General features: G+C 66.7%; 52 protein-coding genes (1 of these 52 running past the window's edge). 27 read left to right on the forward strand and 25 right to left on the reverse strand.

Annotated features, from left to right (window positions below; genetic code table 11):
• A partial coding sequence (locus KVS69_RS02605) for a hypothetical protein (protein WP_217536555.1) occupies nt 1-449 on the forward strand: 449 nt, incomplete at its 5' end.
• Nucleotides 450-638: 189 nt separating this feature from the next.
• Here the strand turns inward: KVS69_RS02605 and KVS69_RS02610 are convergent.
• From KVS69_RS02610 to KVS69_RS02630, 5 genes are all read right to left on the reverse strand, one after another.
• Entirely contained in the window at nt 639-1895 is a 1257-nt protein-coding gene (locus KVS69_RS02610) for a cysteine desulfurase (RefSeq protein ID WP_217536558.1), read from the reverse strand.
• Nucleotides 1892-3154, reverse strand: coding sequence for a Fe-S cluster assembly protein SufD (gene sufD, locus KVS69_RS02615; protein ID WP_217536568.1), 1263 nt, complete (start codon nt 3152-3154; stop codon nt 1892-1894). The genes KVS69_RS02610 and sufD overlap by 4 nt, the downstream gene beginning before the upstream one ends.
• Entirely contained in the window at nt 3154-3918 is a 765-nt protein-coding gene (sufC, locus tag KVS69_RS02620; RefSeq protein ID WP_068854574.1) for a Fe-S cluster assembly ATPase SufC, read from the reverse strand. The genes sufD and sufC overlap by 1 nt, the downstream gene beginning before the upstream one ends.
• 61 nt (nt 3919-3979) lie before the next feature.
• The gene (sufB, locus tag KVS69_RS02625; protein ID WP_217536571.1) at nt 3980-5455 is read right to left on the reverse strand and encodes a Fe-S cluster assembly protein SufB; all 1476 of its coding nucleotides are present in this window, start codon (nt 5453-5455) and stop codon (nt 3980-3982) included.
• Between the two features lie 16 nt (nt 5456-5471).
• Nucleotides 5472-5924: an SUF system Fe-S cluster assembly regulator gene (locus KVS69_RS02630; protein WP_068849911.1), complete on the reverse strand. Its 453-nt coding sequence runs from the start codon at nt 5922-5924 to the stop codon at nt 5472-5474.
• Between the two features lie 173 nt (nt 5925-6097).
• Here KVS69_RS02630 and KVS69_RS02635 point away from each other — a divergent pair, with 173 nt between their 5' ends.
• Both KVS69_RS02635 and KVS69_RS02640 read left to right on the forward strand, forming a co-directional pair.
• On the forward strand, nt 6098-6565 hold the full coding sequence (locus KVS69_RS02635) for an SET domain-containing protein-lysine N-methyltransferase (RefSeq protein ID WP_068854575.1): 468 nt from the start codon (nt 6098-6100) through the stop codon (nt 6563-6565).
• Between the two features lie 166 nt (nt 6566-6731).
• A complete protein-coding gene (locus KVS69_RS02640; RefSeq protein WP_217536574.1) occupies nt 6732-7274 on the forward strand; it encodes a type 1 glutamine amidotransferase domain-containing protein in 543 nt (180 codons plus the stop codon).
• A 57-nt stretch (nt 7275-7331) separates the two neighbouring features.
• On the opposite strand, the gene KVS69_RS02645 is transcribed toward KVS69_RS02640, so the two are convergent.
• The 4 genes from KVS69_RS02645 to KVS69_RS02660 all read right to left on the reverse strand — a co-directional run bounded on the left by KVS69_RS02645 (nt 7332) and on the right by KVS69_RS02660 (nt 9569).
• A complete protein-coding gene (locus KVS69_RS02645) occupies nt 7332-7928 on the reverse strand; it encodes a DUF1439 domain-containing protein (protein ID WP_217536577.1) in 597 nt (198 codons plus the stop codon).
• 103 nt (nt 7929-8031) lie between these two features.
• Nucleotides 8032-8562, reverse strand: coding sequence for a hypothetical protein (locus KVS69_RS02650; protein WP_217536590.1), 531 nt, complete (start codon nt 8560-8562; stop codon nt 8032-8034).
• 39 nt (nt 8563-8601) lie between these two features.
• Nucleotides 8602-8910, reverse strand: coding sequence for a DUF3861 family protein (locus KVS69_RS02655; RefSeq protein ID WP_068849924.1), 309 nt, complete (start codon nt 8908-8910; stop codon nt 8602-8604).
• Nucleotides 8911-9170: 260 nt separating this feature from the next.
• The gene (locus KVS69_RS02660) at nt 9171-9569 is read right to left on the reverse strand and encodes an HU family DNA-binding protein (RefSeq protein ID WP_068854576.1); all 399 of its coding nucleotides are present in this window, start codon (nt 9567-9569) and stop codon (nt 9171-9173) included.
• 384 nt (nt 9570-9953) lie between these two features.
• Here KVS69_RS02660 and KVS69_RS02665 point away from each other — a divergent pair, with 384 nt between their 5' ends.
• Complete coding sequence (locus KVS69_RS02665; protein ID WP_184125146.1) at nt 9954-10388, forward strand: OsmC family protein; 435 nt, start codon at nt 9954-9956, stop codon at nt 10386-10388.
• A 109-nt stretch (nt 10389-10497) separates the two neighbouring features.
• Here KVS69_RS02665 and KVS69_RS02670 read toward each other — a convergent pair whose 3' ends face one another.
• Nucleotides 10498-11373, reverse strand: coding sequence for a PhzF family phenazine biosynthesis protein (locus tag KVS69_RS02670; RefSeq protein ID WP_217536593.1), 876 nt, complete (start codon nt 11371-11373; stop codon nt 10498-10500).
• A gap of 128 nt (nt 11374-11501) precedes the next feature.
• Between KVS69_RS02670 and KVS69_RS02675 the strand changes: the two genes are divergently transcribed.
• The 4 genes from KVS69_RS02675 to KVS69_RS02690 all read left to right on the forward strand — a co-directional run bounded on the left by KVS69_RS02675 (nt 11502) and on the right by KVS69_RS02690 (nt 18063).
• A complete protein-coding gene (locus tag KVS69_RS02675; protein WP_217536595.1) occupies nt 11502-14105 on the forward strand; it encodes a bifunctional aspartate kinase/diaminopimelate decarboxylase in 2604 nt (867 codons plus the stop codon).
• Nucleotides 14106-14147: 42 nt separating this feature from the next.
• A complete protein-coding gene (gene murL, locus KVS69_RS02680) occupies nt 14148-15500 on the forward strand; it encodes a UDP-N-acetyl-alpha-D-muramoyl-L-alanyl-L-glutamate epimerase (RefSeq protein WP_217536596.1) in 1353 nt (450 codons plus the stop codon).
• The gene (gene murD, locus KVS69_RS02685; protein ID WP_217536614.1) at nt 15481-16890 is read left to right on the forward strand and encodes a UDP-N-acetylmuramoyl-L-alanine--D-glutamate ligase; all 1410 of its coding nucleotides are present in this window, start codon (nt 15481-15483) and stop codon (nt 16888-16890) included. The genes murL and murD overlap by 20 nt, the downstream gene beginning before the upstream one ends.
• Nucleotides 16891-17268: 378 nt before the next feature.
• Complete coding sequence (locus tag KVS69_RS02690) at nt 17269-18063, forward strand: dienelactone hydrolase family protein (protein WP_184125156.1); 795 nt, start codon at nt 17269-17271, stop codon at nt 18061-18063.
• A 134-nt stretch (nt 18064-18197) separates the two neighbouring features.
• On the opposite strand, the gene KVS69_RS02695 is transcribed toward KVS69_RS02690, so the two are convergent.
• Nucleotides 18198-19196: a polyprenyl synthetase family protein gene (locus tag KVS69_RS02695; RefSeq protein WP_210131750.1), complete on the reverse strand. Its 999-nt coding sequence runs from the start codon at nt 19194-19196 to the stop codon at nt 18198-18200.
• A gap of 194 nt (nt 19197-19390) precedes the next feature.
• Between KVS69_RS02695 and KVS69_RS02700 the strand changes: the two genes are divergently transcribed.
• Nucleotides 19391-21004 (forward strand): alpha-amylase family glycosyl hydrolase, encoded by a 1614-nt coding sequence (locus tag KVS69_RS02700; RefSeq protein ID WP_217536615.1) that lies wholly within the window; start codon nt 19391-19393, stop codon nt 21002-21004.
• Nucleotides 21005-21170: 166 nt separating this feature from the next.
• On the opposite strand, the gene KVS69_RS02705 is transcribed toward KVS69_RS02700, so the two are convergent.
• Nucleotides 21171-23921 carry a TonB-dependent receptor gene (locus KVS69_RS02705; RefSeq protein WP_217536616.1) on the reverse strand — a complete coding sequence of 917 codons (2751 nt, stop codon included), beginning with the start codon at nt 23919-23921 and terminating at the stop codon, nt 21171-21173.
• A gap of 254 nt (nt 23922-24175) precedes the next feature.
• Entirely contained in the window at nt 24176-26242 is a 2067-nt protein-coding gene (locus KVS69_RS02710; RefSeq protein ID WP_217536618.1) for a glycoside hydrolase family 97 protein, read from the reverse strand.
• 256 nt (nt 26243-26498) lie between these two features.
• Between KVS69_RS02710 and KVS69_RS02715 the strand changes: the two genes are divergently transcribed.
• From KVS69_RS02715 to KVS69_RS02745, 7 genes are all read left to right on the forward strand, one after another.
• Nucleotides 26499-28700: a Six-hairpin glycosidase-like protein gene (locus KVS69_RS02715; protein ID WP_217536621.1), complete on the forward strand. Its 2202-nt coding sequence runs from the start codon at nt 26499-26501 to the stop codon at nt 28698-28700.
• A complete protein-coding gene (locus KVS69_RS02720; protein ID WP_093535604.1) occupies nt 28697-30184 on the forward strand; it encodes an MFS transporter in 1488 nt (495 codons plus the stop codon). The genes KVS69_RS02715 and KVS69_RS02720 overlap by 4 nt, the downstream gene beginning before the upstream one ends.
• On the forward strand, nt 30184-31905 hold the full coding sequence (locus KVS69_RS02725; RefSeq protein WP_217536624.1) for an alpha-amylase family glycosyl hydrolase: 1722 nt from the start codon (nt 30184-30186) through the stop codon (nt 31903-31905). Before KVS69_RS02720 ends, KVS69_RS02725 begins: the two co-directional genes overlap by 1 nt.
• A 73-nt stretch (nt 31906-31978) precedes the next feature.
• Nucleotides 31979-32359 carry an SseB family protein gene (locus KVS69_RS02730; RefSeq protein ID WP_217536638.1) on the forward strand — a complete coding sequence of 127 codons (381 nt, stop codon included), beginning with the start codon at nt 31979-31981 and terminating at the stop codon, nt 32357-32359.
• Between the two features lie 128 nt (nt 32360-32487).
• The gene (locus KVS69_RS02735; protein WP_217536641.1) at nt 32488-33987 is read left to right on the forward strand and encodes an ATPase domain-containing protein; all 1500 of its coding nucleotides are present in this window, start codon (nt 32488-32490) and stop codon (nt 33985-33987) included.
• Nucleotides 33977-35707, forward strand: a complete 1731-nt coding sequence (locus KVS69_RS02740) for an ATP-binding protein (RefSeq protein WP_210131737.1) — start codon at nt 33977-33979, stop codon at nt 35705-35707. Before KVS69_RS02735 ends, KVS69_RS02740 begins: the two co-directional genes overlap by 11 nt.
• Nucleotides 35708-35799: 92 nt before the next feature.
• The gene (locus KVS69_RS02745; RefSeq protein WP_254621995.1) at nt 35800-36852 is read left to right on the forward strand and encodes a DUF5694 domain-containing protein; all 1053 of its coding nucleotides are present in this window, start codon (nt 35800-35802) and stop codon (nt 36850-36852) included.
• A gap of 404 nt (nt 36853-37256) precedes the next feature.
• Here KVS69_RS02745 and KVS69_RS02750 read toward each other — a convergent pair whose 3' ends face one another.
• Nucleotides 37257-38291, reverse strand: coding sequence for a LacI family DNA-binding transcriptional regulator (locus KVS69_RS02750; RefSeq protein WP_068849979.1), 1035 nt, complete (start codon nt 38289-38291; stop codon nt 37257-37259).
• A 57-nt stretch (nt 38292-38348) separates the two neighbouring features.
• Complete coding sequence (locus KVS69_RS02755; protein WP_217536644.1) at nt 38349-38936, reverse strand: hypothetical protein; 588 nt, start codon at nt 38934-38936, stop codon at nt 38349-38351.
• Between the two features lie 30 nt (nt 38937-38966).
• Here KVS69_RS02755 and KVS69_RS02760 point away from each other — a divergent pair, with 30 nt between their 5' ends.
• Both KVS69_RS02760 and KVS69_RS02765 read left to right on the forward strand, forming a co-directional pair.
• Nucleotides 38967-39587 (forward strand): hypothetical protein, encoded by a 621-nt coding sequence (locus KVS69_RS02760; RefSeq protein ID WP_217536647.1) that lies wholly within the window; start codon nt 38967-38969, stop codon nt 39585-39587.
• A 140-nt stretch (nt 39588-39727) separates the two neighbouring features.
• Nucleotides 39728-40297, forward strand: a complete 570-nt coding sequence (locus KVS69_RS02765; protein WP_217536673.1) for a single-stranded DNA-binding protein — start codon at nt 39728-39730, stop codon at nt 40295-40297.
• Nucleotides 40298-40378: 81 nt separating this feature from the next.
• Here the strand turns inward: KVS69_RS02765 and KVS69_RS02770 are convergent, their stop codons facing one another.
• Both KVS69_RS02770 and KVS69_RS02775 read right to left on the reverse strand, forming a co-directional pair.
• The gene (locus KVS69_RS02770; RefSeq protein ID WP_217536676.1) at nt 40379-40768 is read right to left on the reverse strand and encodes a hypothetical protein; all 390 of its coding nucleotides are present in this window, start codon (nt 40766-40768) and stop codon (nt 40379-40381) included.
• Nucleotides 40769-40890: 122 nt separating this feature from the next.
• Nucleotides 40891-41061, reverse strand: coding sequence for a hypothetical protein (locus KVS69_RS02775; protein ID WP_217536690.1), 171 nt, complete (start codon nt 41059-41061; stop codon nt 40891-40893).
• 209 nt (nt 41062-41270) lie between these two features.
• Between KVS69_RS02775 and KVS69_RS02780 the strand changes: the two genes are divergently transcribed.
• Genes KVS69_RS02780 through KVS69_RS02795 form a run of 4 tightly spaced genes read left to right on the forward strand, consistent with a single transcriptional unit; the run spans nt 41271 to nt 45211 of the window.
• Complete coding sequence (locus tag KVS69_RS02780) at nt 41271-42167, forward strand: TIM barrel protein (protein WP_254621996.1); 897 nt, start codon at nt 41271-41273, stop codon at nt 42165-42167.
• 31 nt (nt 42168-42198) lie between these two features.
• The gene (locus KVS69_RS02785) at nt 42199-43884 is read left to right on the forward strand and encodes a GMC family oxidoreductase (RefSeq protein ID WP_184125209.1); all 1686 of its coding nucleotides are present in this window, start codon (nt 42199-42201) and stop codon (nt 43882-43884) included.
• A complete protein-coding gene (locus KVS69_RS02790) occupies nt 43884-44459 on the forward strand; it encodes a gluconate 2-dehydrogenase subunit 3 family protein (protein WP_217536693.1) in 576 nt (191 codons plus the stop codon). Before KVS69_RS02785 ends, KVS69_RS02790 begins: the two co-directional genes overlap by 1 nt.
• Before the next feature lie 11 nt (nt 44460-44470).
• Entirely contained in the window at nt 44471-45211 is a 741-nt protein-coding gene (locus KVS69_RS02795) for a DUF1080 domain-containing protein (protein ID WP_217536707.1), read from the forward strand.
• Between the two features lie 7 nt (nt 45212-45218).
• Here KVS69_RS02795 and KVS69_RS02800 read toward each other — a convergent pair whose 3' ends face one another.
• The 5 genes from KVS69_RS02800 to KVS69_RS02820 are packed head-to-tail and all read right to left on the reverse strand — an operon-like array spanning nt 45219 to nt 49853.
• Nucleotides 45219-45515, reverse strand: coding sequence for a cytochrome c (locus KVS69_RS02800; protein ID WP_254621997.1), 297 nt, complete (start codon nt 45513-45515; stop codon nt 45219-45221).
• Nucleotides 45516-45533: 18 nt separating this feature from the next.
• Nucleotides 45534-46400, reverse strand: a complete 867-nt coding sequence (locus KVS69_RS02805; RefSeq protein ID WP_217536729.1) for a sugar phosphate isomerase/epimerase — start codon at nt 46398-46400, stop codon at nt 45534-45536.
• Between the two features lie 19 nt (nt 46401-46419).
• Nucleotides 46420-47544: a Gfo/Idh/MocA family oxidoreductase gene (locus KVS69_RS02810; protein WP_217536732.1), complete on the reverse strand. Its 1125-nt coding sequence runs from the start codon at nt 47542-47544 to the stop codon at nt 46420-46422.
• Between the two features lie 12 nt (nt 47545-47556).
• Nucleotides 47557-48774, reverse strand: coding sequence for a nucleoside permease (locus KVS69_RS02815; RefSeq protein WP_068850006.1), 1218 nt, complete (start codon nt 48772-48774; stop codon nt 47557-47559).
• 26 nt (nt 48775-48800) lie between these two features.
• Nucleotides 48801-49853 (reverse strand): sugar phosphate isomerase/epimerase family protein, encoded by a 1053-nt coding sequence (locus tag KVS69_RS02820; RefSeq protein WP_217536735.1) that lies wholly within the window; start codon nt 49851-49853, stop codon nt 48801-48803.
• A 96-nt stretch (nt 49854-49949) separates the two neighbouring features.
• Here KVS69_RS02820 and KVS69_RS02825 point away from each other — a divergent pair, with 96 nt between their 5' ends.
• A complete protein-coding gene (locus KVS69_RS02825) occupies nt 49950-50951 on the forward strand; it encodes a LacI family DNA-binding transcriptional regulator (protein ID WP_217536738.1) in 1002 nt (333 codons plus the stop codon).
• 272 nt (nt 50952-51223) lie between these two features.
• Here KVS69_RS02825 and KVS69_RS02830 read toward each other — a convergent pair whose 3' ends face one another.
• Nucleotides 51224-51661, reverse strand: a complete 438-nt coding sequence (locus tag KVS69_RS02830) for a hypothetical protein (RefSeq protein ID WP_217536740.1) — start codon at nt 51659-51661, stop codon at nt 51224-51226.
• A gap of 93 nt (nt 51662-51754) precedes the next feature.
• Here KVS69_RS02830 and KVS69_RS02835 point away from each other — a divergent pair, with 93 nt between their 5' ends.
• Nucleotides 51755-52360 (forward strand): hypothetical protein, encoded by a 606-nt coding sequence (locus KVS69_RS02835; RefSeq protein WP_068850019.1) that lies wholly within the window; start codon nt 51755-51757, stop codon nt 52358-52360.
• Between the two features lie 45 nt (nt 52361-52405).
• Here KVS69_RS02835 and KVS69_RS02840 read toward each other — a convergent pair whose 3' ends face one another.
• Both KVS69_RS02840 and KVS69_RS02845 read right to left on the reverse strand, forming a co-directional pair.
• Nucleotides 52406-53521, reverse strand: coding sequence for an MBL fold metallo-hydrolase (locus tag KVS69_RS02840; protein ID WP_217536743.1), 1116 nt, complete (start codon nt 53519-53521; stop codon nt 52406-52408).
• Nucleotides 53522-53579: 58 nt separating this feature from the next.
• A complete protein-coding gene (locus KVS69_RS02845; RefSeq protein WP_217536745.1) occupies nt 53580-54149 on the reverse strand; it encodes a TetR/AcrR family transcriptional regulator in 570 nt (189 codons plus the stop codon).
• Nucleotides 54150-54331: 182 nt separating this feature from the next.
• Between KVS69_RS02845 and KVS69_RS02850 the strand changes: the two genes are divergently transcribed.
• The 3 genes from KVS69_RS02850 to KVS69_RS02860 all read left to right on the forward strand — a co-directional run.
• Nucleotides 54332-54790, forward strand: a complete 459-nt coding sequence (locus KVS69_RS02850) for a DUF1801 domain-containing protein (protein ID WP_217536748.1) — start codon at nt 54332-54334, stop codon at nt 54788-54790.
• 37 nt (nt 54791-54827) lie between these two features.
• Nucleotides 54828-55271, forward strand: coding sequence for a DUF1801 domain-containing protein (locus KVS69_RS02855; protein WP_217536751.1), 444 nt, complete (start codon nt 54828-54830; stop codon nt 55269-55271).
• 119 nt (nt 55272-55390) lie between these two features.
• On the forward strand, nt 55391-55991 hold the 5' portion of the coding sequence (locus KVS69_RS02860; RefSeq protein ID WP_345776788.1) for a metallophosphoesterase. 524 nt of this gene lie beyond the right edge of the window; the window shows 601 of its 1125 coding nt (coding positions 1-601); it begins with the start codon at nt 55391-55393; the stop codon falls past the right edge of the window.

A 55991-nucleotide genomic window follows, 5' to 3' on the forward strand; every position in this document is an offset into this window, starting at 1 on the left:
CAAGCTTGGGCAGCGATTCCCAATCTTCGTACGCTATTGCTCCTGAACTAAGGAGGTGCATTCGACACTGGGAAGAAATCCGCGCGCAGCGGGTGGAATTGCCCGACCGTTCCACGCGTAATTCCGGTGCCGTGCTCCTTGAGATCGGGAGTGCTGGGTTTCCGAGCTATGGTTACGTTCGTGTGGATGGCACTCTGATGAAGAGTGGTTTCGGACCTGAGCGTGACCTGGGGGGCACACCGCTCGGTCGACATCTCATCAGCTTGTATGACGGCGCTGCTGAGTTGCCGAAGCAGCACACGGGAAGTGAGATGGACGATGGTGAGTGCTATTTTCTCACGGTGTTCGTGCGTGGCAAGGCCAGTAGTGCGGTTGCCTATGGAGCGGCGGATTCTTTGGGTGTCGATTCATTGATCAAGGAACTCGTTGAATCTGCAGCCCGTCCGTAGCTCAGCTGAATGGTGCTCAGCCAATCATGAAGGTGAATGCGCGCGGCTTGGAGGGCATTGAGCTTCGAAGGTTTACGTATGTGGCGCAAGACCAACGGTCGTGCGCTACCGGCTCGATGTAAAGGGTCCGCGCCATGCAAAACGCCGCGGTTGCCCGCGGCGTCTTCTTGTCACCGTACGCGGCTGGCGTCAGCCCAGCAGCTTGCGCACCTTGTTCAACGCCGCAATAAACCGCTCGATTTCGGCGTGCGTGTTGTAGAACGCGAGAGACGCGCGGCAGGTGGCCGCGACGCCGTAGTACTGCAGCAGCGGGTGCGCGCAATGTTGGCCAGAGCGGATGGCCACGCCTTCCAGGTCCAGCAGGGTGGCCAGGTCGTGCGCGTGCGCGCCTTCGATCAGGAAGGAGACCACCGCCGCCTTGTCCGGGGTGGTGCCGAAGATGCGCAGGCCGTCGATCTTGTTCAGTTCTTCGGTGAAGTGCGCAAGCAGCTCGCTTTCGCGCGCTTCCACGTGCTCAAGGCCCAGTGATTCCAGATAGTCCACCGCCACGCCGAGGCCGATGAAGCCGGCGATGTTCGGGGTGCCAGCTTCGAACTTGTGCGGAGCGTCGTTGAAGACGGTGCCTTCGAAGCTCACTTCCTTGATCATCTCGCCGCCACCGAGGAACGGCGGCATGGCATCGAGATGCTCGCGCTTCGCCCACAGTGCGCCCGTGCCGGTAGGGCCGCACATCTTGTGGCCGGTGATGGCGTAGAAGTCGCAGCCGATGTTCGCGATGTCGACCTTGCGGTGTGGCACGGCCTGCGAGCCGTCCACCACGGTGATGATGCCGCGCTTGCGCGCTTCCCGGCAGATCTCGCGCACCGGGTTGACCGTGCCCAGGACGTTGGAGACGTGGGCGACGGCCAGGAGCTTGACCTCGGGGGTCATGGCCTTGCGCAGGGCGTCCAGGTCTAGCGCACCTTTGGGTGTGATCTCGGCCACGCGGATCGTGGCGCCCGTGCGCTGGGCCACCAGCTGCCACGGCACGATGTTGGCGTGGTGCTCCATGCGCGAGACGAGGATGACATCGCCGGCCTTCAGCCGCGGCAGGGCCCACGAATAGGCCACCAGGTTGATGGCGAAGGTGGTGCCGCTGCACAGGATGAGTTCGCTGGCGCGCACGTTGAGGAAGCGCGCCAGCTTGCTGCGTGCGCCTTCGTAGGCATCGGTGGCCTCGGTGCCCAGCGCGTGCACGGCGCGGCTGACGTTGGCGTTGTAGCGGCGGTAGAACTCATCCACTGCGCCGATCACCTGCACCGGCTTCTGGCCGGTGTTGGCGTTGTCGAAGTACACCAGCGGCTTGCCGTGCACTTCCCGCATCAGCAGCGGGAAGTCCAGCCGCACGCGGTCCCAGTCGGGAGCGGCGGCCGTGTCGGCCACCGGGCGCGGGGTGGAGAGGTTCATGCCACGCCTGCCTTGGCCAGCGCGAGGTCCAGCTGGCGGCGCAGCTGTTCGGTCAGGCGCGCGTCGAGCACGTTCAGCGGCTCATGGCAGAACGCGGCGCTGAGCAGCTGCTGGGCCTGCTGGGCCGGCAGGCCGCGCGAGCGCAGGTAGAACAGGGCGTTGGCATCGAGCTGGCCGACGGTGGCGCCGTGTGCAGCCTTCACCTCGTCGGCGTCGATCACCAGCGTGGGCTGGGTATCGATTTCGGCGTCGGCCGAGAGCAGCAGGTTCTTGTTGGACAGGTTGGCGTCGGTGCCATCGGCGCCGGCACGGATGTGGATGCCGCCGTGGAAGACCACGCGGCTGCGGTTGGCGGCCACGCCGCGCCACACCATTTCCGAGGCGGTATCGCGCGCGATGTGTTCGATGCCCAGGCGGGTGTCGACATGGCGGCGGCCGTTGCCGAGCAGCACGCCGTTGGCGGTCAGCTGGGCGTTGTCGCCTTCCAGGCGCACGTTGAGTTCGTGGCGGCTGAGCGCGGCGCCCAGCTCCAGGTCCACGCGGCGGTACTGCGCATTGCGGGCCAGCACGGCATCGGTGCGCAGCAGGGCGGTGGCGCGGCTGCCATCGGCCTGCACGCGGGCGTGCGAGAGCACGGCGTCCTGGGCCAGGTGTACGTGCACCAGGGTGTTGCCCAGGTGCGCGGCATCGCCGGCATCCAGGTGATGCTCGACCACGCCGAGCGCGGCACCGGCACGCAGTTCGATCAGATGGCGGTGATGCCAGGCCAGGTCGCTGCCACCGGCGGCGCTGATGAAGACCAGCTGCAGCGGGGCTTCAACCTGCACGCCGTCGTCCACGCGCACCAGCACGCCTTCATCGGCGAGGGCGGCGTTGAGGCGGGCGAAGACTTCTTCGCTGCGCTCGAAGCGGCGGCCCAGGAAGCGCAGGGCTTCCTCGCCGGCGGCCAGCGCCGAGGACAGGGTCTGTACCTGCACGCCGGCCGGCAGCGCCGACACGTCGCTGTGCGCGGCGGACGGGCGGCCGTTGACGAACACCAGCCGCGGCGACGGAATGTCGGCCAGCAGGGCAGGGTCAATCTCGGGCGCGGCCAGCGGCGCGGGTTGGAACGTACGGCGTTCGAGCTGGCGCAGCGAGGTGTACTTCCAGGCTTCGCTGCGCGGGCCGGGCAGGCCTGCCTGCAGGGCGGCGTCGAGCTCGGCGCGGCGGGCGTCGCTGCCGCAGAAACCGGCGGCGAGGGAATCGAGCAGGGCGCTCATCAGACCGCTGCCTCCGGCACCACGCGGTCCTTCAGGAAGTGGTAGCCATGGGCTTCCAGCTCCAGGGCCAGTTCGGGGCCGCCGCTCTGCACGATCTTGCCATCGGCCAGCACGTGCACCACGTCCGGCTTGATGTAATCGAGCAGGCGCTGGTAGTGGGTGATGACCAGGAACGAACGGTCCGGCGAGCGCAGCGCATTGACGCCGTCGGCCACGCTCTTGAGCGCGTCGATGTCCAGGCCGCTGTCGGTCTCGTCCAGGATCGCCAGCTTCGGCTCGAGCACGGCCAGCTGGAAGATCTCGTTGCGCTTCTTCTCGCCACCGGAGAAGCCTTCGTTGACGCCACGGTGCAGCAGCTCATCCTTCAAGTGCAGCACGGCCAGCTTCTGGCGCACCAGCTTGAGGAACTGCATGGAATCGAGTTCTTCCTCGCCGCGCGCCTTGCGCTGGGCGTTGAGCGCGGCGCGCAGGAAGTAGGTGTTGTTCACGCCGGGGATTTCCACCGGGTACTGGAAGGCCAGGAACAGGCCGGCGGCGGCGCGTTCTTCCGGCGCCAGCTCCAGCAGGTCGCGGCCTTCGAACTGCACGCCGCCTTCGCTGACGTCATAGCCTTCGCGGCCGGCCAGCACGTTGCCCAGCGTGGACTTGCCCGCGCCGTTGGGGCCCATGATGGCGTGCACCTGGCCCGGCTTCACGTCCAGCGACAGGCCCTTGAGGATTTCCTTGTCGCCGATGCGGGCGTGGAGGTTGTCAATCTTCAGCATGATACGAATCCAGTAGTGCCACGCCATGCGTGGCAAAAAAATCAAACGAAGGCGCGACCGGTCAGCCCACGGAACCTTCAAGGGAGACTTCCAGCAGCTTCTTGGCTTCCACCGCGAACTCCATCGGCAGCTCGCGGAACACCTGCTTGCAGAAGCCATCCACGATCATCGAGACCGCGTTTTCCTGATCGATGCCACGCGCGCGGCAATAGAACATCTGGTCATCGGAAATCTTCGACGTGGTGGCTTCGTGCTCCACTGTCGCGCTCGGGTTCTTCACCTCGATGTACGGGAAGGTGTGCGCGCCGGAGGTCTTGCCGATCAGCAGCGAATCGCACTGGGTGTAGTTGCGCGCGCCATCGGCATTGCGGTCCACCTTGACCAGGCCACGATAGGTGTTCTGGCCACGGCCGGCGCTGATGCCCTTGCTGACGATCTTGCTCTTGGTGCGCTTGCCGATGTGGATCATCTTGGTGCCGGTGTCGGCCTGCTGGCGGTGGTGGGTCAGCGCCACGGAGTGGAACTCGCCAACGGAGTCATCGCCCAGCAGCACGCAGGACGGGTACTTCCAGGTGATCGCCGAACCGGTTTCGACCTGGGTCCAGGTGACCTTGCTGCGCGCGCCACGGCATTCGGCACGCTTGGTGACGAAGTTGTAGATGCCGCCCACGCCATTCTCGTCGCCCGGGTACCAGTTCTGCACGGTCGAGTACTTGATCTCGGCATCTTCCAGCGCCACCAGCTCCACCACCGCAGCGTGCAGCTGGTTCTCATCGCGCATCGGCGCGGTGCAGCCTTCCAGGTAGGACACGTACGCCTTGTCCTCGCAGATGATCAGGGTGCGCTCGAACTGGCCGGTGTGGCCGGCGTTGATGCGGAAATAGGTGCTCAGTTCCATCGGGCAGCGCACGCCCTTGGGAATGAACACGAAGCTGCCATCGGAGAACACCGCCGAGTTGAGCGCGGCGAAGTAGTTGTCGCCCACCGGCACCACGCTGCCCAGGTATTGCTTGACCAGCGCCGGGTGTTCCTTGATGGCTTCGGACATGGAACAGAAGATCACGCCCTTTTCGGCCAGTTCCTTGCGGAAGGTGGTGCCGACCGAGACCGAGTCGAACACCGCGTCCACGGCCACGCCCGCCAGCTTGGCGCGCTCATGCAGCGGCACGCCCAGCTTGTCGTAGGTGTCCAGCAGTTCCTTGGGCACCTCATCCAGCGAGGCGTACTTCGGGCCCTTGGGCGCGGAGTAGTAGCTGAGCGCCTGCAGGTCGATCGCGGCGATCTGCAGCTTGGCCCAGTTCGGCATCGGCATGGTCAGGAAGTGGCGGTAGGCGTCCAGGCGCCACTGCGTCATCCATTCCGGCTCTTCCTTCTTGGCCGACAGGGCACGGATGGTGTCCTCGTCCAGGCCGGGCGGCAGCGAATCCGATTCGATGTCCGTGATGAAGCCGGCCGAATACTTGCGGCCGAGCTGCTCGTGGATCTCGCGGTTGGGGGTATCGCCGGGGGCGACGGTGTCGAGGGTATCGGTGGCCATGGGGGCTGCCTGTGGATCAGGAGACGACATCCGCCGCGATCACGCGGCGGGGGGCGTCAACAAGGGGAAGAGGGGGCAGGATCTGCGCCAGGGTGACCTTGCGCAGTGCGTCGGACACCACGTCGTTGATCATCCGCCAGCTGCTGCGCGCGCCGCATTGCAGCTCGCGTCCGCACTGGCTGTGGTCGTGCGCGCACTCGGTCAGACCCAGCGGGCCTTCCATGGCTTCGACGACCTCGAACAGGCTGATCTGATCGGGGCGGCGGGTCAGCCGGTAGCCGCCGCGCACGCCGCGCAGGCCTTCCACCAGCCCGGCCTGGGCCAGGGGCTTGAGCAGCTTGCTGACGGTGGGCGGCTCGAGGCTGGCGAATTCGGCCAGTTCGGTCGCACTGAGGACCTCGCCCGGGCGAGCGGCAAGGACGGTCAGGACGACGGTGGCGTAATCGGTAAGCTTGGTGACGCGAAGCATGGGGAGGGCAGAACCATAAAGCGGACTGAAATTGTACGCTTTTATGCCCGGGCATCCAACCCGTCCTGTTCAGCTGCTCGACGCGGGGCGCCAGCAGGGGCGCGGTGCGGACGTGGTTGGGCAATCACAAAGATTAAGCGAGAATCGACCATCCCAACGTAATGGCCAGCCACATGCCCAAGAAGATCCAAGCCCGCAAGTCGACCATTCACGGCAATGGCGTGTTCGCGCTGGCGCCGCTCAAGAAGGGCGAGCGGGTGATCCAGTACAAGGGGCTGCTGCGCAGCCACGCCGACGTGGATGCCGATGATACCGGGGATGTGGAGAGCGGTCACACCTTCCTGTTCACCCTGAACGACGATTACGTTATCGATGCCAACTACAAGGGCAACGATGCGCGCTGGCTGAATCACAGCTGCGACCCCAACTGCGAGGCCGTGATCGAGGAAGCCGAGGGCGACAACCGCCGCGAGGACAAGGTGTTCATCGAGGCGATCAAGGACATCAAGCCGGGCGACGAGCTGACCTACAACTACGGCATCACCCTGGCCGAGCGTCACACGGCACGCCTGAAGAAGATCTGGGAATGCCGCTGCGGGTCGAAGAAGTGCACCGGGACGATGCTGCAGCCCAAGCGCTAAAGCGCCTGCGGGCGCTTACCGCGGTAGCACCCGACCGTTGGTCGGGTGACATTGCGTACCGACCCACGGTCGGTACCCACCGGCCACGCGACGTCCACATGCCAGTCACTCTCCGCCAATGCGCGGATCTGCATGGTAGGGGCTCACTTTTTCAAGGAGCCCCCACATGGCACATGACCTCAACGGCAAGCGCGTCGCCCTGCTCGCCACCGATGGATTCGAGCAGTCCGAGCTGCAGGAACCCAAGCGCCTGCTGGAATCCTGGGGCGCCAAGGTGTCCGTCATCGCACCGGGTGACGCCAGCCAGATCCGCGGTTGGAAGGACAAGGACTGGGGCGACAGCGTACCGGTGGACCAGTCGCTGGAAGGCGCCGACGCCGCCAGCTACGACGCGCTGGTGCTGCCGGGCGGGGTGATCAACCCCGACAAGCTGCGCACCCAGGCGCCGGCAGTGGCGTTCATCAAGGCGTTTGCGGCGGCCGGCAAGCCGGTCGCGGCGATCTGCCACGGTCCCTGGCTGCTGGTGGAATCCGGCCTGGCCAAGGGTCGCAAGGTGACCTCGTGGCCGTCGCTGAAAAGCGATCTTGGCAATGCGGGCGCGCAGTGGACCGATGCGGAAGTGGTGGTGGACAACGGGGTGATCACCAGCCGGAAGCCGGATGATATTCCGGCGTTTTCCGAGGCCGTGGCGAAGGCGTTGGTTGGATGAACCAAGGGGTGGAGCCGGGCAGGGCCCGGTTCCACGCCAGCCGGGCAGACACCGGTTTTACCGGCCGAGGACGCCGGCGGGCACCAGGGTGCCGAGGTCCTGGTTGAAGGTGACCACCAGCTTGCCGTTCTGCACCTGGGCGGACTGCACCTGCAGCGCGCCAAGCATCGCGCCGACGGTGGGATCGATCTTGTAGATCGGCTCACGGCGGGCGTAATCGACCAGGAACGCGTTGAGCAGCTCGCGGGTGCGTGAGTCGAGCCTGCCGCCGTTGTTGGCCGGGGTGAAGTCGTCCACGGTTGGCTGGTCCAGGTGGAAACCCTGGGTCTGCGCGTCGTAGCGCAGGCCGCTGCTCAGCTTGACCTTGCCCAGCGGCGCGGGCGCGCTGCCGGCAGTCGCCAGTGCCACGTCAAAGCCCAAATCGAGGCGGTTGCCCTGCGGCAGGGTCAGCTTGGGGTGGCTCATGGTCATCGCGATCAGGCCACCGAGGGCGTCCTGGGTGCGCGGAAAGCTGCCGTCCAGATACTGCTGGACGTCCTTGGCACCGACCGACAGTTCGCGGCCGGAAATGCTCGGCGCCGCCTGCGCGCCGACGGCGGCAGCAATGAGGACGGTGCAGGCGGCGAGGCGGGTCAACAGGGGGCGTAGCTTCATGATCGGCAGGCGCGGCAGGGAGGTGGTGCCACCATAGCGCGTCGGCCTGAATCAGCGCTTCATGAGCGTGGACACCCGGACCGGTAGTGCCCCGGTCTACGTGTCACTGCAGGCTGGGCTGCAATGAAGCGCTCAGGATTTCCCAGCCGCTCCCATCCGGGCGCGGTTGCAGCCGGTACCAGCCCTCGTATCTGAACGTGCCATCAGCGGTGATGGCACGGACGCGCACAGGTACCTCGCGCAGGCGCGAGGGCTGCGCGGTGTCGCGGGCGATGGGGCTTTCGGTATCCACGCGCAGGCTGCGCAGCTGCGGGATCGAGCGCAGCACGGCATCGTCCGGGCGCGACGAGGTTCGTCCGCCCGTCCAGTAGGCATCCGACGCGCTGCGGTCCTTGCCCAGCAGGGCATAGATGTAGTTCCGAACCGTGATCGACTCACTGGGCGCGTCGGGTGCCACCGCCCTGAGGGCCGGCGGGGTTGTGGCCGTCATCCCCTGCGACGCGGCTGCGCTGACATCGATCGGCGCCTTGGCCGGCGCCGAGGCGCTGGCCGCCAGCGCGTGCTCAGGCTCGGCATCGCGCTGGCAGGAACAGCTTCCCAGCAACAGCGGTAACAGGATCAAGGCTCGACGCATGGCGCACTCTCCCCAGAGGAAGGGAGAGTGTAACCACCTTCAGGGCGCGCGCTGGATTGCATCCAGGGCGTCGAGCACCTGACCCAGCTGCGGCTGCAGGGTTGTGAGTGGATGCGCGGGCTGTTCGGCGTAGCGCGCGGCGAGGTCCTGCAGCAGCTGCGTGGCGACGATGGCCGCGGCGCGCTCGTCACCGGCCAGCCCGGTCTGCCGCCGGGCGACCTCCAGCAGGCGCATCCAGTCCTGCTGCGCGCGATGTTCCAGTTCGATGGTGCAGCGTCCGCTGCACTGCAGCCCGTCCTTTTCGATCGGGGTGATGGTGATGCGATAGCGTTGCGAGGGGCTGGCCATGGCGCTGCACTGTGGGGGAGTAGGTCCACCTTAGGCGTGGCCGGCGGGCCGGACGACAGGCGCGGCCGCACGCAGTGTTCCACCTTGTGCGTTCCGGGCTTGCACGTAGTGGCCGCGAGGGCCGTGGCGGCTGGCTCTGCGCGATCCTGCCGGGCGCAGGCAGGGTTTGGCAACGCTGTGTTTCGCTACGCGTGAGAGCCCCCAAAAAAGAACGGGACGGCCAAGGCCGTCCCGTTCGGGTGCTGCAGGAAGCGCGCAGATTACAGCGCAGCGTCCTTGAGCTTCTTGAGCGGACGCACCTTCAGCTTGGTGGTGGCCGGCTTGGCGGCGAACCACTGCTCTTCCTTGGTGAACGGGTTGATGCCCTTGCGCTTCGGCTTGGCCGCGACGCTGACGGTGGTGATCTTCAGCAGGCCCGGCAGGGTGAAGCTGCCTGCGCCCTTCTTGTGCACCGAGGAAGCCACGGCGGTTTCCAGCGAGGCCAGCACAGCGCGGACGTCCTTGGCGACAACGCCGGAGGCTTCCACGATGTGTGCAACCAGGCCGGACTTGGTCAGCACTTCCTTGATCGGCTTCGGAGCTGCCGGCTTTGCGGCGGCCTTCGTAGCGACTTTCTTCACTGCCTTCTTCGGGGCAGCCTTCTTAGCGGTCTTTGCCATGGTTTCCTGTTCCGTGATCGGTTGGTTGTGTGGTCGCGCCGAACCCATCGGCAAGCGAAATGTAGGGCAACAATGCGGCGCCGCCAATAGGCTAACGCATAAATATTCGGCTTTTCTGCGTTTGCGGTTACTGCAGTGCATCAGGACATGCCCAAAAAAACGGTCCGTTCGGCGGGGTGGAAGCGGTTTGCCGGGCCAGTCGGGCGGGCAGGGGTTGTGCGGAAATGCCTTGAAAACAGCACTTTGCAACGAGGCCAAGGTCACGCATGCCTGGCAAGGGGGCGGGCGGCTGCGGCCGGAAGCCGCAGGCCGGCAGGGCCAGACACGGTGCTAACGCCTGCCGGTCTACGCTGGTGCTGCCATTCACCCACTAAGGATCCAACGATGGGCATTTCGCGTCACGCCACTGCGCACTGGGAAGGTGACCTCAAGACAGGCAAGGGACAATTGAGCACGCCGCAGAGCGGCCTGCTGGACAAGACCCGCTATGCCTTCAGCAGCCGCTTCGGCGATGAGAAGGGCACCAACCCGGAAGAACTGATCGCCGCCGCGCACGCCGGCTGCTTCACCATGGCGCTGTCGGCCAAGCTCACCGAGGCCGGTTTCGTGCCTACCTCGCTGGACACTGAAGCCAAGGTCGACCTGTCGATGGAAGGTGGCCCGCAGCTTTCGCAGATCACGCTGAAAGTGAAGGCGAAGGTGCCGGGCATCGACGCCACCCAGTTCCGTGCCATCGCCGATGATGCCAAGCAGAACTGCCCGGTATCCAAGGCGCTGAGCGCGGTGCCGATCAGCATGGAAGCCGAGCTGGCTGGCTGAAATGTTCAGGGTGCCGACGCCACGTCGGCACCCTGAGTGACCCGGTAGAGACACGCCATGCGTGTCCCACGTAGACCCGGGTACCACGCAGGACACGCGTGGCGTGTCCCTACCAGATGATCGTGCCCTGGATGACCGTCTGCACCTGGCCGCCGGACCAGACCTCGCCCTCGGCATCCACATGCAGGGTCAGTCGTGCGTCGTGGCCGACCTCGCGGCCTTGGCTGACGACATAGCTGCCGTCCACGCCGGGCAGGGCGTTGCGGCTGTCCAGCCACGCGGCCAACACCGCATTGGCCGCGCCTGAAGCGGCATCCTCGAAGCGCCGGCTGTTGCCCACGAACGCGCGCACGGCCAGCTGGTAATCGTCTGCCGAGCTCCGCGCATAGGCGAACACGCCCATGCTGTCGGTGCTTTCGGCCAGCGCAGCCACCGCGTCCCAGTCCGGTGACAGGGCGCGCAACGTGGCTTCATCGGCCAGTTCGACCACCCACCAGCTGCGCCCGCCGGACATGCGCGCCGGCGGCAGTTCGCCCAGCGCCCAGCCGGCCAGCGCCGCCTGCAGGCGCGGATCGTCCGCCGTGGTCACCTCGGCGACCGCCGCGCGCGGGGTGCGGATGGCGATGCTGCGCGTGGCCCCTTCGCCCACCACCCGCAGCGGCAGCGCGCCGGCGATGCCGTCCTGGACCAGGACGCCGTCCACCGGCGCGGCCAGGCCGGCGTCCAGCACCGCGTGCGCGGTGCCCACGCTGGGGTGGCCGGCGAACGGCACTTCCTTCTGCGGGCTGAACATGCGGATGCGGTAGCTGGCGCCCGGCACCTGCGGGGCAAAAACGAACGTGGTTTCCGGCAGGCGGGTCCAGCGGGCGATGGCCTGCATGCGCGCGTCGTCCAGGCCCTCCGCGTCCAGCACCACGGCCAGCGGGTTGCCGGCGCCGGGATAAGGGGAAAACACGTCAAGCTGCAGGAAACGGCGGGCGGTCATGGCGGATCGGTCTGGCGGAACGGTCGGGCAGCTTAACAAGCCCTGCCGGGGCGTGGCTTGGCATAGAATCAGAGGTTCGGCCCGGCGTGCCGGGTCGATCCCCCCACTACCTACCCATTCTTACCTCCATGTCAGCTTCCCCCCTTGTCGATCGCTGGATCGTACTGAAGTTCGGCGGCACCTCCGTGTCGCGTCGTCACCGTTGGGACACGATCGGGAAGCTGGCGAAAAAACGTGCGGAAGAAACCGGTGCGCGCGTGCTGGTGGTGGTGTCGGCCCTGTCCGGGGTGACCAATGAACTGACCGCGATCGCCGATGGCGCCGCCGACAGCCGCGCCCGCGTGGATGCGCTGGTGGCCCGCCACCGCGAGTTCCTGGCCGAGCTCGAGCTCGATGCCAGCGCGCTGGATGTGCGCCTGGCCGCGCTGCAGGGCCTGCTGGAAGACCCGCGCGCCGCCGCGCGCCCGCTGGAATGGCAGGCCGACGTGCTGGGCCAGGGCGAACTGCTGTCCTCCACCATCGGCGCGGCCTACCTGCGCGCCAGCGGCCTGGATTTCGGCTGGATGGACGCCCGTGAGTGGCTGCAGGCGCTGCCGCCGCAGCCCAACCAGAGCGACTGGTCGCAGCGCCTGTCGGTGAACTGCCAGTGGCGTTCGGATGCCGAGTGGGCCGCGGCGTTCCGCGCCCAGCCGACCCGCATGCTGATCACCCAGGGCTTCATCTCGCGCCACGCCGATGGCGGCACCGCCATCCTCGGCCGCGGCGGCTCGGATACCTCGGCCGCCTACTTTGGCGCGCTGCTGGGCGCCAGCCGCGTGGAAATCTGGACCGACGTGCCGGGCATGTTCAGCGCCAACCCGAAGGACGTACCCGACGCGCGCCTGCTGACCCGCCTGGATTATTACGAAGCACAGGAAATCGCCACCACCGGCGCCAAGGTGCTGCACCCGCGTTCGATCAAGCCGTGCCGCGATGCCGGCGTGCCGATGGCGATCCTGGACACCGAACGCCCGGAACTGCCGGGCACCAGCATCGACGGCAATGCCGCACCGGTGCCGGGGGTGAAGGCGATCAGCCGCCGCAACGGCATCGTGCTGGTGTCGATGGAAGGCATCGGCATGTGGCAGCAGGTCGGCTTCCTGGCCGATGTGTTCGGGCTGTTCAAGAAGCACGGGTTGTCGGTGGACCTGATCGGTTCGGCCGAAACCAACGTGACGGTGTCGCTGGACCCGTCCGAAAACCTGGTCAATACCGATGTGCTGGCCGCGCTGTCGGCCGACCTGTCGCAGATCTGCAAGGTCAAGATCATCGTGCCGTGCGCGGCGATCACGCTGGTCGGCCGCGGCATGCGTTCGCTGCTGCACAAGCTGTCGGACGTGTGGGCGACCTTCGGGCGCGAGCGCGTGCACATGATTTCGCAGTCGTCCAACGACCTCAACCTGACCTTCGTCATCGATGAAGCCGACGCCGACGGCCTGCTGCCGATCCTGCACGCCGAGCTGATCGACAGCGGCGCGATGCCGGTGGAAGAGGGCGAGGTGTTCGGCCCGCGCTGGCGCGAGATCGCCGGCACCATCCGCCCGCGCGAAACCGCGTGGTGGCGGGGCCAGCGCGAGCACCTGCTGCACCTGGCCCAGGCCGGTACGCCGCGCTATGTGTACAACCTGGCCACGGTGCGCGCCCGCGCCCGCGCGCTGGCCGCGATCAGGCCGATCGACCAGCGGTATTACGCGATCAAGGCCAACAGCCATCCGGCCATCCTGGAGCTGCTGGAGCAGGAAGGCTTCGGCCTGGAATGCGTGTCGCACGGCGAACTCAAGCATGTGTTCAACGTGCTGCCGACGCTGTCGCCGCGCCGGGTGCTGTTCACCCCCAGCTTCGCGCCGCGCACCGAATATGAAGCGGCGTTCGCGCTCGGCGTGACCGTCACCGTGGACAACGTGGAAGCGCTGCAGCGCTGGCCGGACCTGTTCCGCAACCGCGAGCTGTGGCTGCGCGTGGACCTGGGCCGCGGCGAGGGCCACCACGCCAAGGTCCGTACCGGCGGCAAGGACTCCAAGTTCGGCCTGCCGATCGCCCGCGTGGACGAGTTCGTGCGCCTGGCCGAAGACCTCGGCACCCGCGTGGTCGGCCTGCACGCCCACCTGGGCAGCGGCGTGGAAACGGCGCAGCACTGGCGCCTGATGTGCGACGAACTGGCCGGGTTCGCGCGCCGGATCGGCAGCGTGGAAACCATCGACATCGGCGGCGGGTTGCCCATTCCCTACAGCGATGACGATGAACCGTTCGACCTGGACGCCTGGGCCGTCGGCCTGGCCGAGGTCAAGGCGGTGCACCCGGCCTTCCGCCTGGCGATTGAACCGGGCCGTTACCTGGTGGCCGAATCGGGCGTGCTGCTCACCACCGCCACCCAGGTGGTGGAGAAGGACGGCATCCGCCGCGTGGGCCTGGATGCGGGCATGAACACCCTGATGCGCCCGGCGCTGTACGACGCATGGCACGACATCGAGAACCTCAGCCGGCTGGGCGGGTATGCCGAGGCACTGTTCGATGTGGTCGGGCCGATCTGCGAATCCAGCGATGTGTTCGGCAAGCGCCGCCGGCTGCCGGTATCCACCGCGCCGGACGATGTGATGCTGATCGCCGATGCCGGTGCCTACGGGTACGTCATGGCCAACACCTACAACCAGCGCGAGCTGCCGCGCGAGGACATCATCGACGATGTGCCTTGAGCGCCTCCCGTTGGTTTCCCTTATTGCCTCACCGGATACGCCATGACTGCTTTCGATAAACACCAGGTTGCCTGCTTCCGCTTCGTCCGCTGCGACTTCGCCGCGGATACCGGCGTGGCGCAGCTGGTCTACGCCTTCGACAATGGTCCGGAGCTGGTCGAGACGGTCAGCATTCCCGGCGCGCCGTTCGTGCTGGACGCTGCCCGCGCCGAGGCCGTGCAGCGGGCGCTGCGCCTGCTGCACCTGTTCGCGGGCGTCAGCTATTACAAGGCTGCGGTGCCGGAGCAGGTGCGGATCGACAGCTACAGCATCGATGCCGATACCGCCGCGCTGGTGGAAACGGTGTACCTCAACGGGCTGGGCGAGTTCGCCTACCGCAACGGGCTGAACCTGCGCGGGCGATTCCGCCTGCCGGTGGACGGCGAGGCGTTCAACGCGCCGGCGGTGGGCCTGCGCGAGCATGCACTGGTGGCCATCGGCGGCGGCAAGGATTCGCTGGTCAGCATTGAAGCGCTGCGCACGCTGGGCATCGCCGAAACGGTGACCTGGATTGGCGGTTCGCAGCTGATCCGTGCCTGCGCCGAACGCACCGGCCTGCCGATGCTCAACATCGGCCGCACGCTGGCCCCCGAGCTGTTCGAGCTCAACCGCCAGGGCGCGTGGAACGGGCATATCCCGGTCACCGCGGTGAATTCGGCGATCATGGTGCTGGCCGCGCTGCTGCAGGGCGTGGACCAGGTAGTGTTCTCCAACGAGCGTTCGGCCAGCTACGGCAGCCAGGTCCCGGGTACCGGTGAAGTGAACCACCAGTGGTCCAAGGGCTGGGCCTTCGAGCAGGCCTTTGGCGAACACCTTGAGAAGCACGTGGCGGCGGACCTGCACTACTACTCGCTGCTGCGCCCGCTGTCGGAGCTGGCCGTGGCGCGCCAGTTCGCCAGGACCGATTTCTACGACGCGCATTTCTCCAGCTGCAACCGCAACTTCCACATCCTGGGCGAGCGCCCGGTGAACCGCTGGTGCGGGGTCTGCCCGAAGTGCCACTTCGTGTTCCTGGCACTGGCCCCGTTCATGCCCAAGACCCGGCTGGTGCGCATCTTCGGCCGCAACCTGCTGGACGACATGGAGCAGGCCGGCGGCTTCGACGCGCTGCTGGAATTCCAGGACCACAAACCGTTCGAATGCGTGGGTGAAGGCCGCGAATCGCGTGCCGCGATGGCCACCCTGGCGGCACGCCCGGAATGGAACGAGGATGCGCTGGTGAAGCGTTTCATCCAGGAGATCCAGCCGCAGCTGGACGGCGCCGAACTGCAGATCGAACCGTTGCTGGTGCTGGAAGGCGAGCACCGGATTCCAGCGGCGATCTGGGAGCGCCTGCGTGCGAATTTCGCAGCTTGAAGGCAAGCGCGTAGCGCTGTGGGGCTGGGGGCGTGAGGGACGTGCGGCATTCGCCGTCCTGCGCCAGCGCCTGCCGGGGCTGGCCCTGACCCTGTTCTGCCCCGATGCCGAGGCCGCCGCCGCGCGGGCCGAGGCCGGCAATGCGCTGCAGGTGCGGTCGGATGTCAGCGGTGAATCCCTGGCCGCCTTCGAGGTGGTGATCAAGTCGCCGGGGATCAGCCCCTACGGCGAAGCCGCGGTGTCGGCGGCGACGCAGGGCACGCAGTTCATCGGCGGTACCTCGCTGTGGTTTGCCGAGCATGCCGATGCCGAAGGCACCGTGCGCGACACCGTGTGCGTGACCGGCACCAAGGGCAAGAGCACCACCACCTCGTTGCTGGCGCATCTGCTGCGCGCCTCCGGCGCGCGCACCGGCCTGGTGGGCAACATCGGCCTTCCGCTGCTGGAGGTGCTGGACCCGCAGCCGGCGCCGGAGTACTGGGCGGTGGAGCTGTCCAGCTACCAGACCGGCGAGGTGGCGCGCAGTGGCGCGCACCCGCAGGTGGCGGTGGTGCTGAACCTGTTTCCCGAGCACCTGGACTGGCATGGCAGCGAAGCGCGCTACATCCAGGACAAGCTGGCGCTGGTGACCGGCGCGGCACCGCGTATCGCGGTGCTCAACGCGGCCGACCCGCACCTGGCCGCGCTGTCGCTGCCGGACAGCGAGGTGGTGTGGTTCAACCAGCCGCAGGGCTGGCACATGCGCGGCGAGTGGGTGTATCGCGGCGAGCAGCGGGTGTTCGATACCGGGAATACGCCGCTGCCGGGCCGGCACAACCGCGGCAACCTGTGCGCGGTGCTCGCGGCCATCGAAGCGCTGGGCCTGGATGCGGTGGCGCTGGCGCCTGCGGTGCAGGATTTCCGGCCGTTGCCCAACCGCCTGCAGACCATCGGCAGCCGCGACGGGCTGCGCTTCGTCAACGACTCGATCAGCACCACCCCGCACGCCAGCCTGGCGGCGCTGGAATGCTTCGCCGGCCAGCGCATCGCGCTGCTGGTGGGCGGGCATGACCGGGGGCTGGACTGGCACGATTTCGTGGACCACATGGCGCACGACGTGCCGCCGGTGGAGATCGTCACCATGGGCGCCAACGGCCCGCGCATCCATGCGTTGCTGCAGCCGCTGGCTGATGTCGGGCGGTTCGGTCTGCACGCCGCCGGCGATCTGGAGGAGGCGGTGCGCCTGGCCCGCACGGCGCTCGGCGAACAGGGTGGGGTGGTATTGATGTCCCCGGGCGCACCGAGCTACGGCGTCTACCGCGATTACGTCGCGCGCGGCCGCCATTTCGCCGAGCTTGCAGGGTTCGACCCGGACCAGATCACCGCGATCCCGGGCATCGGCATCGCCTGACATTTCGCCAACGACGCAGCCGACGGTAGAGCGGACGGTAGAGCGGACTGTCAGTCCGCTGCTCTTCGCGGCCCACCCTGGCAAAGCGCCAACGGCGCAGCCGAAGGTAGAGCGGACTGTTAGTCCGCTGCTCTTCGCGGCCTACCTTGACATCGCGCCAACGGCGCAGCCGACTAACAGTCGGCTCTACCACCCGCCACGCGACCGCCCGCCGTTTGACCCCCGCGGCGCGACCGCCCGTCGTTTGACCCCCGCCGCGCGACCGCCCGCCGTTTGATCCCACGCCACGCGACCCCCCGCCACGTAACCACCCGCCACCTGCGGCCCGTCACATCTCCCGACATACACTCTGGGCTCTTTCCCGGAAGGAGCAGGCGCATGAAGCAGCAATGGCAGTGGGGTGCGGCACTGGTACTGGGCATGACGGCATTGCCGGCCTTGGCGGCGATGCAGGCCAAGCCGGTGGAGTGGAAGCACGAAGGCACCACCTTCAGCGGGGTGCTGGTCTACGACGACGAAGACAACGACAAGCGCCCCGGCCTGGTGATGGTGCCGAACTGGAAGGGCGTGAACGAGTCGGCCATCGCCAAGGCCAAGCAGCTGGCCGGCGACGATTACGTGGTGCTGGTCGCCGACGTGTACGGCAAGGGCGTGCGCCCGAAGACCGACGCGGAAGCCGGCCCGGTGGCGACCAAGCTGCGCAATGACCGCCCGGTGCTGCGCGCCCGCGCGCTGAAGGCGCTGGAAGTGCTCAAGGCCCAGGCCGGCAACGCGCCGCTGGATGCCACGAAGATCGGCGCGGTCGGGTTCTGCTTCGGCGGCACCACGGTGCTGGAGCTGGCCCGTGCCGGGGCGCCGCTGGCCGGTGTGGTCAGCCTGCACGGCGGGCTGGGCTCGCCGTTGCCGGCCAAGGCCGGCGGTACTCATCCCTCAGTGCTGGTGCTCAATGGTGCCGACGACAAGGGCATCAGCAAGGACGATATCGCCAGCTTCGAGCAGGAGATGAACGCGGCCAAGGTTGATTGGGAGTTCACCAACTACAGCGGTGCGGTGCACTGCTTCGCCGAATCCGATGCCAACAACCCGCCGGGCTGCCTGTACAACGAGCGGGCTGCGAAGCGGGCGTGGAAGAGCCTCGATACGTTCTTCGACGGGTTGTTCGACAAGCGGTGACGCACGCCGCGTTGCTGCGCCGCCCGACCAACGGTCGGGCGCTACCCCGGTAGGCGACGACCGTTGGTCGTCGCGCCCCCGATCAACGCGCCGCAGCCCGGTAGGCGACGACCGTTGGTCGTCACCCGCGGGGATCAATGCGAACGCTGTACCGCGTAACGGGCCAGGCCGCGCAGGGCGGCGACCGCATCGTTGTCGGCCAGGCCGTCGAGCGCGCGCTCGGCGGCGTCGGCGTATTCCTCGGCGCGGCGGCGGCTGTATTCCAGCCCGCCGGTGGCGTGGATGGCGGCCAGCACTTCCGGCATCGCATCCGCATCGCCGTTCTGCACGATGGCGCGCAGACGCTCGCGGGTGGTGGCGTCGGAATGGGCCATGGCGTGGATCAGCGGCAGGGTCGCCTTGCCTTCGGCCAGGTCGTCGCCCAGGTTCTTCCCCAGTTCGTCGGCGTTGGCCGAGTAATCCAGCACGTCGTCTGCGATCTGGAAGGCGTAGCCCAGGTGCATGCCGTAGTCGTACAACGCCTGCTGGGTGGCCGCGTCCACGCCGCTGGCCAGTGCCCCCAGCCGGGTACCGGCAGCGAACAGCACCGCGGTCTTGCGCTCGATCACGCGCAGATAGGCGGCCTCGTCGGTATCCGGATTATGCACGTGCAGCAGCTGCAGCACTTCGCCTTCGGCGATGCGGTTGGTGGTATCGGCCAGGATCTGCATGACCGGCATGCGGTCCAGTTCGACCATCAGCTGGAAGCTGCGCGAGTACAGGAAGTCGCCGACCAGCACGCTCGGGGCGTTGCCCCACAGCGCATTGGCGGTGCTGCGGCCGCGCCGCAGGCTGGATTCGTCCACCACGTCGTCGTGCAGCAGGGTCGAGGTGTGGATGAACTCGATGATCGCTGCCAGCTGGTGGTGCTCCGGGCCGGCCTGGCCGACCGCGTGGCCGGCCAGCATGACCAGCATCGGCCGCAGGCGCTTGCCACCGGCGGAGATGATGTGGTCGGCGATCTGGTTGATCAGCACGACATCCGAAGACAGTCGGCGGCGAATCAGCGCATCCACGGCGGCCATGTCGGGCGCGGCGAGCGACTGGATCTGGGGCAGGCCCAGCGCGGGGCGGGTGTCTTCGGTGATGGTCATGCGGTCTGACTTTCAGGCTTGGGCGGAATTATAGGCGGTGCGGACGTATTCCGCCCGCGAAGGCGGTCCGGGGGCCGGGCAGGGCGTGAATACGTATGCAAGCGGCGCCACCGCCGAGGGTGCGCCGCTAAGCTTGTCGGGTACGTTCTGGCGCCCGTGGGAGGGCGCCCTGGAAGCCCGGAGGGGGGCCCTCGATGACGCAGACTCCATGGTGGCGCGGTGCCGTCATCTATCAGATTTACCCGCGCAGTTTCCTGGATGCCAACGGTGATGGCGTGGGCGACCTGCCCGGCATCATCGAACGGCTGGACTACGTGGCCTCGCTGGGGGTGGACGCGATCTGGATTTCGCCGTTCTTCACCTCGCCCATGGCCGACTTCGGCTACGACATCGCCGACCATCGCGACGTGGATCCGCTGTTCGGCACCCTGGCCGATTTCGACCGGTTGCTGGCCAAGGCGCACGCGCTGGGCCTGAAGGTGATGATCGACCAGGTGTTCAGCCACACCTCGATCGAGCACGCCTGGTTCCGCGAGAGCCGCCAGGACCGCACCAATCCCAAGGCGGACTGGTACGTGTGGGCCGACCCGCGCGAGGACGGCACCCCGCCCAACAACTGGATGTCCATCTTCGGTGGCGTGGCCTGGCAGTGGGAGCCGCGCCGCGAGCAGTACTTCCTGCACAATTTCCTTGCCGACCAGCCGGACCTGGATTTCCACAATCCGGCCGTGCAGCAGGCCACCCTGGACTACGTGCGGTTCTGGCTGGACCGCGGCGTGGATGGCTTCCGCCTGGATTCGATCAACTTCTGCTTCCACGACAAGCAGCTGCGCGACAACCCGGCCAAGCCGCTGGAAAAGCGCCTGGGCCGGGGCTTCAGCACCGACAATCCGTACGCCTACCAGTACCACTACTACAACAACACCCAGCCGGAGAACCTGCCGTTCATCGAGCGCCTGCGCGGGCTGCTGGACGAGTACCCGGGCGCGGTCAGCCTGGGCGAGATCTCCGCCGAGGATTCGCTGGCAACCACGGCCGAGTACACCGCGCCGGGTCGCCTGCACATGGGCTACAGCTTCGAACTGCTGGTCAAGGATTACAGCGCGGCCTACATCCGCGACACCGTGTCGCGGCTGGAAGCGACCATGACCGAAGGCTGGCCGTGCTGGGCGATCTCCAACCACGACGTGGAGCGCGCGGTGACCCGTTGGGGCGGGCACCCGGCGCAGCCGCGGCTGGCGCGGCTGCTGGTGGCGGTGCTGTGTTCGCTGCGCGGTTCGATCTGTCTGTACCAGGGCGAGGAACTGGGCCTGGGCGAAGCGGACGTGCCGTTCGAGGCGCTGCAGGATCCGTATGGCATCACCTTCTGGCCGAACTTCAAGGGCCGCGACGGGTGCCGCACGCCGATGCCGTGGCTGGATGCGCCGCTGGCCGGGTTCACCAGCGGTACGCCGTGGCTGCCGATCCCGCAGGAGCACCAGGCCAGTGCAGTGGCGGTGCAGGAGCACGATCCGCACTCGGTGTTGAACGCGTTCCGCCAGTTCCTGGCGTGGCGCCGCACCATGCCGACGCTGCTGCTGGGCGACATCCGGTTCCTGGAGACGGCCGAACCGGTGCTGATGTTCGAGCGACGCCATGGCGATGAGACGCTGTTGCTGGCGTTCAACCTGTCGGCAGAAGCGACCCAGGTGGCGCTGCCCGAAGGCGAGTGGCACGCGCTGCACGTGCCCGGCCCGGATGCAGGGCAGGCCAATGGGGCAACGCTGAACCTGCCGGCACAGGCAATGTACTGCGCGCGCCGCGTCTGATTCACGATTTCCGGTGGTATTGATGGGCGGAGCCGAAAGGCTCCGCCCTTTTTTCTTCGATCAGGTTCATCGCGAGCGTTGAGGGCCCGCGACGGGGCTCGGCTTGCGGCACGAAAAAACCCGCTGCTCGCGCAGCGGGTTCTTCGTTCGTGCTTCTACGCCTGGATCAGAACTTGTAGTTCACACCCAGCATGTAGGTACGGCCCCACTCGATGTACTCCAGTGGGCGATCCTTGGTGCCGGCATAGGTGCGGTACGGCTCGTTGGTGAGGTTGCTTCCCTGCAGCAGCAGGGTCAGCCCGTGCAGCGCGCTGTCATCGGCGAAGGTGTAGCTGATCTGCGCGTCGGTCACGTTCTCGCCCACCACGTAACGCAGCGTGCGGTTGCCGTTGAAGTTGCCGATTTCACCGATGAAGTCCGAGCGACGGCGCTGGCTCACGCGCGCTTCAAAGCCATTGCGCTCGTAGTACGCGGTGAAGTTGTACACGCGCTCGGACAGGCCCGGCAGGCTGATCGGATCGGTGCCCACGCTGGACGCGCTTTCCGGGTCCAGGATCTTGATGTCGCTGTCATTGAAGGTCGCGCTGGCCTGCACGCCGAAGCCACGCAGCGGATCGGCCAGCATTTCCAGCGGGAACGAAGCAGTCAGCTCCAGGCCACGCAGGGTGCCGCCTTCGCCGTTCTGCGGTGCGGAGAAGGTGCCCGTGGTCTGCAGCGGGGCGGTCATGCCCGGCGGGATGACGTAGCTGGCCAGCAGGTCGCTGAAGTCGTAGTCGTCCACCGACTGGGTGTAGACGTAGCTCTTCAGGTCCTTGTAGAAGATCGCCGCCGCCACATACGCCTTTTCACCGAAGTACTTCTCGTACGACAGGTCGATGGCATTGGCGCGCCACGGATCCAGCAGCGGGTTGCCGCCGCTGCCGCCCGGCTTGCCGGTGGCCGTATCCACGCCGAACTCCAGGCCGGCGCGCATCTGGTCCACGCGCGGGCGCGCGACCTGCTTGGCCACCGCGAAGCGCAGGGTCTGCTGGTGCGGGAACAGGAAGGCCAGGTTCAGGCTCGGCAGCCAGTCGGTGTACTTCTTGCCTTCATCGATCGGCAGCACTTCCTGGCCGGCCGGGCGCGAGCGGTCGAAGTAGTTCGACTGCGAGCTCTGGTCGGTGGTGATCATCTGCACACCGATGTTGCCGCGCACGCCCACGTCACCGATGTCGGTGTTGATGTTGGCGCGCACCCAGGCAGTGGTGGTCTTTTCCTGCACCACCCACGACTTGGGAATCAGGTAATCCAGGTTGGTGACCGGGTTGAAGGTCATGTAGCGGTCGACCGCGGCCGGCACGTTCCACGCCGGGATGTAGCCGATGCCGGCAAAGCCCAGGTTGACCGGGGCGTACTGCAGGTCGCCGGCGACGTTGGCGTCGCCCTGCGCGCCGAGCAGGATGTTGCCTTCGGCCTGGGTCTTTTCCTTGCGGCGGTCGGCGTAGTTGACGCCCACGTCCACGTCCTGGAACCACGACAGGGCTTCGGGCATGTTGAACGTGCCCTGCAGGCGCGCACCCTTCAGGCGGTCTTCCACCTGCGGCACCTTGCCGTAGCCGGAGCCATAGATGGTGTTGGTCAGGTACAGCGCTTCGGGGTTGGAGTAGTCCAGGCCCGGGCGGATCTGCGAGAAGCCATCCGGGTTGATGGTCAGCCCGATGGTGTCCAGCTGCGGCATCGGGGTGAGCTGCAGGTTGTTCTCCAGGTTCAGCTCATCGCGCGTGGCCTTGGAGTAGTTCACATCGGCGGTGAGCTTGAAGCTGTCGAAGGTCAGCTCGTTGTTCCAGCCGAACGCGTCGATCTTGTCTTCGCGCTTGTTGTACATGCCGCGCACCAGCGGGTACACGCCGCTGGCGGTGCCGCCGGTGAAGGTGCCGTTGCCGTTCACCTGCGGATTGGTGATCAGCAGGCCCGGGGTGTAGCCGCCGTTGTAGTTGCTGAGGTTGACCTCGAACTGGTTGGCGGTGTCGATCTGCTCGGCTTTGGTGTGGAACATGTCCAGCGTGCTGGTCCACACGTTCGACGGGCGGAACTGCACGGTGGCCATGTAGCCGTCACGCTTGGCGTTGCCGGTACGGCGCAGCGCCTTGATGCCGTCGGAGAACGCGGTGCCCGGCGCCACGCCGGGGCGGTTGCCCTGGTCGGTCTGCTCGGTGGTCCACGGCTCGTACAGGCCCACCTGGTTTTCCTGGATCGGGTTGTCGCTGTGCGCGTAGCCCAGCGCGATGCCCCAGGTGTCTTCGGCGAACTGGTCGATGTAGCTGGCGCTGAAGCGGTTGCCGAACGCGTCCACGTTGGCTGCCTTGCCCAGCGAGTTCTTCGAATAGCGGCCGCTGAGCGCGATCACGCGCTCGCCGAACGCCAGCGGGCGCACGGTCTGCATGTCGATGGTGCCCGACAGGCCCTGGCCGACCAGCGCCGCATCCGGGGTCTTGTACACGGTCACGCCGTTGACCAGTTCGGACGGGTACTGGTCGAACTCCACGCTGCGGTTGTCGCCGGTGCTGACCACTTCACGCCCGTTGAGCAGGGTGGTGGCGAAGTCGGGCGACAGGCCGCGTACGCTGATCACCTGGGCACGGCCGGCCACGCGCTGGGCGGCCAGGCCGGGCAGGCGGGCCAGCGATTCGGCGATGCTCACATCCGGGAGCTTGCCGATGTCTTCGGCCGAGATCACCTCGACCACCGAGGTGGCGTCCTGTTTGATCGCAATGGCGTTTTCGATGCCGCGGCGGATACCGGTGACCTGGACGGTATCCAGGTCGGTGGCGGCGTTACCCGCCGGCGGTGCGGTGGTGGTGGACTGCGCCAACGCCAATGACGGCGTCAGGGCGACGGCCAGCGCGATACTCAGCGCGCTGCGCTTGCGATTCAACATTTTCCCCTCCCAGGCAATGTTGCCAAACTCATGTTGTGATCAACGGCGATGCGTTGCCGCAGGTGTCATGGCGCGGTGGCCGTTGACTGCGTGGCTATGGTAGGCAGCGCGCCTTCGGCGTGAATCACCCTGCATACGTATTCAATGAAAATGCGGGATTATGGAACCGGTTTCACCGGCGGCTCGACCAACGGTCGTGCCCTACCGGGCCATTCGACGCCCGCGGTAGGTAACGACCGTTGGTCGTTACGGCTTCACAACGGGGTAAACCGGATGGCTTGGCCGCCACCGGGCGCCAGCACGATAGTCAGGGTGTCCGCGCTGGTGACCTGGCGGGTTTCGCGCGTGAACGCGAACGGATTGGACTGATAGTCCGCACCGTCGCCATCGCGGTAGATCTCGGCGCGGTAGCGCACGCCGGGCTCCAGGAACGACAGCGGTACCGGCAGCGAACGCCCATGCTCATCGGTGATGCTGCCCAGGAACCAGTCGCGGCTGTGGCGATCCTTGCGCGCGATGGTCACGTAGTCGCCCACCTCACCATCCAGCACGCGGGTGTCGTCCCAGTCCACGGCCACATCCTCGATGAAGCGGAACGGCTCGCGGTGCTGTTCATAATGCTCGGGCAGGTCGGCGGCCATCTGGATCGGGCTGTAGATCACCACGTACAGCGCCAGCTGGCGGGCCAGCGTGCTGGGAATGGCCTGGCCGTGGCGGCCCTTCAGGCTGAGGATGCCCGGGGTGTAATCCATCGGCCCGGACAGCAGCCGGGTGAACACCAGGTTGACCTCGTGTTCGGGCGGGTTCGGCGGCTGGCCCCAGGCGTTGTACTCCATGCCGCGCGCGCCTTCGCGCGAGATCCAGTTCGGATAGGTGCGGCGCAGCCCGGTGTCCTTGATCGGCTCGTGCGGATTCACCGCGATATGGCGCTTGGCTGCTTCCTGCACCACCTTCAGGTGATGGCGGGCCATGAACTGGCCGTCGTGCCACTCGCGCCACAGCGGGCCGCCGGCCGGATTGCGCCGATCCACCTGGCCGTCGTCGCAGACATAGCCGCTCTTGAACGAATCCACGCCCAGCCGCGCATACAGGTCCAGGGCCGCGCCCAGCTGGTCTTCGTAGTGCTCGATCGCGCAGCCGGTTTCGTGGTGGCCGATCAGGTGCACGCCTTTCTTCGCGCCGTAGGCCGACAGCGCCTCGATGTCGAAGTCCGGGGTGGCGCGGGTGAAATCGAAGTCGTAGCCGTTGCCGACCCAGTTGCCATCCCAGCCCGGGTTCCAGCCTTCCACCAGCACGCCCCGGAAACCGTGTCTGGCGGCAAAGTCGATCACCTTCTTCGTCTTCGCCGTGGTCGCCGCATGCTTCGGACCGGTCGCCCAGCTTTCCTGGTCCAGGTGCATCGACCACCACACGCCCAGGTATTTGGACGGCTTCACCCAGCTCACATCGCCCAGTGCGTTGGGTTCGTTGAGGTTGAGGATCAGGTTGGATTCCACCAGCCCGCCGGCGGTGTCGCTGATCTGCAGCGTGCGCCAGGGCGTATCGAAGGGCAGGGTGCGGCGCACCTTCCAGCCTTCGGCCGACGGCGACAGCTGGGCGCGCAGGCGCTGGCCCTCGGTGCGCCGCAGCCACATGCCGGCGTAATCGACCAGTGCCGCCTCGTGGATCGCCACGTGCAGGCCGTCGTGGCTGCGCAGGGTGAGCGGGGTATGGGCCAGCGGCACCTGGTCCAACGGCGTGCGCTGGTACGGGTACTCGTAATGGATGGGCTCGCCAGCGGGGATCCACCAGGCGGTGGATGGCGGGGCGATCGCGAACTCGGTCAGCTCGTCATCGATGATCGCCTCGCGCAGGCCCGGCTGCAGCGGGAAGTGGTAGCGGAAGCCCAGGCCGTCGTCGTAGACGCGGAACACCACGTCCAGCCGGCGCTTGGCACCGCTGCGCTCGCCCAGGTGCACAGTGACTTCGTTGTAGTGGTTGCGCACGCTGCGGCGCTCGCCCCAGGGTTGTTCCCAGGTGTCATCGACACGGCGCGTTTCCTGCCCGAGCACCGCCAGGTCGCGGTCCAGGCGGCCGTCGCGCAGCTGGAAGCCCAGTTTTGATTCGGCCACCACGGTCTGGCCGAGGCGCTCGACCCGGTAACTCGGGTTGCCGCCATCCAGCTGCAGCGACACCTTCAGAATGTCGCCCGGTGAGCTGGCGCTGGCCACCGTGACCGGTTCAGCGTGTGCGGCGGTGGTGCAGACCAGCAACGACAGTGCCAGCCAGGCCAGCGGGCGGGGCGCGGCAACAGCGCGCAACAACGGCAACTCCAGTGGCATTTCCCCTCCCAGGGCAGCGCATATCTGCCCCGGACTATAGCCACGCCTGCCGCGGCCTCACCGCGCATCGCCATGAATACGTATGCAAGCGGGCACGTATATCGCCTGTGCAGTGCGACGGGCGACGGTCGTCGCCTACCATGCAGGCAGGCACCCTGGGAGGGGGCCGCGACGACAGCGCCCCGGCGCTGGCGAACCATACCGCGTGCAAGAAGGGAGGAAGGCCGACGGGCGCAAGCCGGTCCGCCGCTTTTCGATGCTGAAAACGATCTGCCTGACCGCTGCCCTCGGGGCGGCGCTGGTGTCCACCGCTACGGCGGCGGACCTGACTTTCGATGGCCGCACCGCGCGCGCCACCGCCGCTGCCGACGGCAGCTTCCAGCTGCTGGCCGATGGCAAGCCGGTGGCGATTGCCGCCCAGCCGATGCGCAGCCGCACCGACAGCGTGATGTTCGATGCGCTGTTCGCGCTGGCCCAGCAGGACATGGCCGCCGACCGCGTCGACGCGATCCGCGACCCGGCCTTCAATTTCGGCAACCCGGTGGACTGCGAGTGCTTCCAGACCGGCGAGCGCTGGCCGTACGTGTGGACGCGCGATGTGAGTTTCGCCGCCGACCTGGCGCTGGCCCGGCTGGAGCCGATCCGCACCCGCCAGTCCCTGCAGTTCAAGCTGTCCAAGGCACGCGACGGCGTCACCCCCGGCCTGTTCGTGGCCCAGGACACCGGGTCCGGCGGCAGCTGGCCGATCAGCAGCGACCGCGTGGTGTGGTTCCTGGCCGCACGCGACCTGCACGACAATTCCAGCTTCATGACCGAGACCTGGCAGGCCCTGCAGGCCACCCTGGCCCAGGACCGCGCGATGGTGTTCGATGCACGCATGGGGCTGTACCGCGGCGAGACCTCGTTCCTGGACTGGCGCGAGCAGACCTACCCGGACTGGACCCGCAACGACGTGCGCTTCATCGGCGACTCCTTCGCGCTGTCCACCAACGTACTGCACTACCAGGCGCTGCGCCTGGCCGAGAAGTACGCCCGCGAGCTCGGCGACGCCCGCGCCAGCGAGTACGCGGCCTGGGCCGACGCGCTGGCCACGCAGATCGACGCGCGCTTCTGGCGCGAAGACGCCGGCATGTACATGAGCTACATCGGCGAAGCCGCACACCCGGTGCCGTATGCCAAGTACGACCTGCTGGGCATCTCGCTGGGCGTGCTGGCCGAGGTGTTCCCGGCCGAGCGTGCCCACCGCTCGCTGGCCAACTACCCGTACGTGGAAGGCGGCAGCCCGGTGGTGTGGCCGCAGGAAGCGCAGCAGCCGATCTACCACAACCGGGCGGTGTGGCCGTTCGTCAGCGCCTATTCGCTGCGCGCGGCACGCAAGGTGGAGGATGCCACCCGCATCCAGCGCGAGATCGAATCGCTGATGCGCGGCAGCGCGCTGGCCGGTTCGAACATGGAAAATTACGAGATGCGCACGCTCGCCGTGCACGTCAACGAAGGCCCCTTGAGCGGCCCGGTGGTCAACTCACCGCGCCAGCTGTGGTCGGTGGCCGGCTACCTCTCGATGGTGCTTGAAGGCGTGTTCGGCGTAGAGGCCGACGGTACGGTCGCGCCCAAGCTGCCGGTGGCACTGGTCCCGCAGCTGTTCGGCAAGCGCGACAGCATCGAGCTCGACACCGGCAGCACCCGCTACATCCTCAAGCGCCCCCGCACCCTCGACGGCGACCTGCTCGTAGCAAAGAAGATCGAGCGCAAGGGCAACACCGTAACCGTAGCGCTGGAAGCTCGTAGAGCCACGCCCAGCGTGGCTGCTCGCCGCACAGACGACGCAAAACCCAACGCCTTCGCCCCGGCCACCCCCGCCGCCCCGGCAGCGCAGAAGCGCGGCAACACCTGGACCATCGCCATCCCCGCCCACCACCAGCTCTGGCAGGACGGCATCGCGGTGGGCAGCTCGGCCATCCACACCGTCACCAACGACGGCCACCAGCACTGCCTGAGCCTCACCCGTCGCGAAGGCGACCTCGAGTCGCTGCACAGCCCGATGACCTGCATCGGTCCGCAGCAACGCCTGCCCGGCGCAACCCAGTGGACGTGGAACGCCGCCACGCCCACCCGTGTGCGCATCCGCCTGCACTACGACAACCCCAACGGCCCGATCAACACCGGCGTCACCGCTGCCGTGAAGCAACTGGCCGTGCAATGCGCGGGGCAACCGGTCCAGCGCGCCACGATCGTGATGCCGCACAGCATCGGCCCGCAGGATTCCACCGCCGCCGAATTCGAACTGCCCAAGGGCAGCTGCCGTTTCACCCTGAAACCTGGCTTCAACATGAGCGCACTGGAACACTTCGCCCAGTACAACGGTGGCAAGGGCGGCCGCAACGGCGTGCTCAACGCGGCCAACGTCCGGGCGCTGCTGGTCGCACCGGTGGCCGGCGACGCGGAGGCCGCGCGATGAGCCGCACCGCCAAGCCGACCCTGTCGTTCTGGCAGATCTGGAACATGTGCTTCGGCTTCCTCGGCATCCAGTTCGGGTTTGCCCTGCAGAACGCCAACGCCAGCCGCATCTTCGAAACGCTGGGCGCGCCGATGGACGCCGTGCCCGGGCTGTGGATCGCCGCACCGCTGACCGGGCTGCTGGTGCAGCCGATCATCGGCTACCTGTCCGACCGCACCTGGACCCGCTGGGGTCGCCGCCGCCCGTACTTCATGATCGGCGCGGTGTTCACGACGCTGGCCCTGCTGGTGATGCCGAACTCGCCCACGCTGTGGATCGCGGCGGGCACGCTGTGGGTGCTGGATGCCTCGATCAACGTCTCGATGGAGCCGTTCCGCGCGTTCGTCGGCGACAAGCTGGCCCCGCGCCAGCGCCCGACCGGCTACGCAATGCAGAGCTTCTTCATTGGCGTAGGCGCCATCGTGGCCAGCTTCCTGCCGTTCATCCTGGCGCACTTCGGCGTGGCCAATACCGCTGCCGCCGGCGAAGTGCCGCCGACCGTGCGCTATGCGTTCTACTTCGGCGCGGTGGTGCTGCTGGCCTCGATCGCCTGGACGGTGTTCAGCACGCGCGAATACTCCCCGACCGAGCTGGCCAGCTTCGATGATGCCGAGCCGCCGGCCGTGCACCAGTCCGCGCCTGTCGCCGGGCCGCCGCCGATGCTGCAGATCGGCGGCTGGATCGCGCTCGGCCTGGCGCTGGCTGCGGCGATCGCCTGGCGCAATGGCGACAAGATGCTCTACGTGCTGGCCGGGCTGTGCATCGCCTACGGCCTGCTGCTTGGCGTGGCGCGGCTGCTCCCGGGCCCGCACATGCTGGCCGTCATCGTCGATGACCTGCGCAGCATGCCGCGCACCATGCGCCGCCTGGCGTGGGTGCAGTTCTTCTCGTGGTTTGCGCTCTTCGCGATGTGGATCTACACCACTGCCGCGGTGGCCGGTACCCATTTCGGCTCTACCGATCCGGCGTCGGCCGCCTATAACGAGGGCGCCAACTGGGTGGGCGTGCTGTTCGGCGCGTACAACGGCTTTGCCGCACTCGCCGCGCTGTTGATTCCGCTGATGGTACGGCTGATGGGCCTGCGCCTGAGCCACCTGGTCAACCTGTGGTTGGGCGGCCTCGGGTTGATCTCGCTGATGCTGATCGACGACCCGAAGTGGCTGCTGCTGTCGATGGTCGGGGTCGGTTTCGCCTGGGCCTCGATCCTGTCGCTGCCGTATGCACTGCTGTCTGACAGCGTGCCGGCGGCCAAGATGGGCGTGTACATGGGCCTGTTCAATTTCTTCATCGTCATCCCGCAGCTGGTCGCGGCCAGCGCGCTGGGCTTCATGCTGCGCCTGTGGCTGGGCGGCAACCCGATGCACGTGCTGGCGCTGGGTGGCGTCAGCCTGTTGATCGCCGGGTTGTGCGTGCTGCGGGTGCCGTCCCACCAGGAGGTTGTCTGATGCTGTCTCGTTCGCGTTTGTCGCTGGGCCTTTCGTTCGCGCTGCTGGCCGGCCATGCCGTTGCCGCCCCGCGCCCCGAGTACGTGGGCACGTTGGAGCCGTTCGCCAGCGATGCGGTGTACTTCGTGGTCACCGACCGCTTCGTCAACGGTGACCCGACCAACGACCACCGCGACCAGGGTGGCAAGCACCGCACCTTCGACATCCCGGTGCCGTGCCCGGACAAGGTCGACGGCAACATCGGCTATCTCGGCGGCGACTTCAAGGGCGTGCTCGACAATGCCGACTACATCCGCAACCTCGGTTTCGGTGCGGTGTGGATCACCCCGATCATCGACAACCCGGATGAGGCCTTCACTGGCAGCAAGCCGATCAGCTGCACCAGCACCCTGACCGACCGCGGCAAGACCGGGTACCACGGCTACTGGGGCATCAACTTCTACAAGCTCGACGAGCACCTGCCCAGCGCGGACCTGGATTTCGCCGGGCTCACCCGTGGCCTGCACGACGCCAAGCTGAAGGTGGTGCTGGACATCGTCGGCAATCACGGTTCGCCGGCCTGGACCATGCCGGTGAAGCAGCCGCAGTTCGGCCAGATCTTCGACAAGGACGGCAAGCTCATCGCCGACCACCAGAACCTGCCGCCGCAGCAGCTGGACCCCAGGCACAACCCGCTGCACGCGTTCTACAACAACGTCGGCCCGGTCGACGCGGCCAAGGGCTCGATCTTCGACGGCAACCTGGCCGAGCTGGGCGACTTCAACCAGGACAACCCGGCAGTCATGGAGTACCTGGTAGGCGCCTACCTGCAGTGGACCGCACAGGGCGTGGATGCGCTGCGCATTGATACCATCGGCTGGCTGCCGCACCCGTGGTGGCATGAGTTCGTCAACCGGATCCGCGCCAAGCATCCGGACATGTTCATGTTCGGGGAGGCGTTCGACTACGACGCAAGCAAAATCGCCAAGCACACCTGGCCGACCAACGCCAACGTGAGCGTGCTGGACTTCCCGCTGCGTGGCGCGATGTCCAGCGTGTTCGGCAAGGAGCAGAAGGGCTTCGAAGCGCTGGCCGAGCCGCTGCACCTGGTGGGTGGGCCGTACGCCAACCCCTACGAGCTGATGAGCTTCTACGACAACCACGACATGGCGCGGCTGGATGCCAGCGACAACGGCTTCATCGACGCGCACAACTGGCTGTTCACCGCGCGCGGCATTCCGGTGCTGTATTACGGCTCGGAAACCGGCTTCATGCGCAGCCGCGCCGAACACGCGGGTAACCGTGCGTACTTCGGCCAGCCGCGGGTGGACGCCGCACCGCAGAGCCCGATCTTCGGGCCCCTGCAGCGGATCGCCAAGCTGCGCGAGGCCACCCCGGCCCTGCAGCGCGGGCTGCAGGTCAACGAACGCCTGCAGGGCGACCAGGCGGTGTTCTACCGCGTACTGCAGCACGGCGGTACCGCGCAGACCGCGCTGGTGCTGCTCAACAAGGGCGACACCGCCAGCACGTTCGAGGTCAGCCGCTACCTGCAGCCGGGCACCTGGCGTGATGCGCTGGGCGGCGGCAGCCAGGCGGTCACGCGCAGCCTGAAGGCCGACGTCCCCGCGCACGGGGTGAAGGTGTACCTGCTGGATGCGGCGGTGAACCAGAAGGAACTGCAGGCCGAGCTGGCGAAGGCGGTGGCGGACCAGCAGGCGAGGACCACGCGCCTGTCCCGGTAGGTACCCACCGTTGGTGGGTACGCCCTGACCACCGACCAACGGTCGGTGGCTGCCGACCGGGTAGAATCGCCCCATGAACTACCTCACCCCACTGACCCCGATCGAAGCCCTTCTGCAATCCGCCATGGACGGGAAGACCCCGATCGGCGCTTTCATGAAGGCCTTCGTCGCCTCGGACGTGGTGCTGCTCACCGGCAGCCTGGTCACCCCCGACGGCAGCGGCTTCGACCCGCTGCTGTTCGACAAGCAGGGCACCCTGCACGTGGCGGTGTTCACCCACATGGAGCGGGTCGGCTTCCACAGCCAGCAGGCGCCGCACACGATCCGCATGCAGATGCTGGAGGTGCTCAAGCGCGTACCCGGCGGCTATGGCGTGGTGGTCAATCCGGGCACCTCGCTCGGCTTGGAACTGTCCCCGGCAGGCATCGGCGAGATCCTGAAGGATTTCGCCTGAGGGATGGCCTGCAGTTCCCGCTCCACGCGGTTTGCACATTGCTGAAGTGGACTTAATGTAGAGATGTCGATCACACAATCTCTACACAGTGCTGGTTGCTAGACTCCGCCGCAAAACAGGGGTCTTTCATGCAGACAGAGTCGTCGCGCGTCACCACCGGTGTACAGGGCCTGGATACCATCCTCAGTGGCGGCTTGCCGCAGGGGCGCCTCTACCTGTTGGAAGGCCCGCCCGGCTCGGGCAAGACCACGCTGTCCCTGCAGTTCCTGCTGCAGGGCCTGAAACAGGGCGAACGCTGCCTGTACGTGACCCTCTCGGAAACGGCGGAGGAGCTGCGCGAGGTGGCCAGTGCGCATGGCTGGTCGCTGGAGGGCCTGCACCTGTTCGAGCTCGGCTCGGCCGAAGATGCGCTGGGCAATGGCCGGCTGCAGTCGGTCCTGCATTCGTGGGAAGTCGAGCTGGATGAAACGGTAAAGCTGGTCCTCGGCGAAGTGGATCGCATCCGGCCCAACCGGGTGGTGTTCGATTCGCTGTCCGAGCTGCGCCTGCTGGCCCAGGACTCGCTGCGCTACCGCCGCCAGATCCTGGCCCTGAAGCAGTTCTTCGCGCCCAAGAGCGCCACCGTGCTCCTGGTGGACGACCTGACCTCGGGCGCCGATGATCGCGACGGGCAGCTGCACAGCCTCTGCCACGGCGTGATTTCGCTGGAACGGCTGACCCTGGACTTTGGCGCAGCGAGGCGCCGGATGCAGGTGCAGAAGCTGCGCGGCGTGGATTTCGTTGCCGGCTACCATGACATTGCCATCCGCACCGGCGGGCTGGAAGTGTTTCCGCGGCTGATCGCCTCGCACCACCATGACGACTTCGGCGGGGAGACCCTCGGCAGCGGCGTGGCGGAAATCGACAACCTGCTCGGCGGCGGCCCGTTGCGCGGCACCAGCACCCTGTTGACCGGTCCGGCCGGCAGCGGCAAGACCAACGTGGCGCTGCAGTATGTGTGGGCCGCCTGCGAGCGCGGCGAGAGGTGCTGCATCTTCGAATTCGACGAGCGGGTGGGCACGTTGCTGGCCCGCGCGAAGGCGCTGGATATCGACCTGGGGTCGCACCTGGCCTCGGGCTTGCTGGAGATCGTGCAGATCGACCCGGCCGAGATCTCGCCCGGTGAGTTCTCCTGGAACGTGCGCAAGGCCGTGGAGCAGCGCGGCTGCAGCGTGCTGGTGATCGACAGCCTCAACGGCTACGTGGCCGCAATGCCGCAGGAGAAGCAGCTGATGCTGCAGCTGCATGAAATGCTGTCCTACCTCAACCAGAAGGGCGTGGCCACGTTCCTGATCAACCCGCAGCACGGCCTGGTGGGTACGATGTCCACCGGCAATCTCAACGTGTCCTACATCGCCGATGCGGTGATCCTGTTCCGCTTCTTCGAGGCACAGGGGCGCATCCGCAAGGCGATCTCGGTGATCAAGAACCGCGGCGGCGCCCACGAAGACACCATCCGCGAGCTCAAGATTAACGGCAGGGGCCTGGCACTCAGCGCGCCGCTGAACGAATTCAAGGGCATCCTCACCGGCACCCCGGAGTTCGTGGGCGATACGGCATCCCTGCTGGCCCATCCCTATGCAGGATGACCCCGGGCGCGGCGGCGTTGTCCATATCGTCGCCCCGTTCGGCCGCGATGCGGCCAGCATTGCGTCGGTGCTGGATGGCGCAGGGCTGGCCACCCGGCCGGCCGATACCCTGGACGACCTGGCCGCTGCGCTTGATGACCAGGCCGGCGTGGTGCTGATCACCGAAGAAGCCATCGCCCGTGGTACCGATTGCCTGCTGCAACGCCTCTCCGCCCAGCCTGCCTGGTCGGACCTGCCCGTCATCCTGCTGCGCTCCCCGCGTGCGCACCGTCGTTCGCCGTTTGACAGCCTGCTGCCGCGCACGGTCAACGTGGTGGAACTGGATCGGCCGCTGGGCGGCATGTCGCTGCTCAGCGCCGTGCAGGGCGCGCTGCGTGCGCGCGAGAAGCAGTTCCTGGTGCGCGACCAGATGCGTGCGCTGGCCGACAGCCGCAGTGCGCTGGAGCGCAGCGCGAAAGCGGCACTGGAAGCCAGCCGCCAGCATGCACTGGAGCTGGAAACGGTGGTCGCCGAGCGCACCCGTGAGCTCGAAGCACAGATGGCCGCGCGCGAGGCCAGCGAAGCGGCACTGCGGCAGTCGCAGAAGATGGAGGCGATCGGCCAGCTGACCGGCGGCATCGCGCATGACTTCAACAACATGCTGACCGGCATCCTGTCGGCGCTGGATATCGTGCGGATGCGGTTGGAGCTGGGGCGCACGGATGATCTGGAGCGCTTCCTGGATGCGGCCACCACCTCCAGCCAGCGCGCCGCCGCCTTGACCCAGCGCCTGCTGGCATTCTCGCGCCGGCAGTCGCTGGACGCGCGGCCGGTCGAACTCAACGCACTGGTCGGCGCGATGCAGCACCTGCTGCGCAGCACGCTGGGCGAGAGCGTTCGTATCCGTACCGAAGAAGCGCCGGCACCGCTGCACGCGGCGCTGGACACCAACCAGTTCGAAAGCGCGCTGTTGAACCTGGCCATCAATGCACGCGATGCGATGCCCAACGGAGGTGAGCTGGCGCTGCGTACCTTCCCGCTGCGGCTGGCCGATGGCGAGCGCGCCAGCGTGCCCGCAGGCGATTACGCCGTGGTTGCGGTTTCCGACACCGGCACCGGCATGCCGCCGGAAGTGGTGGAGCGCGCCTTCGAGCCGTTCTTCACCACCAAGCCGATCGGCAAGGGCACCGGCCTGGGCATGTCCATGGTGTATGGCTTCATGCAGCAGTCCGGCGGCCATATCGCCATCGATTCAACGCCAGGGCAGGGCACCACGATCTCGCTGTTCATTCCGCAGGTGGAAGCCGACGCCGAGCCGGAGCCGGCCGCGGACGCGGCGCCGGTGGCACTGGGTGCGGGACAGTCGATCTTGGTGGTCGAAGACGATCCGCAGGTGCGGATGCTGGTGACGGTGGTGCTGGAAGACCTGGGTTACACGGTGGAGGTGGTGGGCGATGCCGACGGCGCGCTGCCGGTGCTGGCGTCAACGCGGCGGCTGGACCTGCTGGTCACCGACGTCGGCCTGCCGGGCATGAACGGCCGCCAGCTGGCCGAGATCGCCCGCCAGTCGCGGAGCGAGCTGCCGGTGCTGTTCATGACTGGCTACGCGGAGAAGGCGCAGGAGCGCTCGGCCTTCCTCGAGCCCGGCATGAGCATGATCGCCAAACCGTTCCTGCTCGAGGCCTTCAGCGACGCGGTGCGCAGCGCGCTGGCCGATGCCGTCAGTGACGCCAGCGCCTGAGACCCTGACCAACGGCACCCTGACCACCGTCACGCGTCGGCAGGGTCCATGGTGACCCACACTGTCTGCATCGATGGATTGAGGGTGGTGGCATGCAACGCAGGTTATGGATCGCAACGCTGTTGGTTTCCGCCTTTCCATCGCTGGCCGCGGTGCCGGTCGATCTGGCGACGCTCGACCGGGAAATGACCGGCCCGCGCACCCAGGTGCTGGTGCTGGGCAGTGTGCACCTGAGCGAGGTGGAAGGCGGCGTCCAGCCCGGTTCCCTCGGTCCCCTGCTGGACAAGCTGGCCGTCTACAAGCCGGACATCATCACCGTGGAAGCCATCAGCGGTGAGCAGTGCGATCTTGCCGATCGCCATGCCAGCGTCTATGGACCGGACTACTGCGCCAGCACCGACGTGGCGCGCACGGCCACCGGCCTGCAGATCCCGGCCGCGATTGAGAAGATCAACGCCGCCCTCGACACGTGGCCGAAGGCACCCACGCCAGCCCAGCGCCGCCAGTTGGCCGCATGGATGCTGGCCGCCAACGAGCGGGCCTCGGCCTACACCCAATGGCTGCAGCTGCCCCCGGTGGAGCGCCGCGCTGGCGATGGATTGGATGCCACGCTGGTTGCCCTGCTGGACACCATCGCCACCCGCCAGAACGAGAGCTACCTGATCGCCGCGCAGCTGGCCGCGCGACTGGGCCTGCCTCGCGTGTACGCCATCGACGACCACACGGGCGACAACATCCAGGTCAAGGATCCCAAGGCGTTCGGCACCTCGCTGGAACAGGCGTGGAACGCTGGCAAGGCAGAGCTGGACAAGAACACCGCCATCGAGGACAGGCTGGCGAAAGCGCGCGACCTGCTGCCGCTGTACCGCTTCATCAATGCGCCTGAACGGCTGAATGTACTGACCGATGTCAACGTCGGCGCCACGCTGCGTGCAACATCAGTCGAGCATTACCCGCAGATCTGGGTCAGCGGCTGGGAGATCCGCAACCTGCGCATGGTGGCCAACATCCAGCAGACGTTCCGCGAACGCCCGGGCGTGCGCGTGCTGTCGGTGGTCGGTGCCTCGCACAAGCCGTGGTTCGACCAGTGGCTGGGCCAGATGCAGGGGGTGGACATCGTGGATGCGGAGCAGGTGCTGAGGTAATCTCGCGGTTTCGCCCACGACCAACGGTCGCGGGCTACCGGGGGAATCAGGGGGCAGCGTGGCGACGGAATTGAGGGATGACGAAGCGCGGGACCAGATGGCCCATCGCCACTTGCAGGCAGCTCTGGTAAGTCTCGTCGTTTCAGTGCTTGGCGCCGCTGCGCTGGGATTGGTGCTTGGCGAACTCGGCTACAGCCCCGATCTTTGCCTCTTGGCTGCTTGGGTTATCAACCTCAACACCGCACGGCACTTGGGGAAGGCCGCGCAGGCCCAGCGACGAAACGCATGGTTGTACGGAATCGCGGCCGCCACGTGGCCAGCGATTGCGATGGCCGTGTTGGGGTACCTCTACTGCCGTGTCGTTCTGCCGCGAAAAAGCTAGACCGGATCGCAATGGCTCGGGCTCAGCGCCCGGCCAGCGACGATTCCCGCAGTACCAGCTTTACCGGAATGGTCTGGCTTTCCACCGGCTCGCCCTGGATCAGCGCGAGCAGGCGCTCCACCAGCAGCTGGCCGGCCTGCTTGGTGTCCTGCTGCACGGTCGACAGGGTGGGCGATACCGACGCCGCCAGCGGAATATCGTCGAACCCGGCCAGCGCCACATCCTGGGGAATGCGCAGGCCATGCTCGCGCAATGCCCGCATCGCGCCGATGGCGATCAGGTCGCTGGCCGCGAACACCGCATCAATGGGCTGTCCATCGGCCAGCAGCGCTTGGCAGGCGTCGTAGCCGGAAAGCTCGGTCGTAATCGCATCGAACTGCAATGCCGGGTCCACCGGCACGCCGCGTTCGGTCATCGCGGCCACATAGCCGCGGTAACGTTCCTCGAATTCGGGGTAGTGACTGGATGCGTGGCCAACAAAGGCGATGCGCTGGCAGCCCTGGTCGAGCAGGTGGGCGGTGATATCGAAGCCGCCCTGGAAATTGTCGCAGCCGATCGACACCCCGGGTTGGTCCGGCAGGGCTGCACCCCAACGCACGAAATGGGTGCCTTGTTCCACCAGCCGCTGCAACCGCTCGCGTGACTCGTGGTAGTCACCATAGCCGAGCAGGATGATGCCATCGGCCTTGTTGCTGTCTTCGTAATCGGCCTGCCAGTCGGTGGACAGCTGCTGGAACGACACCAGCAGGTCGTAGCCGCGCAGCGCGCAGGCGCGGGTGATCGAGCCCAGCATGGCGTGGAAGAACGGGTTGATCAGGGAATCGTCGTTGGTGGGATCCTCGAAGAACAGCAGCGCCAGCGTGCCGGCATTGCGCAGGCGCAGGCTGGAGGCGTTCTTGTCCACCTTGTAGTTCAGCTCCCGGGCGATCTTCAGGATCCGCTCGCGGGTTTCCTGGTTCACCATCGGGCTGCCACGCAGCGCCCGCGACACCGTGGGCTGGGAAACCCCGGCCAGGTGGGCGATATCCAGGGAAGTGGCTTTGCCGCGGATGGTCATGGAGGGTAGGGCGGGGACGACGGAAGCCATGATGCCATGGGACGTGGGACCGTGGTTTTACCCCCGGTTTTCGGCCAGCATGTTGCAGAACAGCGCACCCTGTTCAATCGCATCATCCAGCGCCACGTGGGTATGCGGCAGCCGGTCGAACCAGCGCTTGGGCATGCTCCGCTTGGTGACGCTGCGGTAGTCCTTCTTCAGCATCGCCATGGCAAAGGTCTTGATATCCAGCGCTGAGTGCGAAAACGGGCTCTCCCCGGCGAACCGCATCAGGTACCAGTACACGAACAGGAAGTCGTACCCCGCCGGATACGCCACGAACACCGGCTTGCCCGGCAACGCCTTCAGCCACGCGACGTAGCGGCGCATCGCCGCCTCCGGCGCCTCGCAATCGCGCCGGCAGGCCGCCCACGCCACTGGTTGGGTCGCCCACCACGCCATGGTCTCGGGATGGCCCTGCGCCTCCGGGAGCGTGTTCAGATTGGCCGAAAAGGTCGTGAGCAGGGTCTTGTCGGCCAGATACGCCGCCGACCCGAAGCTCAGCATGGAATGCGGGCCGGGAATGGGGCCATCGGCCTCCACATCGGTGCTGACGTAGATTTCCTGCCTGTTGGCGTGGGGTGGGGTTCGTGGTAATTGGTTCATCGATGCTCACGGACGAACAAGGGAGATGGCATGAATCTGCCGATCAGGGTAACGCTGCTGGCGGTGGCATTGGGATGCAGCGCCAATGCAATCGCCGACGCCCGCCTGAAGGCCGAGATCCTCCCGGTGAGCGGTGGGCGCGGAGCCTCGATCAAACTGAAACTTGTCAATGTGGGTGACCGGGCTGCAGTGGTGTGCGGTTCCGGTCTTCCGCAGCCGAATGCGCGCGGAATGCTGTTGGACGATTTCTTCGTGGTGACGCTGCCGGATGGAGCTGAAGCCGAGTACGTCGGAATCCTCATGGACAGGTTGCCAGCCGTCCCAACTCTTCTCTCCCTGCCTGCTGGTGGCACGTTCAGCGTGGAAGTCGCGCTGGACAAGAGCTATCGCCTCGCGCCAGGAGCGGGCTACAGGGTCGCCTTACGTCTCCCCGTCGGCTATCGCAGCGATGAAGCGCCGGACGGCGCGTGGACACATGTTCCTCCCGTCCCTCTGCTGATCGTGATGCCTGAAGGGGATCCAGGCACGCGTCAAGCCCGGGGACCGGCTGGACCCCCGCCGAGGTTGCCTCAGCCGGCGGCGCAACCGGGCACAGGCCCAATCCTGACAAGGGTTTGGCAGGAATCCGACCTCCAGCGGGGGCGATCCTGACAGGGGCCGGGCGAGCAGGGATGGTAGAATGCCCCGTTCTGCAACCCTACCCAGATCACACGCAGGGCAGCCCCCGTATCGGCACCGAACAGAGTGTGATATCTGTCGGGCCTGCCCTCGGACAACGGAAGAGCAACCCTATGGCGCGCGGCATCAATAAAGTCATCCTGGTCGGCAACCTCGGCAACGACCCGGACGTGAAGTACACCCAAGGCGGCATGGCGATCACCCGCATCAGCCTGGCCACCACCAGCGTCCGCAAGGACAAGGATGGCAACCAGCAGGAGCGCACCGAATGGCACCGCGTGGTGTTCTTTGGCAAGCTCGGCGAAATTGCCGGCGAATACCTGCGCAAGGGCAGCTCCGTCTACGTCGAAGGCAGCCTGCGCTACGACAAGTACACCGGCCAGGATGGCGTGGAGAAGTACTCCACCGACATCATCGCCGACGAAATGCAGATGCTGGGCGGCCGCGGTGAAGGCGGCGGCGGCGGTGGCGGTGGCGGTGGTGGTGGTGGTGGTGGCAACTACGGCGGCGGCGAGCGTCCGCAGCGCCAGCAGGCCCCGCGCCAGGAATACGGCGGTGGTGGCGGTGGTGGTCAGCGCGGCGGTGGCGGTGGTGGCTACGGCCAGCAGCAGCGCCCGCAGCAGCAGCCGCAGCAGTCGGCTCCGCCAATGGACGACTTCGCGGACGACGACATTCCGTTCTGATCGACCTGACGCGTCTACTCACGAAGCCCCGGGAGGCCCTGCGCCATCCGGGGCTTCGTGCATTCCGGGCCGCCGAATTGATCAGTTTCTGGCAGGGGAAAGGGACGTGGTCGTGCAGCCGACAAATGCCTGTTTGTTTAACCTGTTCGTCTCCGAACAACGCTCTATCGAGTAGTGCGAATCCTGCTTGAAAATGCGTATTCTCGTAATGTAATCGTTGAAGAAACACCGTCTGTTGAACTCGATCAGCTCGGTGCCCTTGCCCCCACCGGGAGGTGTGATGTCGGTGATGACCACCCGTCCATCCGCGCCGCATTCTCCTGTTTCCTGCGGTGGCAACACCACGACTGAAACGCTTGGCCCACCCTTGCATCGGAACGTCTGCCTGCCTGTTCGCGCGCGCTGATAGCCGTCTTTGTCCGGTCCCGGTGCGGACGTGGAGAAATCGGCTGTCGCTGCGATGATGGTCATGCCTGTATCGCTCCCGCACTTGTAGGCGGCACTTACCGGTGAGCTCGTCTCCACAGCTTCCGAAGCGTCAACACAAACGGACATTGTCAGAAGAGCCAGCGCCAGTGTGTAGCTCCCGATGGTCATGTGCTTACTTTCCCGTAGGTGATCGACGTGGGCGGGTTCGCTTTCTTCTGGTAACAGATGGCGAAGATGACCTTGGAAAACTTGCCGGCGATCAGCCAGCTTGAGGCGCACAGCGCTGAGCCCATCATTCTCGCCGTGTCTGCTGTATCGCCTGCTTTTTTTTGCACGATCCTCATCCCGGTAGGACTCGACCGGCTCCAACTCCCCAACTCAGCGGAAGGTTAAATGAGCAACGTGCAGTATTTGACGTTGTGCCGTGCAGCATTATTTTTCGTGCACTGCGTCTTGCAAAAAAACGAACTACTCCTCTATGGTGCAATCGATTGCATTGCAGTGAATAGTTGCGTTTGATACCGGTTGGGAGGCCGGAAAGCGGATGCCCGACCATTCGATTGGATCGATCCAAGGCGCGCGCCTTACGCGGCGCGATGCGCTGCGCATTGCGGTCGCCGGAAGCGTTGGCCTGGCAACCGCAGGCGTGACGCCCGCGATGGCCGCCACCGCGCCGCTCAAGGGCAACCTGAAGCATTCGGTCGCCCGCTGGACCTTCCCCCAGTTGTCGGTGGCCCAGCTCTGCCAGACGGTAAAGGGCATCGGGTTCGCCGCCATCGACCTGGTGGGGCCGGAGGACTGGCCCACGCTGAAGGCACACGGCGTGTACAGCTCGATGTGCAACGGCGCGGAGCTGGGCCTGACCAAGGGCTTTGCCGGCCGCCAGTTCCACGACCAATTGGTGGAGCGCTATACCCGGCACATCGACCTGGTCGCCGATGCCGGCTACCGCAATCTCATCTGTTTTTCCGGCAACCGCAACGGTATGGACCCGCAGGAGGGCTTAGCGCATGCCGAAGCCGGGCTCAAGCGCATCCTCGGGCATGCCGAGAAGCGCGGCGTGGTGCTGGTGATGGAGCTGCTGAACTCCCGGGTCGATCACCCGGACTACCTGTGCGATCACTCCGCATGGGGCGTTGAACTGTGCCAACGGCTCGGCTCGGATCACTTCGGCCTGCTGTACGACATTTACCACATGCAGATCATGGAGGGCGACATCATCGCCACCATCGGCCGGCATCACGCGCATTTCAAGCATTACCACACCGCGGGCGTGCCGGGCCGGCACGAGATTGGAGACCAGCAGGAGCTCCAGTATCCCGCCATCTGTCGCGCGATCCGCGACACCGGTTTCGATGGGTATCTGGCGCAGGAGTTCATGCCTGCGGCACCCGATCCCATCGGTTCGCTGCGCGAGGCGATCCGCCTCTGCGACGTCTGAAATTGATATCCACCCAGGTGAAGTAGAACCCATGGCAGACAATCATTACGACGCAATCGTCGTCGGCTCCGGCATCAGTGGCGGTTGGGCGGCGAAGGAACTGACCGAGAAAGGCCTCAAGGTCCTCATGCTGGAACGCGGTCGCAACATCGAACACGTGAAGGACTACGTCAATGCGATGAAGGAACCGTGGGACTTCCCGCACCGCAACCGGCCCACCCAGGCGATGAAGGCCGCCTTTCCGGTACTGATGCGCGACTACGCGCTGGCCGAGAACCTCGAGGGAATGTGGGCCGACGAACAGGACTCGCCCTACATCGAGACCAAGCGCTTCGACTGGTTCCGTGGGTATCACGTCGGCGGACGCTCGTTGATGTGGGGGCGGCAGAGCTATCGTTTGTCGGACCTGGATTTCCAGGCCAACCTCAAGGATGGCATCGCCACCGATTGGCCGATCCGTTACGCCGACATCGCGCCCTGGTACGACCACGTGGAGAAGTTTGCCGGCATCGCCGGCACGCGCGAAGGGTTGGACGTGCTGCCCGATGGCGAGTTCCTGCCGCCGATTCCACTGAACATTGTCGAGAAGGACGTGGCCGCGCGTATCAAGCAGGCCTTCGGTGGCACCCGGCACATGATCCATTCGCGCACCGCCAACATCACCCAGCCCAAGCCCGAGCAGGGCCGCGTCAACTGCCAGTACCGCAACAAGTGCATCCTGGGCTGTCCGTTCGGCGCCTACTTCTCGACCCAGTCGGCAACGCTGCCCGCGGCCATGAAGACCGGCAACCTCACCTTGCGGCCGTTCTCGATCGTCAAGGAAGTGCTCTACGACAAGGACCGCAAGCGGGCGCGCGGCGTGGAGGTGATCGATGCCGAGACCGGGCAGACCTACACGTACACGGCCAAGGTGATCTTCCTCAACGCCTCCTCCTTCAACTCGACCTGGCTGCTGATGAACTCGGCCACCGACGTGTGGGAAGGCGGGCTGGGCTCGTCGTCCGGCGAGCTGGGCCACAACGTGATGGACCATCATTTCGGCGCCGGTGCCTCCGGCCGGGTCGAAGGGTACGATGACAAGTACTACTTCGGCCGGCGCCCCTGCGGCTTCTACATTCCCCGTTTCCGCAACGTCGGCGGCGACAGGCGTGGCTACACGCGCGGGTTCGGCTACCAGGGCGGCGCCAGCCGCAACGGCTGGTCGCGCGAGATCGCCGAACTCAACATCGGCGCCGACCTGAAGGAGGCGCTGACCGTGCCGGGCGACTGGCGCATCGGCATGACCGGCTTCGGCGAAATGCTGCCGCACCACGACAACACGATCCGCCTCGACCCTGACCGCAAGGACAAGTGGGGGCTGCCGGTGTTGGCGATGGACGTTTCCATGCGCGCGAACGAGAAGGCCATGCGCAAGGACATGGCCGCCGATGCCGCCGAAATGCTGGAGGCCGCCGGGGTCAAGGACGTGGAGATGCACGACAACGACTACGCGCCGGGCAAGGGCATCCATGAAATGGGCACCGCACGCATGGGCCGTGACCGGAAGAACTCCGTGCTGAACCAGCACAACCAGGTCTGGGATGCGCCCAACGTGTACGTGACCGACGGTGCCTGCATGACCTCCAGCGCCTGCGTGAATCCCTCGCTGACCTACATGGCGCTGACCGCGCGTGCGGCCGACCATGCGGTGCGCGAGCTGAAAGCGGGGAACCTGTAATGGAACGTCGCGACCTGTTGAAGATGATCGTCGCCGCCACGGGCGCAGCCCTGGTCGGCCTGCCCGCGCTCGCCAGTGGCCAGGCGCCGGTGGCGGGGTCGAAGACCGCCTTCTCCGAAGCCGATATCGGCACGCTGGACGAGATCGCAGAAACCATCCTGCCGCGCACGAAAACACCGGGGGCCAAGGACGCCGGTGCCGGTGCGTTCATGGCGCGGTTCGTCACCGACTGCTACACCGCCCAGCAGCAGGCCGCATTCCATGCCGGCCTGGCCGACATCGACAAACGTGCAGGTGGACGCTTCGTGGCGCTCGCACCGCAGGCCCGCACCGAGCTGCTGCGTACGCTGGATGCGCAGGCCCGGAAACGCGCCACCGAGGTGAGCGAGACCGGTACCGCCGAAGGCGGTGAAGCGACGCCGCACTACTTCACGATGATCAAGCAGCTGGCCATCTTCGGTTTCTTCACCTCGAAGGTGGGGGCAACCGAAACGCTGCAGTACGTCGCCGTGCCGGGTCGCTACGACGGCGACCTGGCCTATGTCCCCGGTACCCCCGCGTGGGGCACCAGCTGATGAGGAACCCGATGAGCAAGCCCCTGCTGATGGCCGTCTGCGTGCTGGCTGCAACGCCTGCATTCGCGCAGGCCGATGACCCCGCGCGCGATCCGACCAAGACCGAGGTGTGGAAGCCGGTGCCCGCGACCGTGGCCACCCCCATGAACGCCGCGCCGTCCGATGCGATCGTGCTGTTCAACGGCAAGGATGTCTCCGCGTGGGAGTCGGAGACGGGCGGGCCCGTGCCCTGGAGCGTCGCCAACGGCGCGCTGACCGTGGTGCCAGGCAGCAAGGGCATTCGCACCAGACAGGATTTCTGCGACATCCAGCTGCACGTCGAGTGGCGCGCGCCCACCGCGACCAAAGGCTTCGACGGCCAGCATCGCGGCAACAGCGGCATCTTCCTGCAGGAGCTGTATGAGCTGCAGGTGCTCGACAGTTACAACAACCCCACCTATGCAAACGGCCAGGCCGGCTCGCTCTACAAGCAGGCCATGCCGCTGGTGAACGCCTCGCGCAGGCCGGGCGAATGGCAGGCCTACGACATCATCTGGAAGGCACCGCGCTTCTCGCCGGGCGGTGGGCTCACGTCACCGGCGCGCATCACCGTGCTGCACAACGGCGTGCTGGTACAGGACGACACCGTGCTGTCGGGCAAGACCGAGTACATCGGTGCACCCTCGTATGCACCGCATGGGTGCGCGCCGCTGTACCTGCAGGAGCACGATTCCAAGGTCAGCTACCGCAACATCTGGGTGCGGAAGCTGTAGTGGGAAGCTACTTCGCCAGGTAGCTGGCGAGGTTGCCGATGTCCTGTTCGGAGAGTTGGGAGAAGGGCGGCATCAAGCCGCCGCCCTTCTTGATCTTGTCCTTGATCTGAGCCGAGTCCAGCCGCTTGGCGACATCGGTGAGCGCGGGGAATGTCGGCGGAACGCCGGCCCGGTTCGCACCGTGGCAGGCAATGCAGTGCGTCGCGTAGAGCTGCGCGCCGGCGGCGGGATCGTCCTTGGACCACGCGGCAGTTGCAAACGTGGCTCCACACAGAACCACGGCCATTGTCAGGATCGTTTTCAAGCAGGGCTCCTTGGCTGGCTAGCGCTGTGCGCTGGCGGGCAGGCGGGCGGTGAGGTGGTGGCGCAGGTAGTCTGCGCCGGTCTTGATGACGGTGGCCGGATCGCGCGGCTGGTCGTGTTCGACGATGTACCACTGCACCCCGGCAGCGGCGGCGGCAGGCAGGATCGCGTTCCAGTCCAGCACGCCCTGGCCGACGGCGGCAAAGCCGCCCTCGTCTTCGGCCTGGCCCTTGGGGGCATTGTCCTTGGCGTGCACCGCGAATACGTGGCCGCGGAACTTGCCCAGCATCACCACCGGGTCATGGCCGGCACGCGCCACCCAGGCCAGGTCCAGCTCGGTCTGCAGGTCGGGGCCGGCTGCGGCGAACAGCAGTTCCAGGCCGGTCTTGCCGCCGAAGTCGACCAGCTCGAAGTCATGGTTGTGGTAGGCCAGGTGCATGCCCTGGGCTTTCACCTGCGCCGCGATCCGGCCCAGTTCCTGGCCCAGGGCGGTCCAGCCGGCGGCATCGGTCGGCCGATCGTTCTTGTCGAGATACGGCACCACCAGCGTGGTATTGCCGATCGCGCGGTTGAAGGCCACCACGCCAACCAGGTCCTTGCGCAGATCGGCCAGCTGCACGTGCGACGAAACCGCCTTGATCGAATAGCGGTCCAGCAGCTGCTTGAGTTCGGCGGCGCTGACGTTCTGGGTGCCGACCGTTTCCACCGCGCCCACGCCCGCGTCGTGCACGATCTTCAACTGCTGGTCGAGCGTGCCGGCGTTGCGCAGCGTGTACATCTGCACCGCGATGGGCTGCTGTGGACCGGCCGCGTCCCCGGCAAAGGCGGGCAGGGCGGCGAGCAGCAGCAATGCGAGGGTGGTGGTCCGGCGTGCAGCAGTCTTCATCAAGAAATCCTCATGGAGTTCAACCGATGGGTGTCCAGGCGCGCGACCTGGCCGATGCAATGACGCGGTCGACGATCAGCGCCGAACGCAGGCCGTCCTCGAAAGTGGGCAGGCCCTGTGGCCGCTCGCCGTCGATGGCGTGATAGGTGTCGGCGACGAACGCCTCGAAGCACTGGGCGTAGCCCTGCGCGTGGCCGGGCGGCAGCACCGCCAACCGGCGTTGCTCGGCACTGCCGGCGCCAGGGCCGCGCACGAAGGATTCCTCGCGCTGGTCCGGCCGGCCGATCCACAGCCGCTCCGGGTCTTCCTGGTTGAACGCCACGCTGGCCGTGGCACCGTCGATCTCGAACCAGAGGCGGTTGTGGCGGCCCGCCGAGACCTGGCTGACCGTCAACGAGGCGAGCGTACCTGCGCCGGTCTTGAACATCGCCGCCGCCACGTCCTCACTGGTTACCGCCTGCATCGCGCCGCCCGCCGCCGGCGTGGTGAAGCTCTGCCCGCCCACGGCACCACGCTCGGCCACCACGGTGGCGAATGCCGCGCTGACGTCGGCGAAGCGCTCGCCGCTGACCCATTCCACCAGGTCGCACCAGTGCGAGCCGATGTCGGCGAACACGCGCGAGACGCCGCCCAGCGCCGGGTCCACCCGCCAGTTGTTGCTGGCAGGATCCAGCAGCCAATCCTGCAGGTAACTACCGTGGATCAGGTGCAGCGGCCCCAGCTCGCCCTGCGCGATGCGTGCGCGTGCCTCGCGCACCACCGGGTGGTAGCGGTAGACGAACGGCACCGTGGCGACAAGCCCGGTCGAGGCAGCCAATGCCGCCAGGGCCTGGGCGTCTTCCAGCGTGGTGGCCAGCGGTTTCTCGCAGATCACGTGCTTGCCGGCTTCCAGTGCCGCCTGCGCCATGGCGCGGTGCAGGTGGTTGGGCGTACACACGTGCACCACCTGTACCTGCGGATCGCCGACCACCTCTTCGATGTCACGATAGCCGCGCGGAACATTCCATGAGCGCGCCACTTCCTCCGCGCGCTGCGGCGACGAGGCGACCACGCCGCGGACGTCCGCACCGGCCAGCAGCGCCGCGCGACGATGCACGGCGCCGATCATGCCGGTGCCCACAATGGCGATTCCAAGCTTGCGCATCGTGTCGGCTCCTCAGTGCGTGCTGGGCGCGGCGGCAAGCGCCGGCCGGTCGCGGAACAACAACAGGAAGGCGACCAGCACCACCAGCGCCACGCCGGCCGGGAACAGCCAGATCCGCTGCCAGTCCGGGCCCGCCGCCGTGGTGTAGTGCTCCACCACCGCGCCGGACAGGAACGTGCCGATCAACATGCCCACGCCGTAGGTGGCCAGGGTGATGAAGCCCTGCGCGCTGCTGCGCGCGGCGGGGCCGGCATGCGCATCGGTGTAGATCTGGCCGGTAACGAAGAAGAAGTCGTAACAGATGCCGTGCAGCACGATGCCGATCACCAGCAGGGAGAAGCCGCCGCCCGCATCGCCGAAGGCGAACATCACGTAGCGCACCACCCATGCGGCCATGCCCACCGCCAGCATGGTCTTCACCCCCAGCCGCACGAACAGGAACGGCATGGCCAGCATCAGCAGCACTTCGGACACCTGGCCCAGCGATTGCAGGCCGGCCGCGCCGCGCACGCCCAGGTCGTTGAGATAGGGGTTGGTGAAGTTGTAGTAGAACGCCAGCGGAATGCAGATGGCGATGGAGGCCAGGAAGAACACCAGGTAGGAGCGCGACTTCAGCAGCCGCAGTGAATCCAGCCCCAGCACCTGGCCCAGCCCGGCGTCGCGCTGCTGCGCCAGCGGCGGCGTGTGCGGCAGGGTGAACGCATACAGGCCCAACGCCAGCGATGCCATCGCCGCCATCCGGAAGGTCAATTCAAGCGTATGCGCCTGTTCCCAGCCCAGCCAGCCGATCAGCACGCCGGCCACGATCCAGCCGACGCTGCCGGCCACGCGCACGGGCGGGAACTGCTTCTCCGGCGACTGCATGTGCCGCATCGCCACGCTGTTGGCCAGCGCCAGCGTCGGCATGAACAGCAACATGTAGCCCATCACGCAGGCAAAGAACGTGTTGAAGTCCGTCGCCGTGGACGCCAGCCACATCAGCACCGCACCGGCCAGGTGCAGGACCCCGAGAATGCGCTGCGCCGCGAAGTAGCGGTCCGCGATCAGCCCGACCAGGAACGGCGCCACGATGGCGCCGATGGACTGGCTGAGGAAGGCCGTGGCCACCTGGCTGGCGCTGGCCTGGAGCGGGCCCTGCACTAGGTACGTGCCCAGGGTCACGAACCATGCGCCCCAGATGAAGAACTGCAGAAACATCATCGCGCCCAAGCGCGACATGGCGTGCCTCATGGCTTGCCCTCCCAGGCGGTAATGGCTCAGATACCCAGCATGCGGCGCAGCGATGCAGGATCCGCACCGCTGTCGGCAAAGTCGTCGAAGGAACGTTCGGTCACGCGGATGATGTGGTCGCGGATGATGGCGGCGCCCTCGCGCGCGCCGTCTTCGGGGTGCTTCAGGCAGCACTCCCACTCCAGCACCGCCCAGCCCGGGAAATCGTACTGCGCGAACTTGGAAAAGATCGCCTTGAAGTCGATCTGGCCGTCCCCGAGCGAACGGAACCGCCCCGGGCGATCGATCCAGTCCTGGTAGCCGCCATACACGCCACTACTCGCACTGGCGCGGAACTCCGCGTCCTTGACGTGGAAGATGCCGATGCGCGGATGGTAGCGGTCGATGAAGCCCAGGTAGTCGATGTGCTGCAGCAGCAGGTGGCTCGGGTCGTACAGCATCTTCGCGCGGGGATGGTGGTCCACCACGTCGAGGAAGCGCTCGAAGGTCGCGCCGTCGTGCAGGTCCTCGCCCGGGTGGATCTCAAAGCACAGGTCCACGCCGCAGGCGTCGAAGGCATCGAGGATCGGGCGCCAGCGCCGGCCAAGTTCGGCGAAGGCCTCTTCCACCAGGCCCGGCGGGCGCTGCGGCCAGGGGTAGAAGTAGGGCCAGGCCAGCGCGCCGGAGAAGGTGGCATGCGCGGTCAGCCCCAGGCGCTGGCTGGCCTTGGCGGCCAGCAGCAGCTGCTCCACCGCCCAGTCCTGGCGGGCGGCCGGATCGCCGCGCTTGTCTGCTGGCGCGAAGCCGTCGAACAGGCTGTCGTAGGCGGGGTGGACGGCTACCAGCTGCCCCTGCAGGTGCGTGGACAGCTCGGTGATCTGCACGCCATGCCCGGCCAGCATGCCGGCGATGTCGTCGCAGTACGCCTGGCTGCGGGCGGCCTCGGCCAGATCAAACAGGTGCGGCGCGCTGGTGGGGACCTGTACGCCAGAATAGCCCAGGCCGGCCGCCCACTCGGCCAGCGTGTCCAGCCGGTTGAAAGGCGGTGTGTCGCCGATGAACTGTGCCAGGAACAGCGCCGGACCCTTGAGCGTCTTCAACGTGATTCACCTCGATGCAATCGATTGCATTACCCTAGCAGGACGTTCCGCAAAACCTGTTGTGCACTGCACAGCGACACGAAGAACCCAACATCCATGGCAACCATCTACGACATCGCAAAGCACGTCGGCGTTTCCGCAGGTACGGTGTCGCGGGCGCTTTCGCGGCCGGACAAAGTCCTGCCGGCCACGCGCACGCGCATCGAGCAGGCCGCCGCCGCGCTGGGCTATGTGCCCAACACGGTAGCCCGGACGCTCAAGACCCAGCGCAGCGGCAAGATCCTGGTGACCGTGCCGGACATCGCCAATCCGTTCTTCGCCCAGATCCTGCAGGGCGCGGAGGAAGCGGCGCAGGCGGTGGGCTACGCGGTCCTGCTGGGTGATACCCAGCATCGCCCCGAGCGCGAAGAACGCTACGCGCAGATGCTCCGCCGCAACGAAGCCGACGGCATGATCGTGCTGGGCCATCGCCTGCCGCCGACCGCACGCGCGATCGTGCAGCAGCAGGGCACCACCGCGCCGGTGGTCAATGGCTGCGAGTTCGATCCCGCACTGGGCATCCCCAGCGTGCACATCGATAACGCCGCCGCCGCGCGGGCGGTGATGGACCACCTGTACGGTCTGGGCCACGAGCGGATCGCCGTAGTCGGCGGGCCGCCCGACAATCCCCTGCACCAGCAGCGTCTCGAAGGGGTGCGGGCCGCCAGCAAGGCACGCGGTCGCCTGCGCCACCTGAGCGTGGTGCCGGGCGACTTCTCCGTGGAATCCGGCCATGCGGCAGCCATGGCGCTGCTGGCGGGCGCGACCGTGCCGAGCGCGATCTTCTGCTTCAGCGACCAGATGGCGCTGGGCGTGCTGGCGGCGTGCCGAGACCTGGGCATCCGCGTGCCCGATGCGCTGTCCATCGTCGGGTTCGACGATCTGGCATCGTCCAGCTACCTCACGCCTGCATTGACTACTGTCCGCCAGCCCATGCGGGAGATCGGCGAGCGCGCGGTCAACCTGCTGCTCGCCATCATCGAAGGCGTGGATGTACCGCTGCAGCAGACGCTTGAGTTCCGCTTGATGGTGCGGGGTTCGACCGCAGCACCGATGTAGAGCCACGCCCAGCGTGGCTTCGTGGTGCCTGATCGGAGAGCAGCCACGCAGGGCGTGGCTCTACGGGGCGCCGAGAGAATCGGCAGGCGCGCGTTGCGACGGTCGGTGCGTGCCGCCTTGGCTACGCCGGTTTCTTCGGAAACACTTCCACGCTCACTTCCTCGATTTGAGCATCGGCAGGCATGCCGCGTCGGGCAGTGCCAGCCTGCCGGGGTAGTACGTAGGCTAGGTGCTGGCGCGGTTGACCTGCGGCTTCCAATCCGCAACGCGGCTCAGTAAGGATGCGCTTTCCCGCAGGCCAGCACGTGGTTGTAGTCGCTGGACATGCATTGGTAGAAGGCGCGCTTGTTGCCTTCAGCCTGTTCGCAGTCGGCGGTGGTGAGCTGCGGCAGCAATGCACGCAAGGGCGCGGCGGAGGCATTGAACTGCTCCGCCTCGAGGTAACCGCCGCGGACGTTTTTTTCGCCCACTTCCAGCATGGTTTCCACGCCGTACCGCGCGTTCTCGACGGCCTTGGCGCAGTTCAGTTCGTTCTCGCCCTCGCGCACCTGGAGCAGCTGCCGGGAAATCTGGTCCGCATCGGCCACCGCGCGGTCGCGGGCGCTGGGCGCGGTGGTCGTGTCATCGGCGGCAGACACCACCGGGCCCAGCGCCAGCAGCAGGAGTACCGCCGCCGCGCGGCCGGTCCAGCGGGTCGAAAGGTTGGGCATGCGGTGACTCCATGGCGGGAACGCGCGATGATACCGCGCCCCTGTGCTGGGGTACCTCGTTTGCAGTTCCTCCTGCCAACCTCTGGATCCACCATGATGCGATTCGTCTTGTGCGTGCTTTCGCTGTTTGCGTTCGTTGCCCCCGTCGGGGCCCGGGATTTCGTCAAGAAAAGTGCCACGCAGTCGGTCGCTCTCCCGGAGCCCGACAAGGCGCAGCTGATCTTCCTGCGCCCGTCCTCGCTGTTCGGCGGCATGTACACCATGTTGAGTGAAGTAACCCCTGAGGGTGACCGTTTCATCTCGGCCATCGGTGGAAAAGACAAAGTGGTGTATTCCACGGCCCCCGGCAGGAAGATGTTCGTCTCCAACGATGGCATGCGCGTGCATTTCATGGACGCCGACCTGGAGGCCGGCCGGCGCTACTACGTACTGGTCCGTCCCGTGTATGGCAATGGCTACCAGCTGCGGCCGATCCGGCGTGATGGGGGCAGCGACTACAGCATGGACAACCCCGATTTCATCAACTGGGTCCGGCAGAGCCGGCGCGTGGAGGCATTGGGCAGCGAGCCGCCGATGCCGGCGCGGGCCCTTCCGCAGCTGGCAAAGGCCCGTGAGCTGGGCTGGGCCAGCTGGCTGGCCAAGACGCCGGCCGAGCATGCCGAGCTGACCCTGGAGCGCGCCGACGCTGTTGATCGGTAATGCCCCGGGTCATCGCCAGCCTGCCCGTTGATGGGCAGGCTCCACTCAGCGCGTGCTGCCCGCCACCACGCCGCTGCCTTCGCTTTCCGTCGCGGCCAGTGCACGCCACCACGGCGTGCCGGCATGCGGCGCGGAAAGATCCAGGCGTTCGCCCATCTCCGGCGTGGACAGCGCGATGCCCCGCTGCGCGGCCAGCGCGCTGACCCGCTCGAACGGCTCTTCCCAGCGGTGCATGGCCAGGTCGAAGGTGCCGTTGTGGATGGGCACCAGCCACTTGCCGCGCAGGTCCTGGTGTGCCTGCACGGTCTGTTCCGGCTGCATGTGCACGAACGGCCACTTGGCGTCATACGCACCGGTTTCAACGAAGGCGACATCGAACGGCCCGTAGCGTTCGCCGATGCGCTTGAAGCCGTTGAAGTAGCCGGTATCGCCACTGAAGAACACGCGCAGCTCATCGTCCAGGATCACCCACGAGGCCCACAGCGTGCGGTTGCCATCGCGCAGCCCGCGGCCGGAAAAATGCTGGGCCGGGGTGGCGGCGAAACGCACGCCATCGACCTGGGTTTCTTCCCACCAGTCCAGCTGCACCACGCGGTCCTGCGGCACGCCCCAGTCGATCAGGCGGTCGCCCACGCCCAGCGGAGCCAGGAACACCTGTGCACGCGTTGCCAGGTACTTGATGGTCGCGCGGTCCAGGTGGTCGTAATGGTCATGCGAGAGCAGCACGCCACGGATCGGCGGCAGGTCCTGCAGCGCGATCGGCGGGGCGTGGAAACGCTTCGGGCCCATCCACTGCACGGGCGAGGCGCGCTCGGAGAACACCGGGTCGGTCAGCCACCAGCCACCGCGCAGTTTGATCAGCAGGGTGGAGTGGCCCAGCCGGTACATGCTGCGGTCCGGCGCTTCGGCCAGCGCCTGCGCGGTAAGCGCGCGCACCGGCGGCGCCTTGGGCGGGGTGGTGCCCGGCGGGCGGTTGAACATGAACTCCCAGAACAGCTTGAGCGTGGCGCCGAAGGACTCCTTCGGTTTGGCGGCCACGTTGGTGAACTGGTCATCGGCGCGTTGCGGCGAAGTGTCGTAAGAGGCGATAGGCACGGTAAAGGTCATCCCGATCAGAACGGTGAGGGAGAAGGCGACAGTGAGTACAGGCAGGATGCGCATGCGTCTCCTTGGTCTTGTGGATGAGTGCGCAGGCACTCATTCATTGGCGGCAAAAAATTCAACGTTGAATGCCCTTCCAGAACAGGTCGAAACCGGCCTGCTGCAGGGTGTCGCGTTGCTCGGGCTGGGCGGCCATGGCCTCCAGCGTGGTTTCCAGCAGGCTGATCAGCACCCGGCCCAGGTAGAACGGAATGCGCTCCGGGTCGATATGGCGGGCAAGGCTGGCTTCCAGGGTCTGCAACGTGGTGCCGAACAGCCCGGCGCAGTGGGTGCGGGTGCAGTCGGTGATGCGTTCGGACACCTTCAACTGGCGCAGTGCCATGCGGTCGATCGGATGCGCCGCACCCCAGACCAGCAGCGCGTTCCATACATGGTGCAACTGTTCGCGGATCTCGGCATTTGCCGGGAACGTCCCACCAACCGCCAGCGCCAGGCGCTCTTCCAGGCGCACGAACAGCGCATTGAGCAGCGCGTCCTTGGTCTCGAAGTAGGTGAACACCGTGCCCTCGGCGACCTTGGCCGCCTTGGCGATCTGCGCGGTGGAGGCGCCCACGCCCTGTGCCGCCACCAATTGGGCGGCAGCAGCCAGGATCGCATCGCGTTTCGCTTCGCTGAGGGGGCGGGCCATGACAGACTATAAGTGAGTGACCACTCATTTATAGGGCGCGGGACGCGAGGATGCAAGGGGCGGCCGGCGAGGATGGGGCGGCCGTTCAGCTCGCCCCATCGTCGTGCTCAGCACGCTGCTGACTCGGCACGCGCGCGTTGAAATTGATGGGAGGGCGGTCTATAAGGCGGTCAGGCACCTGCATGGGCATCGACGTGGCGACCACCCGACGCAAAGCAGTTCCCGACCCATCCACCGGCACGCCGCGCCTGCTGGCCGGTGGCAATCCGCAGATTCCGAAGGGCGAGGGCGATGCCCCCGTGCAGGCGTGGATAGCGGCTATACCCGACTGGAAGCGCGAAGCGGCCCGGCAGCTCGATGCGCTGGTCGTGGCAGCGGTGCCGGGCGTGCGCAAGGCGGTGAAATGGAACTCGCCGCTGTATGCCGCCGGCGATGACGGCTGGTTCCTGAGCATGCATTGCTACGCGCGCTACATCAAAGTGGCGTTCTTTCGTGGCAAGGCGCTGGACCCGGTGCCGCCGGAGGCATCCAAAAGCCAGGACACGCGCTACCTGCACGTTGTCGAGGACGTTCCACTGGATGCGAAACAGTTCACCCGCTGGGTGAAGCAGGCCAGCCGGCTTCCCGGCGAAAGGATGTAACCAATCCCCTTCTTTCAACGTTGATCAGGACCCGGTCATGCCACGTGCCAGCTCCCGCAGCAAGCCGATTTCCACCTCCACCGCTGCACCGGAAGACGCCGCGCAGCAGATCGATGCAAAGATCGCCGCGCTGGACGACTGGCGCGGCAAAACCCTGGCGCAGCTGCGCAGCATCATCCACAAGGCCGATCCCGACGTGGTTGAGACCGTGAAGTGGCGCGGGGTGCCGGTCTGGGAGCACGACGGCATCCTCTGTACCGGGGAAACCTACAAAGCCGCGGTGAAGATGACCTTCGCCCATGGGGCCAAGCTGGACGATCCGAAGGGATTGTTCAATTCCAGCCTGGAGGGCAACACCCGCCGCGCCATCGACGTGCATGAAGGTGAGAAGATCAACGAGGCGGCGTTGAAGGCCCTGATCCGGGCGGCGGTGGCCTTCAATACGGCCAAGGCAAAAGCGAAGAAATCACCTTCTCGCTGAACCGCGCAACCCAGAATTCCACCCCCTCGCGGTGGCACCTGTCGTCAACATCGGCAAAGATGGTGCGCTGCACGATCGCCGCTGGCGCGCGCGCATCCCCCCGTAACCTGGAATTGCCTGTGCTGAGTGTTGTTGGAGTAGTGCTTGCGTTGTATGTGGTGTGGCGCTTGATCTGGCCGCTGCGCGTGCCGGTCTCGGTACGTGGCCCGCTTGGCCTGCTGGTGCTGGCGCTGGCGCTGCACCACCGGATCGTGGCGCGGTTTGCCGGCACGATGGCTTCGCCGGAGATTCCCAAGGCGGCCCTGGTGGTGCTGGCAAGCGGTTTCACCGCCCTGCTGCTGGTGGCGGTGTTCCTGCTGGTGCTGGACGTCCTGCTGCTGGGCGCGCGCCTGCTGAAGCTGCCGCGCGCTGCCGATGCCCTGCGTCGCAGCTGGCTGCGGCCAGCGGCGGGCGGACTGGCGCTGGTGCTGGGCATCTGGGGCGTGCAGCAGGGCATTGCCGTGCCGCAGACCCGGCAGATCGAGGTGACCATTTCCGGCCTTCCGCAAGCGTTCGATGGTTATCGCGTGCTGCAGCTCACCGACATCCACGCCAGCCGCCTGCTCACCGGCGACTGGGTGGCCAAGGTGGTGGCTGAAAGCAACGCGCTGAAGCCGGACCTGGTGGTGATCACCGGCGACCTGGTCGATGGCAGTGTCAGCGCCCGTGCCAACGATGTGC

This window comes from Stenotrophomonas sp. GbtcB23, assembly GCF_019091045.1.
In the GTDB taxonomy this organism is placed as follows: domain Bacteria; phylum Pseudomonadota; class Gammaproteobacteria; order Xanthomonadales; family Xanthomonadaceae; genus Stenotrophomonas; species Stenotrophomonas rhizophila_A.

Excerpts from the sequence above, each read along its gene's own strand:
- KVS69_RS02610 (WP_217536558.1), bottom strand. The coding sequence starts at position 1,895 with ATGAACCTCTCCACCCCGCGCCCGGTGGCCGACACGGCCGCCGCTCCC.
- sufD (WP_217536568.1), bottom strand. The coding sequence starts at position 3,154 with ATGAGCGCCCTGCTCGATTCCCTCGCCGCCGGTTTCTGCGGCAGCGAC.
- sufC (WP_068854574.1), bottom strand. The coding sequence starts at position 3,918 with ATGCTGAAGATTGACAACCTCCACGCCCGCATCGGCGACAAGGAAATC.
- sufB (WP_217536571.1), bottom strand. The coding sequence starts at position 5,455 with ATGGCCACCGATACCCTCGACACCGTCGCCCCCGGCGATACCCCCAAC.
- KVS69_RS02630 (WP_068849911.1), bottom strand. The coding sequence starts at position 5,924 with ATGCTTCGCGTCACCAAGCTTACCGATTACGCCACCGTCGTCCTGACC.
- KVS69_RS02635 (WP_068854575.1), top strand. The coding sequence starts at position 6,098 with ATGCCCAAGAAGATCCAAGCCCGCAAGTCGACCATTCACGGCAATGGC.
- KVS69_RS02640 (WP_217536574.1), top strand. The coding sequence starts at position 6,732 with ATGGCACATGACCTCAACGGCAAGCGCGTCGCCCTGCTCGCCACCGAT.
- KVS69_RS02645 (WP_217536577.1), bottom strand. The coding sequence starts at position 7,928 with ATGAAGCTACGCCCCCTGTTGACCCGCCTCGCCGCCTGCACCGTCCTC.
- KVS69_RS02650 (WP_217536590.1), bottom strand. The coding sequence starts at position 8,562 with ATGCGTCGAGCCTTGATCCTGTTACCGCTGTTGCTGGGAAGCTGTTCC.
- KVS69_RS02655 (WP_068849924.1), bottom strand. The coding sequence starts at position 8,910 with ATGGCCAGCCCCTCGCAACGCTATCGCATCACCATCACCCCGATCGAA.
- KVS69_RS02660 (WP_068854576.1), bottom strand. The coding sequence starts at position 9,569 with ATGGCAAAGACCGCTAAGAAGGCTGCCCCGAAGAAGGCAGTGAAGAAA.
- KVS69_RS02665 (WP_184125146.1), top strand. The coding sequence starts at position 9,954 with ATGGGCATTTCGCGTCACGCCACTGCGCACTGGGAAGGTGACCTCAAG.
- KVS69_RS02670 (WP_217536593.1), bottom strand. The coding sequence starts at position 11,373 with ATGACCGCCCGCCGTTTCCTGCAGCTTGACGTGTTTTCCCCTTATCCC.
- KVS69_RS02675 (WP_217536595.1), top strand. The coding sequence starts at position 11,502 with ATGTCAGCTTCCCCCCTTGTCGATCGCTGGATCGTACTGAAGTTCGGC.
- murL (WP_217536596.1), top strand. The coding sequence starts at position 14,148 with ATGACTGCTTTCGATAAACACCAGGTTGCCTGCTTCCGCTTCGTCCGC.
- KVS69_RS02690 (WP_184125156.1), top strand. The coding sequence starts at position 17,269 with ATGAAGCAGCAATGGCAGTGGGGTGCGGCACTGGTACTGGGCATGACG.
- KVS69_RS02695 (WP_210131750.1), bottom strand. The coding sequence starts at position 19,196 with ATGACCATCACCGAAGACACCCGCCCCGCGCTGGGCCTGCCCCAGATC.
- KVS69_RS02700 (WP_217536615.1), top strand. The coding sequence starts at position 19,391 with ATGACGCAGACTCCATGGTGGCGCGGTGCCGTCATCTATCAGATTTAC.
- KVS69_RS02705 (WP_217536616.1), bottom strand. The coding sequence starts at position 23,921 with ATGTTGAATCGCAAGCGCAGCGCGCTGAGTATCGCGCTGGCCGTCGCC.
- KVS69_RS02710 (WP_217536618.1), bottom strand. The coding sequence starts at position 26,242 with ATGCCACTGGAGTTGCCGTTGTTGCGCGCTGTTGCCGCGCCCCGCCCG.
- KVS69_RS02715 (WP_217536621.1), top strand. The coding sequence starts at position 26,499 with ATGCTGAAAACGATCTGCCTGACCGCTGCCCTCGGGGCGGCGCTGGTG.
- KVS69_RS02720 (WP_093535604.1), top strand. The coding sequence starts at position 28,697 with ATGAGCCGCACCGCCAAGCCGACCCTGTCGTTCTGGCAGATCTGGAAC.
- KVS69_RS02725 (WP_217536624.1), top strand. The coding sequence starts at position 30,184 with ATGCTGTCTCGTTCGCGTTTGTCGCTGGGCCTTTCGTTCGCGCTGCTG.
- KVS69_RS02730 (WP_217536638.1), top strand. The coding sequence starts at position 31,979 with ATGAACTACCTCACCCCACTGACCCCGATCGAAGCCCTTCTGCAATCC.
- KVS69_RS02735 (WP_217536641.1), top strand. The coding sequence starts at position 32,488 with ATGCAGACAGAGTCGTCGCGCGTCACCACCGGTGTACAGGGCCTGGAT.
- KVS69_RS02740 (WP_210131737.1), top strand. The coding sequence starts at position 33,977 with ATGCAGGATGACCCCGGGCGCGGCGGCGTTGTCCATATCGTCGCCCCG.
- KVS69_RS02745 (WP_254621995.1), top strand. The coding sequence starts at position 35,800 with ATGCAACGCAGGTTATGGATCGCAACGCTGTTGGTTTCCGCCTTTCCA.
- KVS69_RS02750 (WP_068849979.1), bottom strand. The coding sequence starts at position 38,291 with ATGACCATCCGCGGCAAAGCCACTTCCCTGGATATCGCCCACCTGGCC.
- KVS69_RS02755 (WP_217536644.1), bottom strand. The coding sequence starts at position 38,936 with ATGAACCAATTACCACGAACCCCACCCCACGCCAACAGGCAGGAAATC.
- KVS69_RS02760 (WP_217536647.1), top strand. The coding sequence starts at position 38,967 with ATGAATCTGCCGATCAGGGTAACGCTGCTGGCGGTGGCATTGGGATGC.
- KVS69_RS02765 (WP_217536673.1), top strand. The coding sequence starts at position 39,728 with ATGGCGCGCGGCATCAATAAAGTCATCCTGGTCGGCAACCTCGGCAAC.
- KVS69_RS02770 (WP_217536676.1), bottom strand. The coding sequence starts at position 40,768 with ATGACCATCATCGCAGCGACAGCCGATTTCTCCACGTCCGCACCGGGA.
- KVS69_RS02780 (WP_254621996.1), top strand. The coding sequence starts at position 41,271 with ATGCCCGACCATTCGATTGGATCGATCCAAGGCGCGCGCCTTACGCGG.
- KVS69_RS02785 (WP_184125209.1), top strand. The coding sequence starts at position 42,199 with ATGGCAGACAATCATTACGACGCAATCGTCGTCGGCTCCGGCATCAGT.
- KVS69_RS02790 (WP_217536693.1), top strand. The coding sequence starts at position 43,884 with ATGGAACGTCGCGACCTGTTGAAGATGATCGTCGCCGCCACGGGCGCA.
- KVS69_RS02795 (WP_217536707.1), top strand. The coding sequence starts at position 44,471 with ATGAGCAAGCCCCTGCTGATGGCCGTCTGCGTGCTGGCTGCAACGCCT.
- KVS69_RS02805 (WP_217536729.1), bottom strand. The coding sequence starts at position 46,400 with ATGAAGACTGCTGCACGCCGGACCACCACCCTCGCATTGCTGCTGCTC.
- KVS69_RS02810 (WP_217536732.1), bottom strand. The coding sequence starts at position 47,544 with ATGCGCAAGCTTGGAATCGCCATTGTGGGCACCGGCATGATCGGCGCC.
- KVS69_RS02815 (WP_068850006.1), bottom strand. The coding sequence starts at position 48,774 with ATGAGGCACGCCATGTCGCGCTTGGGCGCGATGATGTTTCTGCAGTTC.
- KVS69_RS02825 (WP_217536738.1), top strand. The coding sequence starts at position 49,950 with ATGGCAACCATCTACGACATCGCAAAGCACGTCGGCGTTTCCGCAGGT.
- KVS69_RS02830 (WP_217536740.1), bottom strand. The coding sequence starts at position 51,661 with ATGCCCAACCTTTCGACCCGCTGGACCGGCCGCGCGGCGGCGGTACTC.
- KVS69_RS02835 (WP_068850019.1), top strand. The coding sequence starts at position 51,755 with ATGATGCGATTCGTCTTGTGCGTGCTTTCGCTGTTTGCGTTCGTTGCC.
- KVS69_RS02840 (WP_217536743.1), bottom strand. The coding sequence starts at position 53,521 with ATGCGCATCCTGCCTGTACTCACTGTCGCCTTCTCCCTCACCGTTCTG.
- KVS69_RS02845 (WP_217536745.1), bottom strand. The coding sequence starts at position 54,149 with ATGGCCCGCCCCCTCAGCGAAGCGAAACGCGATGCGATCCTGGCTGCT.
- KVS69_RS02850 (WP_217536748.1), top strand. The coding sequence starts at position 54,332 with ATGGGCATCGACGTGGCGACCACCCGACGCAAAGCAGTTCCCGACCCA.
- KVS69_RS02855 (WP_217536751.1), top strand. The coding sequence starts at position 54,828 with ATGCCACGTGCCAGCTCCCGCAGCAAGCCGATTTCCACCTCCACCGCT.